A 51,494-nucleotide genomic window follows, 5' to 3' on the forward strand; every position below is an offset into this window, starting at 1 on the left:
TATAAATATGAACATCGTTATTTTTTAGGTTATTCAAAGGGAGAAAATTATATACTAGATACTCAAAATGGTGTTACATTAGAATATAATGGATATTCTTATGAGGCCCAATCAGATTATTTATATAGTTATGGAAAAACAGGATTTTTAAAGCTTGATTTAAATTCAGGGCAAACTTACTATTTATTTGATGACCAAACTGATGAAATTTACAAAACCAATATTTTAAATAGATGTTTGTTAGAGAAAAAAGATCTGGAAAAAGAACAGAAACCAATACAAACACATGTTTGGACTAATGAATCCGACTTAACGTTAGAAGAACAGAATATTTACAATCGGTTGAAAGATAAGAAGATGAGATATCCTAATCGTTCTATTATTGTTAAAGTAAAATAATATGCTTAATATTTTTAGGTGATTTAGATGCACCGTAAGACAAGCAGATAATATAGAGTATACAGATGAAGTTATTCAAGATGGTTTCGGTGGTATAAAAGATTAGTGAGGAGAGATTATGAACGCTGGGCGTATCTTATGTAGTATTTTACTTGGTATGTATGCAATATATATTATACGGAATAATGCAATAACTATTGCAGGAGCAAATACTAAGAAAAGTCTTCTTCTTACGATGATACAATTAGGTCAATTATTAATGCTTGAATTAATGGTTATTTTTGGGGGGAGGCTTTTACATAGTTTTTCGATTTTTTCATTAATACTCGCGGGCCTTCTTTGGGGAGAAATGTTTGCACTAAAGCAAAATCTGAATGAATATTTTATGTGCAAAGAGGGGAAAAGATATGGAATTAGTATTATAGGTATAGGTCGAATTGCTGTGTCTGTAGCACAGAGTATTCTTTTAATCTTTCTTGGAATCTGTAGTTGGTAAAATTTAATAAGCGCTAAAGTTAATAATGTAATATTTTAGTATTTAAAACAGATAGTTGATTATCTTTAATCAGCTATCTGTTATTTTTTTATTATTTTACCTATATCGAATAATTCCTATTAATATCACTAGAATTTTACAATTTTATGAGTGTTTTATGATAAAATAAAAGGTATGAATACTTCAACAACTCGGTCTATTACCTACAATGGTGACACAATTGAATATGAATTAACAATCAAGCGTGTAAAGAATATAAATATGCGTGTGCACAAGGATGGTAGTATCCATGTTTCGGCGAATGCTTATGTGCCAGATCATCGCATCGATGCGTTTGTTATTGAAAACATACCCTTTATTGAGAGGGCTCGTTTTAAACTAGAAGCATTAACGGCACAACGGATAGAGGCATTGCAATATGTAACGGGTGAAACCGTATCTATTTTAGGTATGCCTGTTTCGCTAGAGGTAGTAGAAACATCTAGCAAACCACATATCAAGTTTGATGGTTCTAATCGCATGGTGATGTTTGTTAAATTGGATTACACCTATGAAGATAAGCATAAATTAATGCAAACCTTTTGGCGTCAGCTAGGAGAAAAGGTGTTTACCCATTGGGCGAAGGTAGTGTATCAACGCTTTCACCAGCAACATATTGATGTGCTCATGCCTACGGTAAAACAACAGCGCATGAAGAGTCGTTGGGGTTCTTGTACGCCATCAAAGCATCTCATTAAGATGAATATGCGTTTATTAGAAGGGCCTCAGGCCTATATTGAATACGTTATGGTCCATGAGTTTGCCCATTTTAAATACTTGGATCATTCTAAGAACTTTCACAATTTAGTGGCCCAATTTTTACCAGATTGGAAGGCCCGAAAGAAATCATTAAATATCTATTTTGCACATAGACCGTAAGGAGGTGTACCATGAAGCCATTTGTACATTTACATAGTCATACGGAATTTAGTTTATTGGACGGCATCAGCCGTTTACCGGATATGGTGCGCCGCGCGAAGGAACTGGAACAACCCGCCCTTGCCATTACGGACCATGGCAATATGTATGCAGCCATCTATTTTTATAAAGAATGTGTGGCACAAGGCATCAAACCGATTATTGGGTGTGAAGTATATGTCACAGAAGGTAGCCGCCTTGATAAACCAGAAGGACGTAGCCGTGAGCGATTAAAACATCTTATTTTGCTAGCCGAAACGATGGAAGGCTATCGAAACCTTGTTAAAATCGTGTCGAAAGCCTCTACAGAAGGTTTTAATTATAAGCCCCGTGCTGACCATGATTTGTTGCGTCAATACAGCAAGGGCATTATTGCTCTTAGTGCGTGTATTCAAGGGGAAGTACCTCAATATATTCTGCAAGATAATATGGACGGGGCCCGCCGAGCTGTTGAATGGTACATTGAAACCTTCGGTAAAGACAATTTCTTTTTAGAAATTCAAAATCACGGTTTACCTGAAGAGTTACGGGCTCAGCAAGTGCTATGCCAATTAGCTGACGAATATGGCCTAGGCATCGTGGCGTCCAATGATTTCCACTATGTTATGAAAGACGACGCTGATGCTCAGGATATCCGCGTTTGTATTCAAACGGGACGACGTCGCGCCGAAGTAGATCGTTTGAAATTCCCTAATGATGAGTTCTATTTAAAATCTGGGGACGAAATGGCGGAGCTCTTTGGACACATCCCTGGGGCGTTAGAAAATACATTAAAGATTGCAGACCGATGTAATGTAGAATTTAATTTTGATGAACACCATTTGCCGCACTTTGATGTGCCTGAGGGCGAAACGTCTAAAACTTATTTGCGTAAAGTTTGTGAACGAGAAATACCTCGCTTATATGGCGATACATCTGATGAGCTTAAAAAACGCCTCGACTACGAACTCGATGTTATCGGGACGATGGGCTTTGAAGACTATTTCCTCATCGTATGGGACTATGTGCGTTACGCGCGAGAACACGATATCCTTGTAGGCCCAGGTCGTGGCTCTGCGGCAGGTTCTGTAGTAGCTTATTTATTAGGTATCACAGGCCTTGACCCATTACAATACGATTTGCTCTTTGAACGATTCCTCAATCCAGAACGGGTTAGCATGCCTGATATCGATATCGACTTCTGCTATGAAAAGCGGGGCGAAGCCATTGATTATGTAACGCGAAAATATGGACAGGCACGTGTATCCCAAATCATCACATTTGGTACGGAAGCGGCTCGCGCCGTTATTCGCGACGTAGGTCGTGTGCTTGATTTACCACTAGCTGAGGTCAATCGCATTGCAAAGATGATACCTAATGAATTGGGTATCACCTTAGAAAAGGCTTTGAAAGGTAAAGATTTAAAAGCCTTATATGATACAGATCCTAATGTAAAAGAATTATTTGATTTCGGTCAAAAACTAGAAGGCATTGCGCGTAACTCATCTACCCATGCGGCGGGCGTCGTAATTTCTGCGGACCCTCTAGATGACCATGTGCCTGTACAAAACTCCAATGAAGAAGGCTTTGTCACTCAATATGACAAGGATAATATCGAGGAACTAGGCCTGTTGAAGATGGACTTTTTGGGCCTCCGTACATTGACCGTTATGGGGGATGCCCTTAAGCTCATCAAGGCAAACCGAGGGATTGACCTCGATTTAGATGCCATTCCATTAGATGATAAAGAGGCTTGTGAGCTTCTTACGAAGGGCGATACATCCGGCGTATTCCAGCTCGAATCCGATGGGATTACCAAGCTCGTTATGGATTTGAAACCGGAGCATTTTGAGGATTTAATCCCTCTCGTTGCACTCTATCGCCCAGGTCCTTTGGGATCTGGCATGGTAGCGGATTTTATTGACCGTCGTCATGGTAAAAAAGAGGTGACCTATTTACATCCGATTTTGGAACCGATTTTGAAAGATACGTTCGGTGTTATTCTCTACCAAGAACAGGTTATGCAAATTGCGTCTGCCATGGGTGGGTTCTCCCTTGGCCAAGCAGATTTAATGCGTCGTGCGATGGGTAAGAAAAAAGAATCCGTCCTCAAGGCGCAACGTGAATCCTTTATACAAGGTTCTATCAATAATGGCATCGAAGAGTCCATTGCAAACGAAGTATTTGACTTGCTCGTTTACTTCGCAGGCTATGGCTTTAATAAATCCCATAGTGCGGCCTATGCGTATATTGCGTACCAAACGGCGTATCTTAAGGCCCACTACTTCCCAGAATTTATGGCCGCTACCATGACCAGCTTTATGCAAAATATGGATAAGCTCACCTACTATATCAATGCTTGTAAAAAACACAATGTGCAGGTCCTCGGTCCAGATGTGAACCATTCCTTGCGTAGCTTTGCCGTACAAGGCGATGCCATTCGCTTTGGTCTTGGGGGCATCAAGAATGTAGGGGATAATGCTATTGATCGACTCATTACAGAGCGTGAGGCCAATGGTCTCTATACGAGCATTACCGATTTTTGTCGTCGCGTAGATAGCAAGGTCGTTAATAAACGGTTGCTTGAAAGCCTGATTCGTTGCGGTGCTATGGACGGATTTGAGGAAAATCGCAATCAGTTGTTGCATATGTATGAAAGTGCACAGGCTGTAGGGGCTAAGCAGCAAAAGGATGCTGCCATGGGGACTATGAGTCTCTTTGGTGAAAGCACAGATGATGTCGATATGATTCCGGTACCGAATTTACCTGATTTATCGGAAGATGATAAATTGAAGGATGAAAAGGACTACACCGGATTCTATATTACGGGCCATCCATTGCAAGGCTATAACAAGGAACTGAAAGGCCTCTTTGAATTAGGGCAACTCCTTGAAAACCCAGAGCGTTTTGATGGTCAAACGATTACCTTTGGCGGTCTCATTGCTGAAAGAGGGGATAGACCTACAAAACGGGGCGATGTCATGAGTATTCTTCGCATCGAAGATTACTCTGGTTCGGCTCAAGTGGTGGCATTTCCGAAGGTATTTGCTCAGAGCCAACAATTTTTGGCTGTCGATATGGTCGTTAAGGTGCGAGGCCGCGTTGATGCGGATGAAAAGGGTGTGCAGATTATTGCTGATCGCATTGCACCATTAAAGGTAAATTACAACAATGCACGACAAATCGCTATCCATATTCGAGGTGCCTATGATACGCCAGAGAATAGTAATGCGTTGAAGGAAATACTTTCACAAGCAGAAGGGCAAGTACCGACAGCATTATATTTACACAAACAACGAAAACGAATTAATTTATCACCTCAATTATGCTTTGCACCTACAGATGAAATCATCGCACGCATTGAAGCGGTGTTAGGTGAAGGTGCCGTAGAGGTGCAATAGAGTATATTAAATACCATCCCATTTAGGAGGATATATGAAACGTACAAAAATCGTATGTACCGTAGGTCCGGGCACGGATAAGTTCGGTATTTTAGAAGATATGATGCGCGCTGGCATGAATGTGGCTCGTTTTAACTTCTCTCATGGTTCGCATGAAGAGCAAGCGGAGCGCATGCAAATGGTGCGTGATGCGGCGATGATTGTCAATAAACCAATCGCATTATTGCTCGACACAAAAGGTCCAGAGGTTCGTCTTGGTCTATTTAAAGAAGGCAAGGTGTTCCTCGAAGCGGGGCAACAATTTACATTGACTACGGATGACGTGGAAGGCACGCAAGACATTAGTACTGTAAACCATAAAGGTTTAGTAGGCGATGTGCATGTTGGCGATACGGTTCTCTTAGCTGATGGCCTTGTTAGATTGACCATCGATGCTATTGAAGGTAATAACATCATTACCACCGTTCAAAATAGTGGTGAAATCGGCAATCGCAAACGTGTGGCCGTGCCAGGCGTAGCGCTTAGCTTGCCACCTGTATCCGAGCAAGATGAATTAGATTTGCGCTTTGGTTGCCAACAAGGCGTGGACTTTGTGGCCGCATCCTTTATGCAACGAGCTAAGGATGTGGTGGCTATTCGCCGTATCTTGGAATCTGAACAAAAGGATATTAAGATTATCGCCAAAATTGAAAATGCTGAAGGGGTTAATAATATTGATGAAATCCTCGATGTAGCAGATGGTCTTATGATTGCTCGTGGTGATTTGGGCGTAGAAATTCCAGCCGAAGAAGTACCGGTATTGCAAAAGATGATGATTGAAAAATGTAATCGTCTTGGTAAACCTGTTATTACGGCTACGCAAATGTTGGAGTCTATGATTCAAAACCCTCGTCCTACGCGTGCCGAAGCGAGTGATGTGGCCAATGCCATCTTAGATGGCACCGATGCTATTATGTTGTCTGGCGAGACGGCTAATGGTTCATACCCTGTAGAAGCTGTTACGACCATGACACGTATTGCAGAGGTAACGGAGCAATCCGTCATTTATGATCATAAGAGCAGAACGCAGGAAAGCGTTGATGTGACAACCACTGAGGCTGTATGTTTGGCTAGCGTACGCGTCGCCAGTGATTTAGGGGCGGCAGCTATTTTAACATGTACCGAATCTGGACATACTGCGATTAGTGTGGCTCGTCACCGTCCTGATTGCAAAATTATCGCCATTACACCGCATGATGAAACGATTCGTCGCATGCAATTGTGCTGGGGCGTTGAAGCCATCAAGGGTCGCGAAAATATCAATTCTGATGAAATGGTAAAACAGGCGATTACCGGTGCTCTCGGGGCAAATGCCATCAATTCAGGTGATTTAGTTGTCGTTACCGCTGGCGTACCTTCTGGTTCTACAGGTACTACGAATATGATTCGCGTTCATATTGCAGGCAAGGTGTTGTTATCTGGTAATGGTATCTTGCGTAAATCCGCTACGGGTCGCGTATTTATTGCAGCTAATCATAAGAATGATTATGAAAGCTTCCAATCTGGCGATATCCTCGTAGTAGGGACTATGGAACCAGAGTTGATGAACATTGCTAAACGAGCAGGCGGTATTGTAGCCGTTGAAGATGGGTACACATCGGATAGCGCTATTGCAGGCATTACGTATGGCATTCCTGTCATCTTAGGAGCTAAAGACGCTCATGACGTATTGCTGGAAGGCGCAGAGGTCACCATCGATGGAGAACGGGGCAAAGTCTTTGCAGGCATTGCGAATGCTAGATAAGCAATATATAATGTAATTAGGTTGGTCATAAAAAAGGAGTACGACTATGGATGATAAAGAATGGCGTACCTTTGTAACCGTTGTAGATGAAGGTAATATAACAAAAGCAGCTGAAAAGTTATTTGTTTCGCAACCTGCTTTGAGCTATCGACTGCGTCATTTAGAGGATAGTGTAGGATACTCCTTGTTGCTTCGCACCACAGAAGGCATTGCATTGACGCCACAAGGTGAAATCTATTATGACTATTGCAAACGCATGCTGCATGATAGAGAGGCCTTAGACCATGCATTGACGTCGTCTACTGGTAAGATTCAAGGTACCTTGAAGATTGCATCATCTATCAATTTTGCAGATTATGAATTACCAGCTTTGTTGAAATCGTTCCGCGAACAGTATCCAGATGTACATATTCAAGTTAAGACAGCTTTCAGCCATCAAGTTGTAAAGATGTTTAATACCGGTGATTGTATGGTGGCGTTTGCACGTGGTGGATATGAAGTATCAGGCAATTCAGAATTGTTATTGGAAGAACCGTATTGCTTGGTATATAAAGAGTTAGTGCCACCAGAATCGTTAGAGAAGGTGCCTTTTATTCGATACCAAACCGATGCATCGGTAGCTAATATCATTGAAAAATGGTGTGCCGAGCATTTTGAAGAACCCCCCATTGTGGCGATGGACGTCAATTCCATGAGTACATGTCGGCATTTTGTGCGGGCAGGTCTAGGATGGTCTATCCTAACCTATATGGGGCTTGGATCTTGTAAAGACAAAGATATTTATGTTAGCCCATTGCGTAGCAAGGATGGAACATATATTACGCGTGATACCAATATGGTATACACAAAAGAATCGGCTAATCTAATTGCTGTTAAAACGTTCATTGAGTACGTACGAAATTACTATAAACAACACACTGTTGTAGACGATAGTATTTTTAGAGAATATCAATCATAACATGTAAGTGCATGTATACATCTTGTTAGAGGTGTATGCATGCATTTTTTTCATTTACACCTAAAAATCTATGAGAAAAATGCATAAAAAGTATGAATGACAGTTATAAAAATTTTTATGACCCCTATAAAGGTAATCTATTTTTCAGAAAATGATTACCAACGTATAATGAAATCATACTAAATACAAGAATTCATAAAGTAATAGTCGCGTATTACGAATTACTTGGGTAGTGTTAGGATGAACAGTATATGCCTATGTTTATAAGAAAGGAAAAAACATGGAAAGACTTGTAAAATTAGCCGTTATTGTGCTAATCCCAATTATCCTCTGGTTTACAACTCCACCAGCAGGGCTTTCTGCGGAAGCGTGGCGCCTATTTGGTTTCTACATCGCAGGTATCTTAGGTTTGATTTTAAAACCATATCCAATTCAAATTATTTTATTATCCGTATTATCTGCTTCTGCATTATTCATGGATAATGCAAAAGATATTTTGGTAGGTTATGGCTCCACAGCATTGTGGATGATCATTGCAGCCTTCTCCTTGAGCGTTGCATTTGGTAAAACTGGTCTTGGTCACCGTGTAGCTTACCACTTAATCCGTGCATTCGGTTCCACAGTATTGCGTTTAGGCTATGTAACAGCGCTTCTTGACTTAATCTTGTCTCCAGCAACACCTTCTAATACAGCACGTGCAGCTGGTATCGTATATCCTATTAACTTATCCATTGCAGAATCTATCGGTTCTTACCCTGGTGATACTGCAAAACGCGGCGGCTCCTTTATCTTGATGAATGGTTACTTCGTAACAAAGATTACGTCCTTCATGTTCTTAACAGCTATGGCTCCTAATGTGTTGGCACTGGATTTCGTTACTAAGATTACAGGCCTTACTATGAACTGGGTTGAATGGGCAGTGGCTTTGGCACTTCCTGGACTTGTAATGTTATTTTTTGTTCCTCTTGTAGGCTACTGGATTGACCGTCCTGAAGCTGTAAAAATCGACAATAAGAAATTGGCAGACGAAGGTCTTGCAAAATTAGGACCTATGAAAATGTCTGAAAAAATCTTGGCTGTTGTATTCATTCTTGCTCTTCTTGGTTGGGCCTGGCCTTCTATTGGATATTTTTTCCCAGCTATCGCTTTTGATTTGAGTCCTACAGCAGTAGCATTAGTTGCTATGACTGTTGTTTTCTTATCCGGCATCATCACATGGGAAGATATGGTTCAAACAAAAGCTGTTTGGAACACATTCATCTGGTTCGGTGCTATCCTTGGTTTATCCACAGCTTTAACAAAAGCTAAATTCTTTGCTTGGCTTGCTACATTTATGGAAGCAAACTTGGCACTCGATGTGTCACCACTCGTAGTAGTATTGATTCTTTCCGCTATCAGCGTTGTAATTCGTTACTTATTCGCTTCTAGTACTGCATATATCGCATCCATGCTTCCTGTATTCTTAACGGTAGGTATGGCAGCCGGTGTTAACCCTGTTATGTTTGGTCTAGTATTGCTTGCTACAAATGCATTTGGTGGTCTCGTAACTCACTACGGTGCATCCCCTGGTCCTATCATCTACTCTGCAGGTTATAATAACATTAAAGAATGGTGGACAGCTGGTGGTATCTTAGCGGTATTATGCTGGATTTTACTCTTTGTAATAGGTATCCCTTGGTGGACTTTCATCGGTATGATTTAATCATCATATAATTTTATACTCATCATTGTTTTTACGGCTTGGGTCAGACTTCGCGACGGTCTGGTCTTTGCCATTTGATATATTTTTTAGTGAAAGGATGTAACATGGCACAATTAGTGAAAGCTGCGCAAGCAGGCTTCGACGAAAAAAATGATGCATTGGTTACGGTAGAACCGATTGCTAGCGGCATCGAAATCGAATTGACTTCCAAAGTTATGCGTCAATATGGCGACCAAATTAAATCTGTTATCTTGAATACAGTTAAAGAAGCTGGTTTTGACGGTGTAAAAGTAACTGTACAAGATAAAAATGCTTGGGATTACACAATTAAAGCTCGCGTGTTGGGCGCATTAGAAAGGGGGAGCAAAGCATAATGGCTAACGATAAAACATTTCCAGAAGTAAAAACTAATCCGCTTACAGAAGCGGCTAAAAAACGCTTATCCCGTTCCATGATGTTCGTTCCTGGTAATACACCAAAAATGATTAACAGTGCTGATATCCACGGTTCTGACTCTATCATGATCGATATCGAAGATTCCGTGCCTATTACAGAAAAAGACACAGCTCGTCTTTTGACTGCAGAAGCATTGAAATCCCGTAAATTCCGCGCTGAAACTGTAGTTCGTATCAACCATCCTACACAAACACCTTATGGTTATGATGATCTTGATATTATCGTTCCAGCAAAACCTGATATGATTCGTTTACCTAAAACTGAAGATGTTTCTGAAGTTGAAATCGTAGCGAAGAAAATTGAGGAAGTGGAAAAAGCTAATGGCTGGCCAGAAGGTACAATCAATATCATCGTAGCTATCGAATCCGTTCGTGGCTTGTACAATGTTCGTGAAATCTGCCATGGCCCTCGCGTAGTTGCTATCGCGCTTGGCGCTGAAGACTACCGTGCTGACCTTCGTACAGGTAAACATAAACCAGCTGTTGAATTGTTGTTCGCTCGTCAAACAATTCTTCACGCAGCACGTGAAGCAGGTATCCGCGTAATCGATACTGTATTCTCTGACGTAAAAGACCCTCAAGGCTTCCGCGAAGAAGTTGAATTCATTAAAGCATTGGGTTATGACGGCAAATCTTGCATCCACCCAAGCCAAATCAAAATTATCCACGAAGTATTCACTCCTGATGAAAAAGAAATCGCTCATTCCGTTAAGGTATTGAACAGCTATGCTGATGCATTGCGCAACAATAAAGGCGTAATCTCCGTAGATGGTAAAATGATCGATGGTCCTATCGTAGTTCGTGCACAACGCGTAGTTGATAAAGCACGTGCAGCAGGCATTAAAGTTGAATTAGAGGAAGGAGCAGAATACGATGTTAAATAAAGTAGGTCGCGATATCCCAACAAATATCCCAGCACTAGAAGGTCGCGAAGTATATCAAGGTGAATTCGCAATTGAACCTAAAGCTAAACGTGCAGGTAAACCTGTTCACATGAGCCGTGTTGGTACAAATAAAGTTCTTGCTTCCATTGATGAAGCAATCGAAAAAGCTGGTGTAAAAGATGGCATGACATTGTCCTTCCATCATCATTTGCGTAATGGCGACTATGTTATGAAAATGGTTATGGAACGCGTTCAAGCGAAAGGTATTAAAGATATTACAATCGCTTCTTCTTCCTTGTCCCCATGTCATGACTTCTTGGTAGAAATGATTCAAGACGGTACTGTTACAGCGCTCGAAACATCTGGTTTGCGCGATCGTCTTGGTAAATTCTTAACACAAAACCCTGGCGTATTAAAACGTCCTGTAGTCATTCGTCCTCATGGTGGCCGTGCTCGTGCTATCGAATCTGGCGAAGTTCATATTGATGTAGCTTTCATGGCTGCTCCTACAGCTGACCCTCGCGGCAATGCAACTGGTCGTATGGGTAAATCTGCATGTGGTGCACTTGGCTATGCTAAGGTTGACTCTCACTATGCAGATACAACTGTTATCATCACTGATAACTTGGTTGACTATGTACACAACTATGCCATCCCTCAAACAGATGTAGACTATGTTGTTCCTGTTGAAAGCATTGGCGACCCAGAAGGTATTGCTTCTGGTGCAATTGGTTTCACTAAGAACCCTATTCAAATTAAAATCGCTGAACTAGCTGGTGAATTCCTTGATCAAGCTGGTATCATTAAAGAAGGTTTCGTATTCCAATTGGGTGCTGGTGGTGCTCCATTGACTGTAGCAAAATTCATTGCTGAAAAACTTCGCAAACGCGGTGAAGCTGGTGGCTTTGCTATTGGTGGTGCTACTGGTATCTTGACTGGTATGCTTGAAGAAGGTTTGATTAAAGCTATCTATGATACTCAAACATTCGATACTACTGCAGCTGCATCCTTGGATAAAAACCCTGCACACATCGAAATGTCCGCTTCCATGTACGCTAACCCATGGACAGACTGCACTACAAACTACCTCGACGTAGTATTCCTTGGTGCTACTGAAATCGACCTTGATTTCAACGTAAACGTAATGACAGATTCCAACGGTGTATTGATGGGCGCTTCTGGCGGTCACTCCGATACAGCAGCAGGGGCTAAATGCACAGTTATTACTTGCCCATTGATCCGTGGCCGCTTGCCAATGATTCGTGACAAAGTAGCAACTGTGATTACACCAGGCTCCTCTGTTGACGTACTCGTTACTGAATACGGTATCGCAATCAACCCAGCTCGTACTGATTTGATTGAACGCTTCAAAGATAGCAACTTGCCTATCTATACAATTGAAGAATTACAACAATTAGCATTTGATTTAGTAGGTAAACCACAAGATATCCCTGTATCTGACAAAGACGAAGATATCATCGCAATCGTAGAATATCGCGATGGCTCTATCATTGACGTGGTTCGTAAACCTCTATAATTGAGTAGGGATGAGAGTCCGAGGGAAGCTGTAACAGTTCCGCCATCGGCTCATCACCCTATGCTGATTAGATAATATAAAGACCCTCTCTATGGTCCTAGGACTCACACATGCCTGAAGTTCCTCTACGGACCACGGAGAGGGTCTTTTTCTTATCACAGTTACGTTAGATTTATTGTATAATTTAGATAATAATATATTATTTATTTTGTATAAGGTGAGAGAAGGTTTAGTATGACAAATGTAAAAAAAGATAGTTTGTCTGCAAAGGGCTTGTCAATTCAAGTATATACAGAAGACTTTATGAATGATTATATTAGTCTAACAGACATAGCTCGATATAAAAGTGATGAACCTAGTGATGTAATTAAAAACTGGATGAGAAGAAAAGATACTATTGAGTTTTTAGGTTTGTGGGAGAGCTTAAATAATACGAATTTTAATTCGGTCGAATTCGACCGAATTAAATCTGAAGCGGGATATAATTCATTTACTTTATCGCCCAAGAAATGGATAAGTTTAACAAATGCAATCGGCATTATTTCGAAGAGTGGTCGATATGGAGGGGCTTTTGCATATAGTGACATAGCTTTTGAGTTTGCTTCATGGATTTCGGCTGAATTTAAAATGTACGTCATACAAGATTATAAGCGTCTTAAATCAGATGAAAATTCAAAGTTATCCTTAAATTGGAATTTGAATCGTGAAATATCAAAACTTAATTATAAAATTCACACAGACGCTATTAAAGAATATCTTTTAAATGATTTAACAGATGAGCAATTATCATATAAATATGCTAGCGAAGCAGATTTGCTAAATGTAGCATTATTTGATAAGAGAGCTAAACAGTGGCGTGATGAAAACCCTAAATTAAAAGGTAATATGCGTGACTATGCTAATTTACAGGAATTATTAGTTTTAGCTAACATGGAAAGCTATAATGCAATTTTAATTAGTAAGGGCATTTCTCAAAAGGAAAGAATGATAGAATTAAGAGCATTAGCTAAAAAACAATTATTGTCATTAAAATCCTTAGAAAATAAAAAGCTTATATCTAAAGATAATTTGTAGGAGAGTATATAGCAGTATTTTGGACTTTCTTGATATTAATAGGAGAGAGACTATGAGCCAAGTATTTAAACAGGATTTAACGGATACTTCAGGTCGTCCTGGTGGTATATTTTTTGTTGAGTTGCTGATGGCGGAGCATTGTGATATACTTGACCGTGAGCATATGGTTGAGGTATTTACAAAGCACTTAGGCACTGTAGATTGTTTTAGTTATGGGGCGGATTCAGCTGGTTTTGCACCTCAGAATTATAAGGTGCATTATGAGGATAATGATGCAGAGGTTCCTCCAACATTGATGATTACAAAATGTGAGAAAATTGATAAGCCTGTATTAGACGATTTTGATCGTAGTCAGGTATGGAATTGTCCCAATGTAGATGACTTGTTGGCAGAGTGCGAATATAGAGTATTTGCTACGGATATGTTAGCTGCTGGTTTAGAGTCAAAACAGCGTGCTGATATGCTCGTAAAGTATGTAGATGCTTTGTTAGAATTATATCCGGCTTGTAAGGCCGTTGTCTTTGGTCCATCTCGTAAGTTTTTAAGTCGTGAATCGATTGAAAATTATCCAGATAAGGCTGTAACTCGTTTTATTGATTATGCAGTTAATGTGCGATATTTTAACATTCAAGGTACAGAAGATATGATGGTTGACTCGGTGGGGATGAGCACCTTATTCTTGCCTGATGTACAGTATCACTTTCATGGTATGAATCCTGATGATGTAGTTATTCATGCATATAATATGCTGTATTTTATTTTAGAAAATGACAATCCTGTGGGTGATGGTGATACTATTAGCGGCCTAGAGAATGGAGAATTGGATTCAAATGTTCAATGGACATTGCATTATGAGGATTCTCTAATTCAACCGGTGAGAGCAGTGCTTGATGTAAATATGGGTGAATATGCTTCAGGAACTCGTTAGTCGTTAATTGATGAAAGGTGAGGGTATTATGAGTAATCAACGTGTTTTTGATATGGAACTTGTGAAAGTTGAAAGTTTGGAGAATGCTGTTAGGACGCCATTTTATCAAACTGATTCCACAGGTGGTTCAGTATGGGTTATTAAACCTGGTCAAACCTTACCAAAACATTATCATCATCACTCTGATGATATATGGGTTATATTGCAAGGCAAGGGTGTATTTTATCCAACACCTGATACAGAGGTGCCTTTTACAAAGGGGCAAGTTATAGTATCTAAAAAGGGTGAATGTCATGGTGCAAAAAATACTGGAACGGAAGATATTGTCTTTGTGAGTATCGTTGCGCCAGTGCCTGCTGATTATGATCCTGTTAATACTAATTAATATGAAAGCACTTTATAGTATTTTCTTATCTTGTGATAGAGATATATTCATACTATAAAGTGCTTTTTAAGGAACGATAACAGAAAGTGGGTCACTAGTGAGGTAGAAGGACTCAAATTTCTTTATGATTTGGTTTTATACAATGTGTTTTTATGGCGTTGAATAAGAATTTTTAGTATAATATAAAGATAGATAACAAACTATATAAACTACAAATAGCAAGGAGGTTCTTATGAATCCATACATGACACAAACGCCAAATGCTAATGATGTAGCATTGGTAGAAAGTATTGTATCTCAACGGTTAAAGGGTTCCATCTTATGGATGGTTGTCGGCTTATTGACTACATTAGGTATTGGTGTTGCGACGCTAATGAATCCGTCTTGGGCGCGCTTTGCAGCTAGCAATTTTAATATTTTATTGATTGCAGAAGTAGCGGTGGTATTCTTGTTTAGCATGCGCACGTATAAGGCCAATGTTATGTCTCTATATGCGATGTTCTTCATCTATAGTGCATTGAATGGCGTTACCTTATCACTTGTTTCGTTAGCATATGGCATCATGGAAGCTACTGTACCAGCATTGATTGGGGCGTTGGCGTTCTTCGTTGCCTTTTCTATTGTAGGCCTTACGACTAAGAAGAATTTAGCCGGATTAACACCGTACTTAGTGGCTGCTATATTTGGTATGATTATCGTAAGTCTCGTGTTTATGGCAGCATCGTATTTTTCGATTCCATATCTTAGTTCCATTAGTTATAGTACAATTAGCTTGATTCTTGGCTACGTTGGGGTCGTGGTATTTTCCATCTTTACGGCTGTTGATATGAACATGATTAAAAACAGTGTTACTCAATTGGCACTATCTGAAGATGAAACGATTTTAGATCGTATTGAAATTGCTGGTGCACTTAGCTTGTATCTCGATTTCATTAACTTGTTCTTATCTTTGTTGCGTATCTTTGGTAACAGACGCTAATATCTGAATAGTGTATGTGAAAGCACCTTATATACTGTTAGAAATCTTTATGGAGATTTTACATAACAGATATAAGGTGCTTTTTGTATGTTACATATTCTAATTCGTTATTCCTATATTCTATATAATATCATTGACAGAGGACATTTGTTTTTTTAATATATTATGGTACGTATCATATAGTAAGTAGAAAGGATTCATATGAACTCATCATCTGTACCAGAGCCTCAAAGTGGGGCCATCGATTTCAAGGATTTTACAAGGCGGCGTATGTTGCATGTCATCCTACCATTATTTATTGTTTCTATTATTGCCTTTTTAGACCGTGTAAATATCGCCTATGCAGGCTTGACCATGAAAGAGAATTTACCATGGTTAACACCAGAAATATTCGGTATGGGCGCAGGTATATTCTTTATTGGCTATGTTTTATTTGAAGTCCCTGCATCTCTGTTAGCATCGAGATTTAATGCGATGCATTGGGTAGCGCGTATCATGTTTAGTTGGGGCATTGTATGTGTCCTCATGACGACAATGACTACGGAGTGGGAGTTCTTCTTATATCGATTCTTGTTAGGTTTATGTGAAGCGTCATTATATCCGGTTATCTATTCTTTATTGATACCTAATTGGTTTTTACCGAGAGAACGGGCAAAGGCAATTTCCTTAATGCTTACATCTCTATTATTCTCTAACATTATCGGCGGTCCATTAGCAGGCGTATTGCTCGATACGACATTTTTTGGATTACATGGATGGCGTACATTGTTTATTGTAGAAGCATTACCAGCCGTTATCTTTGCTTTCATTTTTGCATTCTGGATGAAAGAAAAACCAGAAGAAGCCGCTTGGGTAACTGATGCAGAGAAAGAATATATCAAAGAAGAGCTTGCTAAGGAAGAAGCTGAAAAACAATCCGTAAAGAAATACACAATTTGGCAAGCCTTGAAAGATCCAAAGGTATTGCGATTAGCATTAATTTATTTCTTGTGGGTTATTGGGTTCTGGGGGTTCAGTTTCTGGATGCCACAAGTGCTTAAAAGCTTATCTGGATGGCCACCAAGTGTTGTAGCATGGTCTATTGCCATTCCGATGAGTGCTGCCTTATTAGTACAAGTTTTCTGTGGCTATTCCTCAGAGAAACGCAATGAAAAACGTTGGCATGTGGCGACCACATTATTTGTTGGTACCATAGGTTTTATTGCCACACCACATAGTCCATCACCTGAAATTAGCTTGTTATTCATCTGTTTAACGGCTGTAGGCGTGTATGGTGGTATGGGCGTATGGTGGACGATGCCAACTACATTCTTATCTGGCGCAGCTGCAGCAGGTGCGATGGGCCTTATCAATTCATCCGGTAATATGGGCGGTTGGGTTGGCCCTTATATGCTTGGCTTTATCAACGGTCATACAGGTAGCTTTACTTACGGTTACTATGTAATGGGCGCTTGTATGTTCCTAGCAGGTCTATTGATTTTGACATTACCTAAATCTATGGAACACAAGGATGACTAGATAATATCATCGTGCATTAATATAAAAAGAGCTACATCATTCATATCCTCACACATTGTGTGTTGATATGTTTGATATAGCTCTTTTTGTTTATTTTTTTACATCTGGTACATTACCAGGGTTCATGTCTAGGTTAAGATCTGTAGATTTTAACGGATTAGGATCTCCATCAGGAGAAATAACCTTTAGTTCTGGATGCAACCATTCCAGTTGTTTTAGTTCCCAATCATATCTAGCACCATCATTTTGTAGTTGTCGAATATATTTCTGAAGTTCATCGATTTGATCGCTATGTTTATTAGCCATGCCTTCTAAAATATATAGACGTCCTGCCACACTATCTATGGTGGAACCGTCGTGATCTTCGTCGACGCGCCATTGTAGTTCGGATATTTGAACTTGCTGAATGATGATGACGATGATGAGAACTATAATAACGGCCCACATGGGCGTTTCTTTAGCTTTCAAAAGGGCCCGCAATTTAGTTGCGAGCCCAGATGGTTTGTTCATTATTTATGAGCCTCCAATTGTAGACCAGGTAATGGCAATTTGGAGTTTACAAAGTCTAACCACAAGCGAGAAGCGTGGGAGAGGTAATGACCTTTTTTCCAGATTACATATAAGGTATGGATGATTTCTGGAACGAGAGGACGTACCACAACCTTAGATCCTACTTCTGTATTTTCGCCTACCTCAGGGCAGAGGCGAGATGGTAATAGGGCGATGGCTAAATCGGCACTTACTGTTTGTAACATGAGGTCACGTTGGCTTGTTTCGAATACGATATGAGGTTGGAAACCTGTGTGCTTACATGCTTTGATAATTTCATCATGTAAATTGAAATCGTCCTTGTGAAGTACAAAGGATTCTTCTGAAAGCATATCCAATCGAATTTCTGGTTCCTTGGCAAGTGGGCTAGTTTTAGGAACGATAACGGATAATGGGTCAGATGTGAGATAGAAGGATTCGAATTCCTTAGGATTTGGCTTTGTACAGATGATACCGATATCAATTAAACCTTCTTGTACACTGATTTCGACCTTCTTAGAACCTTGTTCATATAATTCTAAATCGATTTGTGGGTATACCTTTTTAAACTCACCTAATAGTTGCGCAAAGATTGGTGCATCGGTAATAGGTGGGATACCAATTCGGATGGAACCTTGCTCCAAACGAAACTCGTTTTCAAAATCTGTTTTTAAATGTTCAAACATAAATACTACGCGTTTCGCGTGTGTTAAAAAGATGGTACCTCCATCAGTGAGTTCTACGGATTTAGCATTACGCATGAAGAGAACAACACCAAGTTCGTCTTCTAAGGCTTTGATTGTACGGCTAATCGCGGATTGTGAGATGTGTAAGTTTCTTGCTGCTTTACTAAAACTCTTTTGATCAGCCACTTCTACGAAGTATTTTAAATGGTGGAAATCCATAACTAACCCCCTAATATATAAAAGATATTACAAACCTAATTTAAAAATTGGTTTTGATAAATGAGAATAATTATTACTAAAACGCAATTAGCTATTACTTTAAGTAAAGCATGGATAGCGATATTGGCAAGGCGCCAAGCACTGTATGTATTGCGTTGATATAGCCCGCCACGTTATAATGAGTCTATAGGGCTATATCAAGTTATGATATTAGGAATTATGGTTGTGCCCACTACAAAATAGTTTGTACTACATAATGCCATAAATATATATAACATATATATTATTGCATTATTTTTTCATGTACGCAAGTTTGTAATGGTTGTTATTCCTAAACATAATGATAGATTAAGCAAGTGTTCTATTTTTGCTAAATGCTTAAGGAGGCAATAATCACATGAGTCGTAAATTTAAAACTATGGACGGCAACCAAGCGGCTGCTCACGTTTCTTATGGTTTTACAGAAGTTGCTGCGATTTACCCAATCACTCCATCTTCTCCAATGCCAGAACACATTGACGAATGGGCTGCATCTGGTCGTAAAAACATCTTCGGTAACACTGTTCAAGTTGTAGAAATGCAATCTGAAGCAGGCGCTGCTGCTGCTGTTCACGGTTCCTTGCAAGCTGGTGCATTAACAACAACTTTCACATCTTCCCAAGGTTTGTTATTGATGCTTCCTAACTTATACAAAGTAGCAGGCGAATTACTTCCAGGCGTATTCCAAGTAGCTGCTCGTGCATTAGCTGCACATGCGTTGGCTATCTTCGGTGACCACCAAGACGTAATGGCTGCTCGTGCAGCTGGCTGTGCTATGCTTGCAGAATCCTCCGTACAAGAAGTAATGGACTTGTCTGCAGTAGCTCACTTGACAGCTATTAAAACTCGTGTACCGTTCATCAACTTCTTTGACGGTTTCCGTACATCCCATGAAATTCAAAAAATTCAAATCTGGGACTATGAAGAATTAAAACCTTTAGTAGATATGGAAGCAGTTCAAGCATTCCGTAAAAACGCTTTGAACCCAGATGCTCCTGTAACTCGTGGTACTGCAGAAAACCCTGACGTTTACTTCCAACATCGTGAAGCATCCAACAAATTCTACTTGAACGTTCCTGACGTTGTAGAACACTACATGAACGAAATCAACAAATTGGCTGGTACTAACTACCAATTGTTCAACTACGTAGGTGCTCCTGATGCAACTGACGTAATCGTTACTATGGGTTCCTCCGCACAAGTAGTAGAATCCACTGTAAATTACTTAAATAAATTGGGTCGCAAAGTTGGTTTCATCAACGTTCACTTGTTCCGTCCATTCGCAATAGATCGTTTGTTGAAAGCTATTCCTCAAACTGTAGAACGCATTGCTGTTCTTGACCGTACAAAAGAACCAGGCGCTTTGGCTGAACCATTGTTCTTAGACGTTCAAGCTGCTGTAGTTGACGGTGGTCGTAACATCAAAGTTATCGCTGGTCGTTATGGTTTGAGCTCCAAAGACGTTATCCCTGCAGACATCGTTGCTGTATTCGATAACTTGAATGCTGAAAATGGTAAGAAATTCTTCACATTGGGTATCAATGATGATGTTACATTCTTGTCCTTAGATCGTGCTGAAGGCGTAGAAGTTGAAACTCCTGGTTTGACTGAATGTAAATTCTGGGGCTTCGGTTCTGACGGTACTGTAGGTGCAAACAAATCCGCTATCAAAATCATCGGTGACCACACTGACTTGTATGCACAAGCATACTTTGATTACGACTCCAAAAAATCTGGTGGCGTAACAATGTCTCACCTTCGTTTTGGTACTAATCCAATCAACTTACCTTACTTGATTACTGAACCTCAATTCGTAGCATGTCACCGTCAATCCTACGTACATGAATACGACTTACTTCGCGGTATCAAAAAAGGCGGTACATTCTTATTGAACTGTACTTGGTCCCCTGAAGAATTGAACGAACATTTACCTGCTAAATTACGTCGTCAAATCGCAGAAAAAGAATTGAACTTCTACATCATCAATGCTGCGAAAATCGCTGCTGAAATCGGCTTAGGCGGTCGTATCAACATGGTAACTCAAGCTGCATTCTTCAAATTGACTGAAATCATCCCTGTAGATGATGCTATCAAATACTTGAAAGAATCCGTAGTTACTTCCTATGGTAAAAAAGGTCAAAACATCGTTGACATGAACAACGCTGCTATCGACCAAGGCGTTGGTGCTCTTGTAAAAGTAGACGTTCCAGCTGACTGGAAAAACGCTGTTGATGAAGGCGGTCACAAAGCTAAACCAGGCTGTGAATCCTGCCCATCTTTCGTTCAAAATATTGCACAACCAATCAATGCACAAGCTGGTTATGATCTTCCTGTATCCACATTCGCTGGTTACGAAGATGGTACATTACCTGCTGGTACTGCTAAATTCGAAAAACGCGGTCCTGCATTGTTCGTTCCAAAATGGATGCCAGAAAACTGTATCCAATGTAACCAATGTTCCTTCGTATGTCCACATGCTACAATTCGTCCAATCTTGGCAACTGAAGCAGAAGTGGCTGCAGCTCCAGAACATTTCGATACAATCCCTGCATTGGGCGCTAAAGACCTTCAATTCCGTATCGCAGTATCCCCATTAGATTGCTTGGGTTGCGGTAACTGCGTTGATATCTGTCCAGCTCCTAAGGGCAAAGCTATCGTAATGACTTCTATCGATTCCGAAATCGAACAAGCTGAAGCTTGGAACTACGCTGTTAACCTTCCTGTAAAAGAAAACCCTATGAAGAAGGAAACTGTTAAAGGTTCCCAATTTGAACAACCATTGTTCGAATTCTCCGGTGCTTGTGCAGGTTGTGGTGAAACTCCATACGCTAAATTGTTAACTCAATTGTTCGGCGATCGTATGATGATTGCGAATGCTACTGGTTGTTCCTCCATTTGGGGTGCTTCCATGCCAGCTTCTCCATACACAACTAACCAACAAGGTCAAGGTCCTTCTTGGGCAAACTCCTTGTTCGAAGATAATGCTGAATACGGCTATGGTATGTACATCGGCGTTAAGAAAATCCGTGAACAATTGCTTGAAGTAGCTAAGAAAGCTGTTGAAACAGCATCTGGCGAATTGAAAGAAGCATTGGAACAATGGATTGAATTCGCTAACCTTGGTGCAGCTACTCGTCAACGTTCCGCACGTTTGGTAGCAGCAATCGAAGCTGAAGGTGCTACAACTCCAGAATTGAAAGAAATTCTTGATAAAAAACAATTCTTAATCAAACGTTCTCACTGGATCTTCGGTGGTGACGGTTGGGCATACGATATCGGTTTTGGCGGTGTTGACCATGTATTAGCTTCTGGCGAAGACATCAACATCTGGGTATTCGATACTGAAGTATACTCCAACACTGGTGGTCAATCCTCCAAATCTACTCATGAAGCTGCTGTAGCTCAATTCGCAGCATCTGGTAAACGTACTAAGAAGAAAGACCTTGGCATGATGGCTATGTCTTATGGTTATGTATACGTAGCACAAGTAGCTATGGGTGCAGATAAAAACCAATTGATGAAAGCTGTTACAGAAGCTGAAGCTTATCCAGGTCCTTCCTTGATCATCGCTTACAGCCCATGTATCAACCATGGTATCAAAGCTGGTATGGGTAAAGCTCAAGAAGAACAACGCAAAGCAGTTGCTTGTGGTTACTGGGATCTTTACAGATACAACCCTCAACTTAAAGCTGAAGGTAAAAACCCATTCTCCTTGGATTCCAAAGAAGGCAACTACGACGAATTCCAAAACTTCCTTAAAGGTGAAGTTCGTTATGCTTCCTTGGCGAAAGCTGCTCCTGACGCTGCAGAAGAATTATTCGCTAAATGTGAAGAAGACGCTAAAGAACGTCGCTTAAGCTATGTTCGCTTACAAAAAGGTTTCGAAGAAGTTAAATAATTAATTTCTCTAAACTGCATATACAAGAGGCATCCTCATTGAGGATGCCTCTTTTGCATCTATCATCCTTATGAATAGGTGTATAGTACACATGATTTTGGTATAATAGATAGTATATATGTGTATTATTCATGTATTGTTTATACAATATATGTTTTTAATGATAGAGGATATTATGACTACGAATACAAATGACGTACAACAAACCATTTATAGTGAATTAGGCTATAAATCTATGCCATTCCCATATACCACACCAGCTACTCTTGAAGCCTATGCGGCTCTCGTGGGTATTTCAGCACCTAACCCTAAAACTGCAAGAGTATTAGAATTGGGAGCAACCTATGGTGGCAATATTATCTCCCAAGCATTATTTAATCCTGATGCAACATTCGTAGGTATTGAGCTTTCACAAGAACAAGTTGAAAAGGGCAATGAAGTGATTGCGAATGCAGGGCTAACAAATGTTTCCTTAGTTCAATCTGATATTGCATCTATTGGTAGTGAAATTGGTACCTTTGATTACATTATCGCTCATGGTGTGTATTCTTGGGTCGATGACGGTGTCAAAGAGGCATTGTTGCGCCTTATCGATGAACATTTAGCAGAGGATGGAATTGCCTACATTTCTTATAATACCTATCCAGGTTGGCATACGATGGACGAAGTACGTCAGTTAATGATGTTCAGCAACCGTGATAAAGCTCAGTTTAATCACAAGGAAAAGGTACTGCATGGCAAAACGATTGGCAGTATTGTAGGTAGTCAAATTTTAAAATATGACAATCTAAAGGAACGAAATAGTAAATTCTTAGGTGCTCTTCGTTCTGTTATGCAAAAAGATGAATACTATGTTGGTCACGATCATTTAGAACCTAATAATGACCCTGTATATTTCTATCAATTTAATGACCATTTAGGAGCGCATAATTTGGCATATCTATGTGATGCTGATTTAACTTTATCTATGGTGCGTAGCTTTGATGCTGATATTGCGGATACATTAGATAAACTCGCACTTAATGACCATGTAGCTCAAGAGCAATATTTAGATTTTATGCTAGATACGACCTTTAGAAAATCTATTATATGTAAGGCTAAGCATGCAGAATCTGTAACCTACGACATGGGAAATCCTGAACTTGTAAATTCTGTACCTATGCGAACCATTATTAACAACTTTACCTATACAATTCTCTTCAATGAAGAAGCATTGTCCATGTTTGAAAATGATATCGTACGCGATACATTCCAGTCCATTATTAAGGATGGCGGTCAGTTTAATATGATCGAGGCTTTAGCCATTGTGAAAGCTGCTAATGATGCTGCTAAGGGCGATGATGCAAGCTTAGAAGCCGCTGTTGATGCGTTATATGTAGCTATGGCAGAACATATTGTACGCGGTGGTCTACGTTTCTTGAAACATCCACATCCTAAAGCTTACTATATGGAGGGACAATCCTTTGTACCTGCTAGATTTACAAAGTTTGTGAAAGCTTTAGTTGAATCTGGTACAGACATCATGTATGGGGCTACCTCTGAAAATGAAGCCGTGGAAAATCTGTCCGATGAAGATTTGATGTTTATGGAAATCCTTAATAAACCAAAGGCAAAATCTACTATTGTTAATGCGATTAAAAAGAATATCTTTGGCGGTGCACAAGCTGGTCAGGCAAAAAATCAAACAGCTATGGCTGAAGCGTTCTATGCTGAATTGACGAAACGCATGGAAACATTAGGCTATTTAGAAAATAAAATTAAATAAAGGTATTTCCTGTGTAGCATATGATAATAATGTGCGATGGGGGATAGATAAAGGCTAATTCTCGATATATAGAATTAGCCTTTATTTTTATGTTCAATATTTTCTTTTTATTTTATAAATATTACATTTTGTTATGTTAAGTTGCATAAAAGATATAGGAAGGATGAAGAAATGCATGAAAAACACATGAAGTAAACATGACTTTTATGATATACTTTGTATGAGTGATTTTGTGTACATGTAAAAATATGGTCATAGTAGGCCATATTTTGTTGTTAGTTAGTATAAGTATATTGTAAAAGGAGTTTTTCCATGGCATCTAAAAAGGCAGTACTAGTATATATACTAGAAATCCTACGAGATGAAACCGATGCAAATCATACATTATCTCAAGAGGAAATTCGTAGCATCTTAGCGAAGAAATATGAATTGACGGTAGATCGTAAAACCTTAGGGCGTCATCTAAATGATTTATATGAATCTGGTAATTTTAATATTGAATGTGAAGAATCTGCACTAGGTACAGATGGTTCGATTCGTCGTACCAATTTTTATATGATTCACCCCTTTGAAGAGGCTGAGTTACATTTGTTAATCGATGGCCTATTAGCATCACGTCATATTAGTGTAAATCAGCGTAAAGACTTGATTGATAAGGTATCTGCCTTGGGAGGCCGTTATTTTAAATCCCATGGAAAACAAATTAAGAGTACTCCTGATTCTCTTGTGAGAAGTCAGGATCTATTCCTAAATATTGATCTCATTGAAAAAGCGGTGACGGAAGGGAGAAAAATTTCGTTAGTCTATTATCAGCCTAGTACAGATAATAAATTATATCCTAATCTTGATTATGCAGGTAATGAGCGAAATTATATTTTTAATCCCTACCAATTAGTATCTAGTCGAGGACTCTACTACTTGGTAGGTAACCACGATAACCATGATGATATGTCTACACTACGTGTAGATCGAATTGGTAACATTAAGTTATTGGATATTCGCCGTAAGCCATTGCGGGAAATCCAAGGCTATCACAATCAAAATACCTTTGATGTAGATAGATACATGAAGGAACATATCTATATGTTTGGTGGTGAATCAGTAACGGTAGTATTTGAAGCAAAACGCAGTATCGTTAACCAAATTCTCGATTGGTTTGATGGAAATGTAACATTTTTAAACGAGACGCCTCAAAAGGTGGAGTGTCGTGTTCATGTTAATCGGGAGGCTTTCAAATATTGGGCACTACAATATATGCAAAGTGTGAAAGTATTATCGCCAGCATCATTAGTGTTCGATGTGCGTGAAGCCATTCGTGATGGATTATCACAATATGTATAAGAAGACGGGCTGTAAGTATAATAGCCCTTTATTACGAAAAAGGAGCTATTGAGAAATCAATAGCTCCTTTTATCCGTTTTTAGAGAATATGCAATTTTTCTGCTTCTTTATAATCTTTTAATACTGGACGTGGTGGTAACTTATCGAAAATGCTGACAAGGTAAATCGCAATAGATGAGAAGATAAATCCTGGTACGATTTCATAAAGTCCAAAGAAGGCAAATTGTTTCCAAATTAGAACTGTAAGACCACCTACGACGATACCCGCAATACAACCACGGCGCGTCATGCGTTTCCAGAATAGGGAGAAGATGATAGCAGGACCAAAAGAGGCACCAAAGCCAGCCCATGCGTAAGCAACCATCGTAAGGATGAGGCTATCTGGATTTAATGCTAAGAAAATGGATATAGCCGCTACCAACAATACAACAATACGGCTTACAAGCACGAGTTCTTTGTCGGTTGCCGTTTTGTGAATGATATTAGCGTAAAAATCATTAGCAATAGCAGAGGCTGTTACTAATAGTTGAGCGGATGCAGTACTCATGATAGCTGCAAGTACAGCAGACCAGATAAGGCCAGCCATAAATGGCGTAAATAAACGTTCCGTCATAACGAGGAATATCGTCTCTGCATCTGTACCAACTAATTTTTCTGGTAACATATATACATGACCGATGAGGCCTACGAAAATAGCTGCTAATAAGGAAAGGATAACCCAAACCATAGCAATATTTGTGGATTTTTTTAGTTCCTTTGCATCGGAAATCGCCATGAAGCGAACTAGGATATGTGGCTGACCGAAGTAGCCAAGACCCCAACCAAGGGAAGAGATGATGCCGATGACAAGAGCAAACATATCACTCGTATCACCCCAGAGGTTTAACCCTTGAGGAAATTCACTTTGGATGAGTTGCATCGTATCAATAGGACCACCTAAGTACATAGCTGCCGTAATAGGTACAGCCAAGATGGCGAAGAACATCAACGCCCCTTGAATACAGTCCGTCCAAGATACGGCGAGGAAACCTCCGAGGAAGGTATAAAATACTACAATGCCCGCCGTAATAAAGAGGGAGACCGTATAGTCTAAGCCGAAGATGGTATTGAATAATTTGCCTCCTGCCACAAATCCAGAGGATGTGTAGATGAGGAAGAAGATTAATATAAACAATGCAGAAATAACAGCTACCGAATGGGATTGATCGTGGAACCGATTTTTTAAATAATCCGGCAATGTTAAGCTGTCGCTAGCTACCTCCGTATGGTTACGCAATCTACGGGATACGAATCGCCAGTTGGCCCAGGTGCCCAAGGTAAGTCCTACGGCAATCCATACACCGGAAATACCCGTAGTATAGGCCAGACCTGGTACCCCCATAAGCATCCAACCGCTCATGTCGGAGGCTTCGGCACTGAGTGCCGTAATCCACGGTCCTAGCTGTCTACCGCCCAATATATAGTCACCAATACTGTTCGATTTGCGATAATAGTAGACCCCGATGTACATCATCAGTCCTAAATACAAGGCAAAGGCGATTATGATCATTATGTTGTTGTGTGTCATGCCTATATAAAACCTCCTTAGGGTTGTTCACCACGTTAAAATATATACTAATTATTGTATCATAAATTGCCATTCTATAGGATATGTAAATCAGATAATTTATTGGTAAATATTGATGATATTGTTAAAATTACTAAACAGTATTATATGAAAATAATTCAAAAAATACCTCAAAAAATGATACAATAAATAGACACGATATTTCATTTTGATATGGCATATAACATTGTTAATTTTGTACACATAGGAAAGGAGGTATACCGATGGAGGCTATTAATTCTCGTGATAGAGCGTTACAACTACTGCAAACCTACTTTGGGTATACCTCTTTTCGCCCAGCTCAGGAGGCACCGGTAGCATCTTTATTACAAAATGAGGACGTAGTAGCTATTATGCCTACAGGCGCTGGGAAATCGATATGCTTTCAAATTCCAGCCCTCTGTAAATCGGGCATATCCATTGTGTTTTCACCCTTAATATCGCTTATGAAAGATCAAGTAGATAGCTTGGTTGATCAAAATATACCGGCTGCCTTAATCAATAGTACACTAACGCAAACTGAATTTAATAAGACCATGTACGAGGTGCGTAGTGGAAAGATTAAATTACTATATATTGCACCAGAACGACTAGGATCTAATTTCTTTTGTAATGTATTACGCTCTATGCCGATTTCCCAAGTTATTGTCGATGAAGCACACTGTATTTCACAGTGGGGCCATGATTTTAGACCGTCCTACAGATTGATTGGCGATTGGCTATCTAGTTTGCCTAAACGTCCCGTAGTAGGGGCTTTCACAGCGACTGCTACGAAGGCAGTAGAAAATGATATTAAAAAATTATTAGGCTTAGATTGTGCAAATGTGTATGTTACGGGATTTGATAGGCCTAATCTATCGTTTTCTGTGGTGCGCACACCTAAGCGTATGGATTATGTAGTCGACTATGTTCGTCGTCATAGTAATGAAAATGGTATCATCTATTGCTCTACTCGAAAGGATGTAGAGCGGGTCTATGATAATTTGACGCGTGCCGGCATCCAAACTGGATATTACCACGCCGGTTTATCCGATGAGATGCGCCAAGATATGCAGAATAAATATGCCTTTGACCAATTACAAGTTATGGTTGCGACGAATGCATTTGGCATGGGTATCGACAAGAGTAATGTGCGCTATGTGTTGCATTATCAAATGCCGCGCAATATGGAGTCCTACTATCAAGAGGCGGGACGTGCAGGGCGCGATGGTGCACCGGCGGAATGTATATTGCTCTATAGTGGGCAAGATGTGCGCGTTCATAAGTATTTGATTGAACAAGGTCATCTAGAACCACAACGTGAGCAGGTAGAACTTAGAAAATTACAATCTATGATTGATTACTGTTTCTGTAGTACATGTCTAAGGAAATATATGCTCGCCTATTTTGGTGAAATCGTTCCGTGGCTCGAATGCAGTAACTGCAGTTCTTGTAATACAAAAGGGGAACGTGTTAATGTTACGAAAGAGGCGAAGGCCATATTCCGTGCCATTATCGCCACAGAGGAGCGGTATGGTGCCTCTATGATTTCCTCCATTGTGCGTGGTGAACGAACAGATCGAATTACACGCGCTAGACTCGATGCATTATCTGTATTTGGTTATTTATCAGATATAGGTGATAAGGAAATAAAAGGGCTGATTCAACAATTTGTAGCCTCTGGCTATTTGCGGAGCTCTATGGGGAAATACCCCATTTTATCTGTTACAGCTGGCGCAGAAGAGGTGTTAGCTGGACATAAAGAGGTAGAAGAAATTCGACAAGAGGTCATTGTACCTTCTCGTAAAACAAAGAAGTCTGCATCTATATCTCGCTCCGAAGTGCCTCGGTCTGGCTCAGGTGGCTTATTTGAACATTTACGACAACATCGTAAACAACTAGCCTCACAGCTAGGGGTACCGCCATATATTATATTTCCAGATACGGTACTTATCGATTTAGCCAATGTACGACCTAGTACATTAGGTGAATTCGGCAATATAAAAGGCGTAGGGGAAGCAAAATTGAAAAAATATGGACTTTCATTTTTGGAGGTCATTGAACAATATAAGGGATAATGATAAGGCGTTATTAGGCGCATTATATTAAGGGAATGTTACATTCCGTTAGGGGGAACTATGAGCTTAGCAGATACACAATATCTCAATATTATTGAAAATATTTTAGATCATGGTATTTATGGTCAAAATCGAACTGGTATCGCTACCTATAAATTGCCACAGCAAATCATGCAATTTGATTTACGAGAGGAATTTCCCATTCTTACTACAAAGTTTGTGGCCTTTAAAACAGCGGTGAAAGAATTGTTGTGGATTTGGCAGATGCAGTCTAATGATGTGCGTAAACTGCAAGACATGAATGTCCACGTATGGGACGAATGGATGCGTGAAGATGGCACTATTGGCAAGGCATATGGATACCAAATCTCTAAATATAAACAATTGGATAATCTCATCAAAACCATAAAAGAGGATCCGGATAGTCGCCGCATGATTGTTACATTATGGAATATTGAGGATTTGCCTGATATGGCTTTGCAACCTTGTGCGTATGAAACATTGTGGGATGTAGGTGATGGCTATTTAAACTGCATGCTCATCCAACGCAGTGGTGATATGGGGCTTGGTGTTCCATTTAATACGGCTCAATATGCAGCACTCTTATGTATGATTGCTCAAGTAACGGGCTTGAAACCGGGAAAATTCACGCATGTTATTAATAATGCACATGTTTACGAAAATCATGTAGAAGCATTGCGTGAGCAGTTGGCTCGTCGTAATCAAGCGTTACCGGCACCGACAATTCATGTAAATCCAGACATCACTGATTTTTACGATTTTACACCAGAAGATATCGTGTTAGAAGGGTATGAACATTTAGGTAAATTATCCATGACCGTAGCTGTTTAGGGGGATACTATGTTAGCATTGATTGTAGCGGTTGCACATCACCGCGTTATCGGCAAAGATAATTCTCTGATTTGGCATTTGCCCAATGATTTGAAATTCTTCAAGGAAAAAACGACAGGCCATGTTATTATTATGGGCCGAAAGACCTTTGAAAGCTTGCCTTTTTTGTTGCCCAATCGAGAGCATTGGGTGATTACAACAAATAAAGGTTTTAATGCACCGGAAGGAGTTCGTGTATTCTCCTCACCAGAGGCTGTTGTAGAGGCTGCAAAAAATCTTGATGTAGCCTATGTGATTGGGGGTGCCCAAATTTACGAAGCCTTTTTACCTTATGTAGATGTAATGCATATTACCGAGGTTGACCATGAATTTGAAGGGGATGCGCATTTCCCTGAATTCGATGCGTCAGCTTTCACCATTACCTCTGTTGTAGAGGGAACGGTAGATGATAAAAATAAATACCCTCATCGATTTGTAACCTATGAAAGAAAAGGACATAACTAATGGAATCAATGTTTGCCATTATCGCAAAGGAATTAGGCGTTAAGACCGGTCAAGTAGAAGCTGCGGTTACTCTATTAGACGAAGGAAATACGGTGCCGTTTATCGCTCGTTACAGAAAGGAAGTAACAGGCGAACTACAAGATGAACAGCTGCGAACTGTTGAAGAACGTATTAAATATTTGCGCAATTTAGAAGCACGACGCCAAGAAATCATCAATGCTATTACAGAACAAGACAAGATGACTGATGAATTGATGGCATCTTTGATGAAAGCTGTAAAATTACAAGAATTAGAAGATTTGTATTTACCATATCGACCTAAGAAACGGACACGGGCCATGATTGCCCGTGAACGAGGTCTTGAGCCATTAGCGGAAATGATAGTAAACGATACAGTAACATCGGGCAATTCATTAGATATCGCAAAGGAATATATTTCTGAAGAGGTGCCTACGCCAGAGGATGCCATTCAAGGTGCATCGGATATCGTTGCAGAAATCGTCAGCGACAGTGCAGATTTTCGCGCTACTCTTCGTAAGCGTATGTGGAAGGAAGGTTTTATCCAAGCGGAACTCGTAGAAGATAATGAACACAAGGACCAATTCCTTCAATATAATGAGTATGCTGAACCAGTTCGGCAGATGCCGTCCCATCGTATCTTGGCAGTTAATCGAGGCGAAAAATTAGGGGCTCTTAAATTGGCCCTAACCGTACCCGATGAATCCTATATTCAATATATGGTGCATGGTATTACTAAAAATGAACAATCTATTTTTAGTGATGTGAAAGCTAGCGCCGTAGCAGATGCATACAAACGTTTGATTTTCCCTGCCCTTGAGAGGGATATTCGCAATGAGTTAACTGAATCTGCTGATGAGCAAGCAATTAAGGTGTTTGGCGTAAATCTTAAAAACCTCTTATTGCAACCACCATTGGCAGGCCATGTCATTATGGGCCTTGATCCTGGGTATCGTACGGGTTGTAAGATGGCTATTATCGATGCGCAAGGGAATGTACTCGATTATGGTGCTTACTATTTAACAAATAGTGAAAAACTAAAACAAGAAGCACAAAAGAAATTAGCTGAGAAAATTCGTAAATTTAATGTGACGCTCTTGTCTATCGGTAATGGTACGGCCTCTTATGAAACAGAACAATTTGCGTCTAAGATGATTGAAGAGGAAAAATTAGATTGCCACTACATCATTACTAATGAAGCGGGTGCATCTGTATATTCTGCTTCAAAATTGGCTATTGATGAATTGCCAGATTTAGACGTAACGATTCGCGGCGCCGTATCTATTGCACGACGTGTACAAGATCCATTAGCAGAATCTGTTAAAATCGATCCTAAGTCTATCGGTGTAGGTCAATATCAACATGATGTAAATCAAAAGCAATTAACTCATACATTAGACCAAGTAGTTGAATCTGTAGTAAACCATGTGGGGGTTGAACTTAATACGGCATCTCCAGCGATTTTGCAACATATTGCAGGCATTTCTGGTACGGTAGCAAAAAATATCGTAGCATTTCGTCAAGAAAATGGTGGGTTTACTAGTCGTAAGCAACTATTAAAGGTGCCACGCTTAGGTCCTGCAGCATTTACTCAGTGTGCCGGTTTCTTGCGATTAAATGGTGCTAAGAATCCACTGGATAATACATCTGTTCATCCTGAGTCTTATGAATTAGCGGAACGTATCATTGGCGAGCTAGGTTTTACATTAAAGGATTTACAAGATAAATCCCAACTTGAAGCATTACAGGTCAAATTACCATTGGTTGATGTAGATAAGATGGCGCATAAGCTTGATGCGGGTATTCCTACTGTGCGAGATATCATTGCAGCTCTTGCTAAACCAGGTCGTGACCCTCGTGAGGATTTACCAGCACCTCTGACACGTAAACATGTAGTAAGTCTTGAGGATATCAAGGTTGGTACGGTTGTTAAAGGTACGGTGCATAATGTAGTAGACTTTGGTGCCTTTATTGATTTTGGTTTAAAAACGAATGGTTTATTACATCGTAGCGAACTATGCACGGCGAAACAACATCCTTCTGATGTACTTGCTGTAGGCGATATTATTGAAGCCGAGATCATCTCTGTAGATGTAAAGCGAAATCGTATCGGATTATCCGTCAAGTCATTGAGAAATAAAGACAAGAAAAAGGCCTAATTTTGTTAGGAGAATTCGTAAAAAATTATACATGTCAAAATTGAACATGATTAAAAGGAGTCCTTTAGGTAATAGAGGACTCCTTTTTTGTGTACTTTATTATCATAAATAGTGATAAGTATATCGATTTTGATATAGAATAAAACTATTGAGAATACAATAAAATCGCTATATCGAAAATAATAAAACAGATTGAAATATTTAGATATTGGGTGTATGATGAACTCATAGAAGATAATTAATAGTCATTATCCATTAAAGGAGGAAGTACTATGAGTTTACATATTAAAGAAAGATATGGCCTTTTAATCAATAATGAATGGGTACCTGCATCTGATGGTGCTGAATTTAATGTATATAACCCTGCTAATGGCGAGCAACTTGCTGTTTGTGCAGAAGCTACGCAGGCGGATGTTGATAAAGCTGTAGCAGCTGCAACAGAGGCTTTTAAAACGTGGAAAACAGTTTCTCAAGTCAATCGGGCAGATTATTTATTAAAGATTGCAGATGCCATTGATGCTCACAAAGAACATTTGGCACAAGTTGAGACCTATGACAATGGTAAACCAATCCGTGAAACATTAAACGTGGATATTCCACTTGGTGCAGACCATTTCCGTTACTTCGCCGGTGTGCTTCGTGCAGAAGAAGGTTCGGCACAAGTATTTGATGAAAATACATTGAGCCTTATTATCCGTGAACCAATCGGCGTGGTTGGTCAAGTAGTGCCTTGGAACTTCCCATTCTTAATGGCTGCTTGGAAACTGGCACCAGCTCTTGCAGCAGGTTGTACAGTTGTCATTAAACCTTCTAGCCATACATCTCTTAGTTTGTTAGAACTAGGTAGCATTTTGCAAGACATCTTACCTCCAGGTGTTGTAAACATTGTAACGGGTAAAGGTTCTAAATCTGGCCAATATATCCTTGATCATCCTGGATTTAGCAAACTTGCCTTCACAGGATCTACAGAAGTAGGCCTAGATGTATATAAAGCAGCATCTGAACGCTTGATTCCTGCTACATTGGAATTAGGTGGTAAATCAGCAAATATTTTCTTTGACGATGCGAACTGGAAACAAGCTCTTGATGGGGCATTGCTCGGTATTCTTTTCAACCAAGGTCAAGTGTGCTGCGCTGGTTCCCGTATCTTCGTACAAGATACAATTTATGATAAATTTGTAGCTGAACTTTCTAAATTATTTGATAAGGTAAAAGTTGGATTGCCTTGGGATGAATCTACACAACTAGGTTCCTTGATTTACGAAGCACAAGTTAAGAAAGTACTTAGCTATGTAGAACTTGCTAAGGAAGAAGGCGCTCGTATTGTAGCTGGTGGTGAACGTATTACAGATGGCGAACTTGGCAAAGGTTGCTTCGTAAGACCGACACTCATCGTGGATGCTACAAATGATATGCGCGTAGCTCGTGAAGAAATCTTTGGTCCGGTGGCAGTAGTGATTAAATTCCATAGCGAAGACGAAGTAATTGAACAAGCTAATGATAGCTTATACGGCCTTGGCGGTGGCGTATTTACACAAAACCTTAACCGTGCTATCCGTGTAGCTCGAGCAATCGAAACAGGTCGTATGTGGGTTAATACATATAACTCCATCCCAGCAGGCGCACCATTCGGTGGTTACAAACAATCTGGTATCGGCCGTGAAACACACAAGGTTATCTTGGAACACTACACTCAAATGAAAAACATCATTGTAAATTTGAGTGATAAACCATCTGGGTTTTATGATTTAGATTAATAATTTAATAGATTTTCCTTTTACGTATATTTGATAAGAAGGCACCTCGAAGAGGTGCCTTTTTTGCATTATCATACTATTACTTAATTTTATTGTAATTAGTGTTCTTTGCTTCCTCTAAATATAATTTCAAGGATACAACAGGTAGTATTAGTGCTAGCATAGGATGCATTGATAGCAAATGGAAAAGCGTGACTCACTAGGCAGGTATTTATGCTGGAGAAGTAGGCTATGATAAGATTTATAATAATATTAGTCTAGTTCAAACTTAGGCGTAGAATCTATAGGTAAAGCAAGCTCGACTACTCAATCTATAATCTCAGATGTTATACTAACTGTAGATGATAAAGAAATTGATGCTAAGACAGAGAATACTTATACAGAGAGGAGGATAAAAATGATGGAACTTCAAAAAAGAATTGATATATTAGATTTATGGGATGAAATGCCATATTCATTAGATATTAAAGATTTTGGTAATACAGTCATATTATTGTCAGAATCCTGTGAAATTAGATTTATTAACTGTATAGAGGTTAATATTAAAAGTGACATTTTATTTAAGAATAAATCAATGAAATTTCATGAATATCGTAATCATGAATATGATATTCAAGATATTAGTGTCGAACCATGTGTTGTTAAAACAGATGGAACTATGACTCATAATAAGAAATGGGTAAGTCCAGTACTAAATGGTGTTAAAGCTAAAATAGTTATGCCTGTAATGTGTATTGATTTGGTTGCTGTTGATTTTATAATTTCCACAAAAGAGGATGAAGAGAATCTAATACAGTCTAAGTTTAGTTATATAGACCTTGAATAATTAAACGTATTGTATTAAATTTTTTAAGCTGTTAATTTATATAGTCTCAGGGAGAATGAAATCTTTACTATTTTATCTTTAATAGACCTTTTCCTTATGAGAATATAAAATTGGAGTCAGTTAACTATAATTTAGTTATTAACGGAAATCGTATAATGTTTGACTATCAGAGATTAGTTCATACTAAATGGAGGTTCTATAATAAATGTTGGGGTGACATCATTAACGGTGTCACTACCAACACGTATTGTCCTATAATCTGAATTTAATAACTTCTTTACATCAGTTCCTGCATGGATGAAGCAATTAACTAATGCTTTCTTATTACCAGATTCTAATGGATATAGAGTAGTTGTTCCTAATATAATTATTCAAGAGGTTTCTGGCTCATCAGTATCGGGAGATTGTAATCTTTTGGGGTCATATAATATAACACCGACTCCAGGTGGTTATACTTTACATGTTATTGGTATTGAAACTGGTGCACATATATCTGTAAATCGAACTGTGGTTAAATTTTTAAGATATCAAAACCAACTTTAGAAAGGATAAGAAATAATGTTTGTTAATCCATGGCAGTTTTGTGTAGCAATCGTTCTCATGATTTTTGGAACATATTTTATTGCATTTCGTTTTTGGTGTCGTCGAAACGGTATTCCGGTAGAGATTTTATCAGTTACACCTAGAATTATTAAAGAACTTCCTAATTTTACAGTTATTTATGGATATGATGTTAAGTATCTATTAAATGGTGCAGAATATACGACTCACAGTCTAGAGTTTTATATTACCGTGTTAGTTCCAGGACCTATGATTCCTTATAGTACAACGGGTAAATTACTTCATAATGGAAAGGTGAGTCTTGATAAGGTAAAAACAAATACGACATATGGTGTTGTATTATGGTTATTTGCCATTATTCTCTTGGCTGAGTTATATTGATAGTTATTTAATTATTGGAATAGAGGTGTATTAATCTGAAATGGATAACTGATTTTGATAAAGATACCTTTGAAGCATTAGCTATTAATGCAATTAAGAATCGGAAGGCATTACAATTAGGACCATTAGAGAATCAAACACTCCGTCAATATCTAAGTAAATAGAATATGCGATTAGTGAAAATAATTAAACGGGCACCAATTTAATTATTGGTGCCCGTTCGAGTTATCCATTATAATTTTGTTAACATAGAACTAGAATATATTTTTTATGATATAGTTGATCACGATGAGTGGAACGATACTAACAACTAAGGTTGTTGCAGTATCTCGCACAGACATATTATATTCTGCAATACATAGTTTTAATAATGTAAATGCGGTCCACCCATAAGTGCACATATTCAAGATGAATATAACTGTTCTAACTAGACCGGATGGGAGTGTATTAGTGTATAAACTCATCATAAATGGTACAAATATAATATTTTGTACTAGTGTAAGGACCGCAAATACTCCTACAGCGTACATGAATTGTTTGAAAGTATCTTGGAATGTTACACTAACTGTAGGATAGGTGCGATTACAATAAAAGTTAAAGATATAGCTTGCTAATAGAGCTGGGATGACAGCCTTTAATAAAGCTTTAACTATGAGTCCCAATAATGTGGTAAATGAAAAGATGGTAAAGAATGAATAACTTACGATGCTTATCGTGATGCATGCTATAAGATACGTTAAGATAGCCATTACAACATAAGCGATGATACCCATTGGTAAGGCTTCATTAAGGGTACCATTGGTTTTGAGTTTATTACTACCTTTTTCCGGAGATAAGGTGAGCGTCACTAGATGTGTCCAATTAATTCCGTTCATAATTCCCTCTCTCTAAATTATAATGAATATATATACTAATAATTATAATGTAGCATATGTGTATCAGATGAAAATTAAGGAGTATTTAATCTATGAATCATATTTCAATCGATAAATTATACAATCCTCAATATGATTTGTTAGCTGTTTCTGATAAAAAGGCATTATTAAATACATTGGCAGCAATATATAATTTAGAATTGATATGTTTTAAAGAGTTTAAGGCTTTTGAAAAATCAACATATACGGCAGTATATCGCTCTAATGATGGCATAGATTTTGTATTTGTTCCTGGGGATACCGTTAGGCTCGGTCTTAATTTTGACAATAAAAAGTTGCAAGATATTTTTGATAAAGAAAGCTTAATGGATCTTGCCTATGTATTTTTAGATGGTTACGAAGATGAAATTTATAGTGAAGAGGATATTTTAACTAAGATTAGCGAAGCACTGGCAGATGAGGCAATAATATCCAACATAGAAAAGTATCTTACGCATAATTTTACCCAAGAGGGGGAATTTATAATACATCCACTTTTAGTACAAAAAACGTATAGTGAAACCTGTTGGATACCTATTTCCGATGAGGAACTTATACAAAATAGAGAGTGGCAGAATATGATTAAAAAAGCCGAGATAAAAGGCCTTTCTGAAGTTATGGTTCACAACACAGTTTGCTTATATAAAACAGATGATAGTAATTGGTGTGGCAAATATTATGAAGTCACCACCTTTAAGAAACTGTTACAAAACATAAAAGATAATGGATACTCTCTTCCTACACAAAGAGAATGGGAGTATTTATCTGGCAAGGGGTGTAGAACCATTTTTCCTTGGGGGAATAATATAGATTTCTCTATGAATTTAAAACATATGGAATGGATGGATAATGATGGAGATTATACGTTAGAAAAAGAAAACTTTTTTGGCCTTGTTATAGGTGACGATCCGTATTGTAGAGAAATTGTATATGATAATGATGTGTTTTCCTATAAAGGCGGAGATGGTGGCCGCAATATATGTGGAGGATTAGGTGTTGTGTGGGGATATCTTCCTGTTTCACCATATTTTCAAGATTGTGAAATGGTAATTGGCGACAATATAAATGGCGGATATGATTTTTTTAGACGGGTTATAAGGATTAATGACAATATGAAATGATGTTGCAGATAATAAATCTACGGTGTCAAATGATAACATTATTACATAATTAAAATAGGTGCTCCTTAGGAGCACCTATTTTATTAATATTGGGATAAACGGAAGATTCTTCTGTATTCTTCCGGTGCATCAGAACCATCAGATGGTTTTATGATGACTCTAATATATATTTTTTCTTTGAAATCTGGATATGTTGTAGCATATTCTTTGCAGAATTGATCCATTCGATTGTAAAAATTTGTTACATCATGGTTTTCTATGGCTGAATAGGGGATAGGCATTTCAATATACAAAGAAGCCGTGTCGTATGTAGCATAGGATAACTCCTCTGCTGTTAGATGGTTTTTCATTAATGGAAGTGCGGTTATTAATGGAATATTGGTTATTAGTATTCGCTCAACTTGTGGCACAACAGGTGCCGAGGTGTGCAAGACTTCAGATATTTCAATGGGCGTTTGTGGATATTTGTCAAAGGTGACTTGCCATGTATTGCCCCTTCGTGACTCTAGGTGATAGGTCAGATTAGGATAGTTCTTATTTATATATTGGTGTACCTCATCCTCACTGTAATGGGAGAGAAGATGACAACCTGTTGTCATTATGAGGGAGAATATGATTAATGGTAATAATACAAATCGTTTAAGAGTAAGTGGTTTCATTGTATATTCCTTTTATAATGCTCTTAAAAGTTTAGCAACATTGTAAATGCTTAAAGAGTATCCATTAATTTGTTGGGCTCTTTAGAAGTTATTTTAATTATATTATACCTAAATTATATGTTTACTCATATAGTTGATTAGGATTCATGAATATATGCATTAGAAAATACATTTGATGTAATAGCTTTCACCATTGAAATATGATATACTATTCTAACGCGCATAATTCGTGCGCGATAGGAGGAAACACATTTAGATGTTAGAAAAATTTGAACAATTAATGATTAGCGAACCTGTTCTACGTGCGTTAAACGATATGGGCTTTGAAGAGCCTACGCCAATTCAACAGGAAGCTATCCCAGTAGCCATGAGCGGTAAAGACATGATCGGTCAAGCTCAAACAGGTACTGGTAAGACAGCGGCCTTTGGCCTACCTGTATTGGAACGCGTAGACGGCAGTAATCGTCACGTTCAAGTAGTGATTTTGTCCCCTACACGCGAATTAGCTATTCAAGTAGCAGAAGAGCTTAATAAAATGGCTCAGTATACGGATATTACGGCATTACCTATCTATGGTGGCCAAGATATTAACCGTCAATTCCGTGCATTGAAAAAGAATCCGCAAATCATTGTTGCCACACCAGGCCGATTGATGGACCATATGGACCGCGGTTCTATTAAATTTGAAGACGTTAAGATTGTCGTTCTTGACGAAGCTGATGAAATGTTAAACATGGGCTTTGTAGATGACATCAACAAAATTTTAGGGGCTATCCCAGAAGATCACCAAACATTGCTATTCTCTGCAACAATGCCTAAGGCGATTCGCGAGTTAGCAGAAACATACCTTACAGAGCCAACGTTGATTCGTATGAAACCTACGCAAGTAACGATGGATCTTATCGAACAATACTATATCGAGGTACAAGATCGTCAAAAATTTGACGTGTTGTGCCGTTTGTTCGACTTACAAGCGCCAGATTTGGCTATCATCTTTACGCGTACGAAACGTCGTGTTGATGAAGTAACAGAAGCCCTTAAAAAACGTGGCTACATGGCGGAAGGTATCCATGGTGATTTATCACAACAAAAACGTGATAGTGTAATTCGTCAATTCCGCGAAGGTACAATTGATATCCTTGTAGCTACTGATGTGGCTGCTCGTGGTCTTGATATTTCCGGCGTATCTCATGTATATAACTATGATTTGCCTCAAGATCCTGAAAGCTATACGCACCGTGTAGGTCGTACAGGCCGTGCAGGTAAGGCAGGCGAAGCCTATACATTTGTTATCCCTCGTGAAATTGAACACCTTCATGCTATTGAACGTTTAACAAAACGTAAAATTGCGAAACGTCGTGCTCCATCTTTGGGCGAAGTTTTGGAAGGTCAACAACGTCTTGCTGTTGAAAGCTTAATTGAAATGGCTGGCAATACAGAAGAGTTGGCACCATTTAAGGTGAATGCAGAAGAGTTATTGAATGATACTGATTCCGTTACATTGATTGCGGCAGCACTTAAGTTGCTTACGAAAGAACCGGATACAACACCTGTAAATATTACAGAAGAAAAGCCTTTACGCGTGCGTCGTCGCCGTGAAGGTGGTCGTGGTGATCGCCGACGTCGTGATGGAGATCGTCGTAGAGATGGGGACCGCCGTCGCGATGGTGATCGTCGTCGTGATGACCGTCCGCGCCGCAGTCGTGATGATCGCAAAGGTGACCGCCGTGATAGCCGTCGCCGTGATGATCGTCGTAGCGACCGTCCTAGAGGTGATCGTAAACCTCGTCATCAAAGCGAAGGTTTTAAACCATACTTTAAAGACTAATATGGTATGAACTTTGTTTAATGTATATTCATAGTAGGATTGCTATTGAACATAAGTTATGAAAACGTGGATTGTATAAATCCACGTTTTTTATTGCTTAAAATCTACTAGAATGGTACAATAAATAATAATTATTGTTTGAAAATGGACGATAGAGTACCGAGATGTTTCCAAGTGGAGAAAGGTAGATTATTATGGATATCGCACAAATTTTGCGAAGCGAAGGGTTTAAGGTAACCCCTCAACGAATTGCAATTTATGATGCTTTGCGTGGTCATCACAATCACCCAACAGCAGAGATGATTTATCATAGCTTGCGTCCTACACATCCAAGTATGAGTTTAGCAACTGTATACAAAACAATGGAGATTTTTGAAAAAATTGGCCTTGTTAAGGTATTGGAAGTGGGCGATGAACGCGCACATTATGATTGGGATACAACAGCTCATGCACATATTCGCTGTGTTCGTTGTAACAAGGTAGAAGATATGATGAATGTCGATCTACATGCTATTGCTGATATTGCTGGAAAAGCTAGTGCTTATCAAATTACAGGACAACAAATTACATTCGAAGGCGTATGCCCAGAATGTGCAAAAAAAGAAAGCCACTAACAGATGCCCCCTGCGTATACTCATGCAGGGGGTTTTTGAGTCATATAGAGTTGAAAGGATATATAATGTTTACAATAGGAGCTCATTTATCTATATCAAAAGGGTATTTACATATGGGAAAGGAAGCCACTAAAATTGGGGGCAATACATTCCAATGCTTTACGCGCAATCCGCGCGGTGGTAGCATGCGTGCTCTCGATGTGGAGGACATGAATAGCCTTAGTGCGTATATGAAAGAACATAACTTTGGTACCTTGTTAGCTCACGCGCCTTACACGTATAATCCGTGTGCAGCTAAGGAGGATTTGCGCGCTTTTGCAAAACAAGCCATGACAGAAGACTTAGAACGCATGGAATATTTACCCGGCCAGATGTATAACTTTCATCCCGGCAGTCATGTAAAGCAAGGTGTTGACCAAGGCATCGAATACATCGTGGAGTGCTTGAATGAAATCTTATTCCCAGGCATGAAAACAACGGTTCTTTTAGAGGTTATGGCTGGTAAGGGCACGGAAATTGGCTCTCGTTTTGAAGAAATTGCTCGTATTATTGACGGTGTAAAATTAAAAGAGTACATGGGTGTTTGTGTAGATACTTGCCATATTCACGAAGGTGGTTATGACATCGTTAATAATTTAGATGGTGTCATCGACGAGTTCGATCGTATTGTTGGTCTCGACCGTTTGAAAGCGATTCACTTGAATGATTCAAAAAATCCTATGGGAGCACACAAAGACCGTCATGAAAAAATTGGGGAAGGTCATATCGGTATCGATGCAATTGCTCGTATTGTGACACATCCTAAACTGACGAATTTGCCGTTCTATTTGGAAACGCCAAATGAATTAGATGGCTATGCAAAAGAAATTGCTATGTTGCGCTCTATCGTAGATAATCAATAATCAAGCAAAATAAATTGAGTTATATAATAATTGGTATAAACTAAATATATAAGGTATAGGGAGAACTGGAAAGGGGGATGAAATGCGTTTTTTACATACTGCTGATTGGCATTTAGGGCGTATTTTTTATGGTCAGTACTTAACAGATGACCAAGCTCATGTGTTGGAGCATCAGTTCTTTACTATTTTGAAAGAAGAAAAAATCGATGGTATTTTGCTGGCAGGGGATGTATTTGATCGGGCGGTACCACCCATTGAAGCTATTGAATTATGGGACTCTATCATTACTCGTCTCGCTATGGATTATAAGGTTCCTCTATTTGTAGTGAGTGGAAACCACGATGGAGCGGAACGCCTTGAAGTGGGACGGTCTATGCTAAGTGAATCGGGCATTCATATTTGGGGCTCCCCTCATCATGCATTACAACCCTTTGAATTTGAAGGCTTTGATGGTAGGGTGGCCATTTGTCCTATGCCGTTTAGCGAACCTCGTCGTATAGGTGACGCTTTGGGACTGAACTCCAGTGAATCAAAACCAGTTGATACGGATATGATTGATGATACTTTATTTTCCTATGTAGATGATAAGGATCAAGAAGCGGTCGCACTTAATTTACATAATTATGACCAAATGTATCAGGCTTGGAGTGATTATCTATATAAACAAGTGCCAAAACAGATGCGTAGCATTGCCATCAGTCACGCCTTTGTAATGGGCGGCGAAGTAGGTGGTTCGGAACGAACATTGTCTGTAGGTGGTAGTGAACAGGTGAGCCCTCACGTTTTTAAAAACTTTCACTATACAGCTCTTGGACATTTACATGGACCGCAACGGATGGGGGCAGACCATATTCGCTATAGCGGATCGCCATTGAAGTATTCCTTTGATGAGCATACGCAGAAGAAATCTTTTACTATTATTGATATGGATAAAAAGGGGAAGGTAGATATTAGTACAATCCCTGTAGAGGCGAAGCGCGATGTAGTCATCTTGGAAGGTTATTTTGCGGACCTTTTAAATAATACAGCCCTCCAAACGAAACATAAGGATGATTACGTGCAGGCACGCCTTCTAGATACGATGCCTATCATGGATGGCATGGCTAAGTTGCGTCAGGTCTATCACCGATGTATGACCATTGAATTGGCAGGGCGCATAGCAACACCTGTGGTAGATATGGGAGATGCCGTATTTAAAGAGTTAAACGAGCGTGAATTATTTAATCAGTTTGCTGAAACCGTGTGGAAGAACCCCTTAACAGAGCGTGAGCAACAATATATCAACTCTGTATGGGATCGAATTTTAAAGGAGGACTAGATGAAGCCTATATCTTTAACTATAGAAGCCTTTGGTCCGTATCGAGATTCGGTTACATTGGACTTTAGTAAATTAGAAAATCATTCTATGTTCCTCATCTCTGGTCCGACAGGGGCAGGTAAAACATCTATATTAGACGCCATGGTATATGCTTTGTATGGTGAGCCAAGTGGAGAAGTGCGGAAAACCGATGCTATTCGCAGCGATTTTGCGGAACCTGAGCGCATGACGCGTGTAGACTTTTCCTTTGCCATCGGAAATGCTCAATATCGTGTTGAAAGACTACCAAAACAGATGGTAGCCAAAAAACGTGGCACCGGTATGCGCGAACAGAACGCTAGCGCTACTGTATACGAAATGAAAGATGGTGAGTGGAAGGTTATCGCAACCTCTGCGGCTGCCATTCGCGATACGATTCAACGAATCATAGGTTTTCGTAAAGATCAATTTTTACAAGTGGTTCTATTGCCTCAAGGGGAATTCAGGAAACTCCTTGTGGCCTCTACAAATGAACGGGAGGAATTACTACATACGCTCTTTAGAACAGAGTTATATCGAAAACTACAAGAGGCTCTTAAATCAGCTTATGATGATGCAAAAGCTGGCATTGAAGAAAATTTGATGAAACAAACGGCGTTGATACAGTCTATTCCTCACGATGAAGAGACTCCGGTGCTAACTGTCGAACATGTACGTGAACTATTATCTAATCGAGTATCACATCGTGATGTACTTGTAGTAGAACGAGATAGGGCTGTTAATGAAGTAGAACAATTTAATGCCTTGCGTAAGGAGTGGGCCCTATATAATCAAGCGCAACAATCTCTAGTACAGGCTACATCTCGATTAGATTTGGTGAAAGCTAAAGAACCTGAGCGTACAAAATTGCGTGAAAAGGTTCAATTCCTCAATTCCTTATCCCCAGTTCATGCATTGTATCAACAATACATTGATAAACAGTCTAGTTTAACAACATTAGAACGGGCACTGTCCGATGCAGAAAAAAGTGTGGACACTGCTACTCAACATGAGACTAACTGTATAGAGGTTCATGAAGCGTTAGAATCTCAAGCTGAAACGATACAATCTAAGAGGACTACTTTGGCTCAACTCCAACAACAGTCTGAAAAGTTTGATGAGTTAGGATTGTTGAAAAAAAAGATGTCTACACTACGTGGTAATGTAAAACAATTGGATAGTAAAAAAAGTGAAGCGGACCTAGAGATACAACGCCAGCTCATCAAACAGATAGAAGTAGATATTGAGGGTTTACGTAAACGCTTTCAAGAGAATAGTACACTACTGGAGCAGGTTCCTGTTATTCAAGAACAGCTTAATCATGTGCACAGATATTCTGAGTTGGTAGAAGAAATTAGTCAGGTTCAAAAAGAAATCGACATTAAGAATGAGATGGTATCAACTCTGGATACAACAGTGAAAGATGCGAAGGTACAGTTAGAGCGGCTAGAGCATTTAATGCAAGAAGGGCGCGCGTATGAACTGGTTCCTTTCGTGAAAGAAGATGAGCCTTGCCCAGTATGTGGATCTACAGAACATCCTCATTTAGCAACTAAGCCAGAATTATATCCTACTAAGGATGAGGTTGAAGCTGCTCGAGGTATTCGTGATAAAGCGTTACAACAACAAGCGAATGAAGTTGGTCAAAGGGATGCGTTAGTGGGGCGGATGCATGAATTATCTAAGCATATGGACGCACAAGTTTCGATTCTTCAGTCCTCTATAGATGGTTTTTCTAAGGAAAACTTTGCATCGCTTCAACAAGTTCTGTTATCTCAAATGGAACGCTTCAAAACGTTACGTGGTGAATCTGAACAGCTAGGCAATACTATTTCTGATGCGGAGCGTAGGTTAAGCACCGCTAAGGATACGTTGGCTAAATCAGAACTTGCACATAATGAATTGCTTAAAGCATTGCATGAACTAGAGATTAGTATCAGTTCTGTACAAGCTAAAATAGATTCCTTATCAGAGTCGTTGCCTACTACGGATATAGAGTTGTGGCGTAAGCAAGTGACATTCTTAGCATCAGAAATTAAAGAGTATGATGCGCAGTTAACAGTGACTACAAAACAATTAGAGGAGGCTCGAGGGCAGCTAAGTGCTAAACGAGGTCGACTAGAAATCTTATCTTCTCAAGTAAGAGAAGAACAAAAGAATCTTGATTTTCTCCATGGGGAATATATACAGTCATTGCAATCTATATCGTTAAGTGAAATTGATTTTGTAGAAGCATTGAGTGACTTTAATGCGTTAGAGAATTTTAAATCTAATTTATATGACTTGGAAGAGGCCTTTAGTACAGCACAAGCTGTATATGATGCGGCACTAAAGACTACGGAGGCTGTGGTCAAACCTAACGATACTGTTTCGGATGAAGTATATGATGCAGCGGTAGAACGTCGTGATACATTGGTGGGCCATTTAGCGGCTTGGGATAAAGAAACACAGCATATAGAAACTACACTTGCTTCGCTAGAGGAAATTGAATCGGCTATGGGTGAGGCCCGAGAGAAGGTAGCCTTCTTAAGTCGATTGAATGATCTCGCTAATGGGGGTGAACAAGGTTTTAAAAATGTCACCTTTGAGCGCTATGTATTGGGGGCCATTTTAGATGAGGTTGTTTATGCAGCCAATTTACGTCTTCAAAAGATGAGCCGTAGCCGTTACTCTTTGGAGCGTTCAGACTATACCGGTGGCGGCCGTGGTAAGCAAGGCCTTGATTTGGCCGTAATGGACGCTTTCACAGGACAATCTAGACCTGCGAATACCTTGTCTGGTGGTGAAACATTCTTGGCCTCTATGGCACTTGCCTTAGGTCTTGCCGACGTGATTCAAAGTTATGCCGGTGGTATTCATATGGATACGATGTTCATTGATGAAGGGTTTGGTACACTTGACCCTGATACATTGGAGCTCGCTATGGAAACATTGGTACAACTACAATCATCGGGGCGCCTCATCGGTATGATTTCTCATGTACCGGAATTGAAAACTCGTATACCTGCTCATTTAGAGGTCACACGTGGTGATGATGGCAGTACGGCAAAATTTGTTATTAACTAGCTATAAATTTACAAAATGTGATACTATTAAAAGAGGATAATTCCTACAAAAATATACTGTATTTACATAAGGAGGTCCTATGAAGTTTTCATTTGCTCATAATAATATAAATGTTAAGGATCTTGATAAGAGTTTAGCCTTCTATAAAGAGGCCTTACTGCTTGAAGAGGCTCGTCGCTTGGAAGACCCAAGCGGTGCTTTTACCCTTGTATATTTAAAAAGTCCATATACGGCACATGAATTAGAACTTACATGGCTGCGCGATTGGGATCGCCCTTATAATTTAGGGGATAATGAATTCCACTTGGCATTTTATGTAGATGACTACGAAGCAGCTCTAAAAAAACATAAAGAGATGGGTGTTGTAGCCTATGAAAATGCCGACATGGGTATTTATTTTATCGCTGATCCTGATGGATATTGGACAGAAATCATTCCGGCGGGTAAATATTAATGGAATATATGTTAACTCGTTTGGAGTGGTTGGTTGGACCTGATAAAATCCAAACATTAAAGGATACATCTATTGCGCTCTTTGGTGTTGGTGGTGTCGGCGGTGGGGCCCTCGAGGCTCTAGTACGTGCTGGTGTAGGGCGCATCGTTATTATTGATGGTGATTCCATTGCACCCAGCAATTTGAATCGTCAAATGATTACGACACACGATACCATTGGAGAACGTAAGGTTAAGGTCGCAAAGGCGCGAGCTCTTTCCATCAATCCTGATGTAGTGATAGAAACTCACGATATTATGTATACTGAGGAGAAATCTCCTGGATTTATTCAAAGCTTGAACGTTGATTATGTGATCGATGCCATTGATATGGTAACGGCAAAACTCAATATTATCGAGGTTTGTCAACGTGAAAGCATCCCCGTTATTTCCTGTATGGGCGGCGGTAATCGCTTTTACCCAGAGAAACTTATGATTGCAGATATCAATAAGTCTCATACATGCCCGTTGGCACGCGTTATGCGCCGGGAACTCAAGAAACGGGGTATAAAAAAACAATTAGTTTTATTTTCTACAGAAAAACCGACAAAACCACAGTTCCGCGGCGAAGCAACGAGCCCGGGAACATGTAGTTTTGTGCCACCAGTGGCAGGTTTTATATTAGCAGCACATGTGTTGCGTACAATTTTGGAGGTACCTGAACAATGAAACAAGCAAAAATCCATATGGCAAAAGGTGGAGACATTGTAATTGAATTATTTGATAAAGAAGCACCTGGCACAGTACAAAACTTTATCGACCTTATTAATAAAGGTTTCTATAATGGATTGACATTCCATCGTGTAATTCCTGGATTCGTAGCGCAAGGTGGTTGCCCTAATGGCAATGGTACAGGCGGTCCTGGTTACACAATTAAAGACGAATTGATTGGCAATCCTCATAAACACGAACGCGGTGCGTTGTCTATGGCTCACCGTGGTCCTAATACTGGAGGTAGCCAATTCTTTATCGTATACGAACCACAACCTCATTTAGATGGTGTACATACTGTGTTTGGTAAAGTAATCGAAGGCATGGATGTAGTTGATGGTATCCATCAAGGCGATATCATGGAAACAGTGGAAGTAATCGAAGGTTAATCTCATGAATGATGTATCTGTTAAACATCCGGAGTGGCTTGATATCGATGTAAATGGGACTATATCACACGGCTATGATCAAGAATGGTTTGATGATGAATGGCAACGTTTGTCTGGTTGTGGCCCTACATCGGCTACACAGGTATTGAGTTATTCTGAATTTCGAGATGGCCTATTAGATGTGTCTACTACGGCAAATCATACATTAGCATTAGAACGTATGAATGTCGTGTGGAACTATGTAAAACCAAGATTTGGTGGTGGCGTTTATAAAACGCAATGGATGGAACGCGGCCTTAGACGTTTGTTTGATGATAAGAATTTGCCTTATGAGGTACACATGCTTAATGTATCTCCCTTTTCTGCATCCCGCGTAGAAGTAGAGGCGGCGGCGCAGTTTATTCACGATGCATTATCACAGGATGTTCCTGTAGCGTTCTTAAATCGCCATAAAGGTAAAGAACCTGCGCTCTATACATGGCATTGGGTGCCTATTTATAAGATGTTCATGGATGGTGATGATATTCGTTGTGGTATTTTTGATGAAGGGGAAATCCGTGATTTCTCACTAGTTCATTGGTTGCAAGATACCATCCTTGGCGGTGGATTCTGTTATATAACTAAAAAATAATATTAGTATTATGAGAGCGATGGTGAAAGCTATCGCTCTACCTATATAGGAGGTTATTATGAGTCAATGGATTACAGAAGAGCAAACGCCTCATTTACGTCTCAGTGCTGAAGCAGAAGAGGTACTTTATTCTGGTGAATCTGAATTTCAAAAAATTGAAGTATTTAAGTCTAAAGAATATGGCATGATGCTTGCATTAGATGGTGTATTCCAAACGTCTGAACGGGAGGAGTTTATCTACCATGAAATGATTGCTCATGTACCATTGTTTTTGCATCCAAATCCAGAACGGGTACTGATTATCGGTGGCGGTGATGGCGGTGTAGCCAGAGAATGCGTACGCCATGATTGCGTTAAAGAAGTTACCATGGTTGAGATTGATGGTAAAGTTGTAGAATTGGCAAAACAATACCTACCTACTATTTCTAAGGCTATGATTGAAAACAATCCTAAGTTAACAGTAAAGATTGGTGACGGTATTGGCTTTATGGCAGAGGCTGAAGATTACTATGACGTTATTATTGTGGATTGCTCTGATCCAATTGGTCCTGGTGAAGGATTATTTACGGAAGAGTTTTATGAGAATACGTTGAAAGCTCTAAAAGCAGATGGTCTATTTGTACAACAAACTGAATCTCCTATGCTTCATCAACCGCTCGTTGAGAAGGTGTTTGGTTATGTAAACAATCATTTCCCAATCGCTCGTTTGTACACCGCATACATTCCAATCTATCCGGCCGGGATGCATTGCTTTACGATTGGATCTAAAAAATACGACCCATTAACATGGGAACCAAATCGTGAACAAAACTTTGAAACTAAGTACTATAACAAGGATATTCAAAAGGCTGCGTTTGCATTACCAAATTTTGTAAAAAACTATTTGCCAAATAAATAATTTATATGTATAATAGGGAAGCACCATTCGTTAAGAAACATTTTAACGGTGGTACTTCCTTTTTATTAGGATGTGAAAGAGTTTTATATTAGAAGTATATAGCTTGTTAATTTCAAAACTGAAAGTTAAATGAAATTAGAAAAAGTTATTGACACAAACTTCTAAAACAGATATAATTCTCTTTGTTACGAAGACAGTGTCTTCGATACCTACAAGGTGGTGGGTATGGTGAAGCGGTTAACACGGCGGATTGTGGCTCCGTTACGCGTGGGTTCGATCCCCACTACTCACCCCATAACCTACACATCGTAATCATTGTAGGGGTGTCGCCAAGTGGTAAGGCAACGGACTTTGACTCCGTTATGCGCTGGTTCGATCCCAGCCACCCCTGCCAACATGGTTCATTAGCTCAGTTGGTAGAGCACCTGACTTTTAATCAGGGTGTCCCGCGTTCGAGTCGCGGATGAGCCACCAAATAAAACTCACAAACGAAAGTTTGTGAGTTTTCTATCTCTAATTTTAGAGAATTTGGTTATGATGGTAAGTATATTATGGAAACACAAGTGGTCAAAAATAAAACAAAACTTCTTAAAAAAGTGGTTGACGTTTTATGAGATGACTGATATACTTTAAAAAGTCGTTAGAACGTTAAAACTTCTAATGTACAGATCTTTGAAAACTGAACAATGATAGGTAATCAATCATATGATTGAACATATGCCAGAGTGCGGGTTTTGACAAAGTCAAAACCAACCATAATTCAAAGTTACTTAAATGTAACGACAACAAATATTGAGCTACTCAAATAGCTTCAAGATATCTTGGAGAGTTTGATCCTGGCTCAGGACGAACGCTGGCGGCGTGCTTAACACATGCAAGTCGAACGAAGAGCGATGGAAGCTTGCTTCTATCAATCTTAGTGGCGAACGGGTGAGTAACGCGTAATCAACCTGCCCTTCAGAGGGGGACAACAGTTGGAAACGACTGCTAATACCGCATACGATCCAATCTCGGCATCGGGACTGGATGAAAGGTGGCCTCTATTTATAAGCTATCACTGAAGGAGGGGATTGCGTCTGATTAGCTAGTTGGAGGGGTAACGGCCCACCAAGGCGATGATCAGTAGCCGGTCTGAGAGGATGAACGGCCACATTGGGACTGAGACACGGCCCAGACTCCTACGGGAGGCAGCAGTGGGGAATCTTCCGCAATGGACGAAAGTCTGACGGAGCAACGCCGCGTGAGTGATGACGGCCTTCGGGTTGTAAAGCTCTGTTAATCGGGACGAATGGTTCTTGTGC

General features: G+C 39.5%; 41 protein-coding genes, 3 tRNA genes and 1 rRNA gene. 40 read left to right on the top strand and 5 right to left on the bottom strand.

Annotated elements, in window-relative coordinates; all coding sequences use genetic code 11:
* The 15 genes from O3598_RS08695 to O3598_RS08765 form a co-directional block, all read left to right on the top strand.
* A partial coding sequence (locus O3598_RS08695) for a hypothetical protein (RefSeq protein WP_371452402.1) occupies positions 1–399 on the top strand: 399 nt, incomplete at its 5' end.
* 118 nt (positions 400–517) lie between these two features.
* Positions 518–895 carry a hypothetical protein gene (locus tag O3598_RS08700; RefSeq protein WP_285416728.1) on the top strand — a complete coding sequence of 126 codons (378 nt, stop codon included), beginning with the start codon at positions 518–520 and terminating at the stop codon, positions 893–895.
* Positions 896–1,045: 150 nt separating this feature from the next.
* Positions 1,046–1,813: a M48 family metallopeptidase gene (locus tag O3598_RS08705; RefSeq protein ID WP_323725512.1), complete on the top strand. Its 768-nt coding sequence runs from the start codon at positions 1,046–1,048 to the stop codon at positions 1,811–1,813.
* A gap of 11 nt (positions 1,814–1,824) precedes the next feature.
* Positions 1,825–5,232 (top strand): DNA polymerase III subunit alpha, encoded by a 3,408-nt coding sequence (locus tag O3598_RS08710; protein WP_316586854.1) that lies wholly within the window; start codon positions 1,825–1,827, stop codon positions 5,230–5,232.
* A gap of 34 nt (positions 5,233–5,266) precedes the next feature.
* Positions 5,267–7,015 carry a pyruvate kinase gene (gene pyk, locus O3598_RS08715; protein WP_316586853.1) on the top strand — a complete coding sequence of 583 codons (1,749 nt, stop codon included), beginning with the start codon at positions 5,267–5,269 and terminating at the stop codon, positions 7,013–7,015.
* 46 nt (positions 7,016–7,061) lie between these two features.
* Positions 7,062–7,973 (top strand): LysR family transcriptional regulator, encoded by a 912-nt coding sequence (locus tag O3598_RS08720; RefSeq protein ID WP_005378429.1) that lies wholly within the window; start codon positions 7,062–7,064, stop codon positions 7,971–7,973.
* 280 nt (positions 7,974–8,253) lie between these two features.
* Positions 8,254–9,675, top strand: a complete 1,422-nt coding sequence (locus tag O3598_RS08725) for a DASS family sodium-coupled anion symporter (protein WP_316586852.1) — start codon at positions 8,254–8,256, stop codon at positions 9,673–9,675.
* Between the two features lie 104 nt (positions 9,676–9,779).
* Positions 9,780–10,049, top strand: coding sequence for a citrate lyase acyl carrier protein (gene citD / locus O3598_RS08730; RefSeq protein ID WP_005379312.1), 270 nt, complete (start codon positions 9,780–9,782; stop codon positions 10,047–10,049).
* On the top strand, positions 10,049–11,014 hold the full coding sequence (locus O3598_RS08735) for an HpcH/HpaI aldolase/citrate lyase family protein (protein ID WP_285416739.1): 966 nt from the start codon (positions 10,049–10,051) through the stop codon (positions 11,012–11,014). Before citD ends, O3598_RS08735 begins: the two co-directional genes overlap by 1 nt.
* Positions 11,004–12,551, top strand: a complete 1,548-nt coding sequence (gene citF / locus O3598_RS08740; protein WP_059363878.1) for a citrate lyase subunit alpha — start codon at positions 11,004–11,006, stop codon at positions 12,549–12,551. Before O3598_RS08735 ends, citF begins: the two co-directional genes overlap by 11 nt.
* A gap of 234 nt (positions 12,552–12,785) precedes the next feature.
* Positions 12,786–13,625, top strand: coding sequence for a KilA-N domain-containing protein (locus O3598_RS08745; RefSeq protein WP_005378390.1), 840 nt, complete (start codon positions 12,786–12,788; stop codon positions 13,623–13,625).
* 52 nt (positions 13,626–13,677) lie between these two features.
* A complete protein-coding gene (locus tag O3598_RS08750; protein ID WP_005378408.1) occupies positions 13,678–14,553 on the top strand; it encodes a DUF4261 domain-containing protein in 876 nt (291 codons plus the stop codon).
* 28 nt (positions 14,554–14,581) lie between these two features.
* Positions 14,582–14,938, top strand: coding sequence for a cupin domain-containing protein (locus O3598_RS08755; protein ID WP_060807586.1), 357 nt, complete (start codon positions 14,582–14,584; stop codon positions 14,936–14,938).
* 232 nt (positions 14,939–15,170) lie between these two features.
* The gene (locus O3598_RS08760) at positions 15,171–15,917 is read left to right on the top strand and encodes a Bax inhibitor-1/YccA family protein (RefSeq protein ID WP_119983057.1); all 747 of its coding nucleotides are present in this window, start codon (positions 15,171–15,173) and stop codon (positions 15,915–15,917) included.
* 201 nt (positions 15,918–16,118) lie between these two features.
* A complete protein-coding gene (locus O3598_RS08765; RefSeq protein ID WP_281740892.1) occupies positions 16,119–17,435 on the top strand; it encodes an MFS transporter in 1,317 nt (438 codons plus the stop codon).
* A 90-nt stretch (positions 17,436–17,525) separates the two neighbouring features.
* Here O3598_RS08765 and O3598_RS08770 read toward each other — a convergent pair whose 3' ends face one another.
* Positions 17,526–17,945: a hypothetical protein gene (locus O3598_RS08770; RefSeq protein WP_371452405.1), complete on the bottom strand. Its 420-nt coding sequence runs from the start codon at positions 17,943–17,945 to the stop codon at positions 17,526–17,528.
* The gene (locus tag O3598_RS08775; RefSeq protein ID WP_005378410.1) at positions 17,945–18,868 is read right to left on the bottom strand and encodes a LysR family transcriptional regulator; all 924 of its coding nucleotides are present in this window, start codon (positions 18,866–18,868) and stop codon (positions 17,945–17,947) included. The genes O3598_RS08770 and O3598_RS08775 overlap by 1 nt, the downstream gene beginning before the upstream one ends.
* Positions 18,869–19,265: 397 nt before the next feature.
* Here O3598_RS08775 and nifJ point away from each other — a divergent pair, with 397 nt between their 5' ends.
* The 3 genes from nifJ (at position 19,266) to O3598_RS08790 (ending at position 25,911) form a co-directional block, all read left to right on the top strand.
* Positions 19,266–22,805: a pyruvate:ferredoxin (flavodoxin) oxidoreductase gene (gene nifJ, locus O3598_RS08780; RefSeq protein WP_371452407.1), complete on the top strand. Its 3,540-nt coding sequence runs from the start codon at positions 19,266–19,268 to the stop codon at positions 22,803–22,805.
* Between the two features lie 175 nt (positions 22,806–22,980).
* Positions 22,981–24,570: a class I SAM-dependent methyltransferase gene (locus O3598_RS08785; protein WP_287505162.1), complete on the top strand. Its 1,590-nt coding sequence runs from the start codon at positions 22,981–22,983 to the stop codon at positions 24,568–24,570.
* 312 nt (positions 24,571–24,882) lie between these two features.
* Positions 24,883–25,911, top strand: a complete 1,029-nt coding sequence (locus O3598_RS08790; protein WP_005378417.1) for a helix-turn-helix transcriptional regulator — start codon at positions 24,883–24,885, stop codon at positions 25,909–25,911.
* Positions 25,912–25,990: 79 nt separating this feature from the next.
* On the opposite strand, the gene putP is transcribed toward O3598_RS08790, so the two are convergent.
* Positions 25,991–27,478 carry a sodium/proline symporter PutP gene (putP, locus tag O3598_RS08795; protein ID WP_016476548.1) on the bottom strand — a complete coding sequence of 496 codons (1,488 nt, stop codon included), beginning with the start codon at positions 27,476–27,478 and terminating at the stop codon, positions 25,991–25,993.
* 263 nt (positions 27,479–27,741) lie between these two features.
* On the opposite strand from putP, the gene recQ reads away from it, so the two are divergent.
* The 7 genes from recQ to O3598_RS08830 all read left to right on the top strand — a co-directional run bounded on the left by recQ (position 27,742) and on the right by O3598_RS08830 (position 36,632).
* Positions 27,742–29,574 carry a DNA helicase RecQ gene (gene recQ / locus O3598_RS08800; protein ID WP_287528475.1) on the top strand — a complete coding sequence of 611 codons (1,833 nt, stop codon included), beginning with the start codon at positions 27,742–27,744 and terminating at the stop codon, positions 29,572–29,574.
* A gap of 60 nt (positions 29,575–29,634) precedes the next feature.
* A complete protein-coding gene (locus O3598_RS08805) occupies positions 29,635–30,426 on the top strand; it encodes a thymidylate synthase (protein ID WP_105092621.1) in 792 nt (263 codons plus the stop codon).
* Positions 30,427–30,435: 9 nt separating this feature from the next.
* Entirely contained in the window at positions 30,436–30,930 is a 495-nt protein-coding gene (locus O3598_RS08810) for a dihydrofolate reductase (RefSeq protein WP_105092620.1), read from the top strand.
* Entirely contained in the window at positions 30,930–33,107 is a 2,178-nt protein-coding gene (locus tag O3598_RS08815) for a Tex family protein (RefSeq protein ID WP_371452411.1), read from the top strand. The genes O3598_RS08810 and O3598_RS08815 overlap by 1 nt, the downstream gene beginning before the upstream one ends.
* A gap of 272 nt (positions 33,108–33,379) precedes the next feature.
* On the top strand, positions 33,380–34,864 hold the full coding sequence (locus O3598_RS08820) for an aldehyde dehydrogenase family protein (protein ID WP_371452413.1): 1,485 nt from the start codon (positions 33,380–33,382) through the stop codon (positions 34,862–34,864).
* Positions 34,865–35,261: 397 nt separating this feature from the next.
* Positions 35,262–35,690: a PIM7 family immunity protein gene (locus tag O3598_RS08825; RefSeq protein ID WP_371452415.1), complete on the top strand. Its 429-nt coding sequence runs from the start codon at positions 35,262–35,264 to the stop codon at positions 35,688–35,690.
* Positions 35,691–36,248: 558 nt separating this feature from the next.
* Positions 36,249–36,632 (top strand): hypothetical protein, encoded by a 384-nt coding sequence (locus O3598_RS08830; RefSeq protein ID WP_371452417.1) that lies wholly within the window; start codon positions 36,249–36,251, stop codon positions 36,630–36,632.
* Between the two features lie 254 nt (positions 36,633–36,886).
* On the opposite strand, the gene O3598_RS08835 is transcribed toward O3598_RS08830, so the two are convergent.
* Positions 36,887–37,507 (bottom strand): hypothetical protein, encoded by a 621-nt coding sequence (locus O3598_RS08835; protein WP_371452419.1) that lies wholly within the window; start codon positions 37,505–37,507, stop codon positions 36,887–36,889.
* A gap of 92 nt (positions 37,508–37,599) precedes the next feature.
* On the opposite strand from O3598_RS08835, the gene O3598_RS08840 reads away from it, so the two are divergent.
* The gene (locus O3598_RS08840) at positions 37,600–38,667 is read left to right on the top strand and encodes a hypothetical protein (protein ID WP_371452421.1); all 1,068 of its coding nucleotides are present in this window, start codon (positions 37,600–37,602) and stop codon (positions 38,665–38,667) included.
* A gap of 83 nt (positions 38,668–38,750) precedes the next feature.
* On the opposite strand, the gene O3598_RS08845 is transcribed toward O3598_RS08840, so the two are convergent.
* Entirely contained in the window at positions 38,751–39,326 is a 576-nt protein-coding gene (locus O3598_RS08845; RefSeq protein WP_371452423.1) for a hypothetical protein, read from the bottom strand.
* A gap of 256 nt (positions 39,327–39,582) precedes the next feature.
* On the opposite strand from O3598_RS08845, the gene cshA reads away from it, so the two are divergent.
* The 14 genes from cshA to O3598_RS08915 form a co-directional block, all read left to right on the top strand.
* Complete coding sequence (cshA, locus tag O3598_RS08850; RefSeq protein WP_371452425.1) at positions 39,583–41,154, top strand: degradosome RNA helicase CshA; 1,572 nt, start codon at positions 39,583–39,585, stop codon at positions 41,152–41,154.
* Positions 41,155–41,348: 194 nt separating this feature from the next.
* Positions 41,349–41,768 (top strand): Fur family transcriptional regulator, encoded by a 420-nt coding sequence (locus tag O3598_RS08855; RefSeq protein ID WP_005379327.1) that lies wholly within the window; start codon positions 41,349–41,351, stop codon positions 41,766–41,768.
* A gap of 65 nt (positions 41,769–41,833) precedes the next feature.
* A complete protein-coding gene (locus O3598_RS08860) occupies positions 41,834–42,670 on the top strand; it encodes a deoxyribonuclease IV (protein ID WP_371452427.1) in 837 nt (278 codons plus the stop codon).
* A gap of 82 nt (positions 42,671–42,752) precedes the next feature.
* A complete protein-coding gene (locus O3598_RS08865) occupies positions 42,753–43,988 on the top strand; it encodes an exonuclease SbcCD subunit D (protein ID WP_371452429.1) in 1,236 nt (411 codons plus the stop codon).
* On the top strand, positions 43,989–47,072 hold the full coding sequence (locus tag O3598_RS08870) for an AAA family ATPase (RefSeq protein WP_371452430.1): 3,084 nt from the start codon (positions 43,989–43,991) through the stop codon (positions 47,070–47,072). It begins immediately after the preceding gene.
* A 79-nt stretch (positions 47,073–47,151) separates the two neighbouring features.
* Positions 47,152–47,526 (top strand): VOC family protein, encoded by a 375-nt coding sequence (locus O3598_RS08875; RefSeq protein ID WP_005380323.1) that lies wholly within the window; start codon positions 47,152–47,154, stop codon positions 47,524–47,526.
* Positions 47,526–48,233 carry a tRNA threonylcarbamoyladenosine dehydratase gene (locus tag O3598_RS08880; protein ID WP_371452432.1) on the top strand — a complete coding sequence of 236 codons (708 nt, stop codon included), beginning with the start codon at positions 47,526–47,528 and terminating at the stop codon, positions 48,231–48,233. Before O3598_RS08875 ends, O3598_RS08880 begins: the two co-directional genes overlap by 1 nt.
* On the top strand, positions 48,230–48,664 hold the full coding sequence (locus tag O3598_RS08885) for a peptidylprolyl isomerase (RefSeq protein WP_005378394.1): 435 nt from the start codon (positions 48,230–48,232) through the stop codon (positions 48,662–48,664). The genes O3598_RS08880 and O3598_RS08885 overlap by 4 nt, the downstream gene beginning before the upstream one ends.
* A gap of 4 nt (positions 48,665–48,668) precedes the next feature.
* Positions 48,669–49,295, top strand: a complete 627-nt coding sequence (locus tag O3598_RS08890) for a hypothetical protein (RefSeq protein ID WP_060807569.1) — start codon at positions 48,669–48,671, stop codon at positions 49,293–49,295.
* 58 nt (positions 49,296–49,353) lie between these two features.
* Positions 49,354–50,193, top strand: a complete 840-nt coding sequence (speE, locus tag O3598_RS08895; RefSeq protein ID WP_371452434.1) for a polyamine aminopropyltransferase — start codon at positions 49,354–49,356, stop codon at positions 50,191–50,193.
* Positions 50,194–50,412: 219 nt separating this feature from the next.
* A tRNA-His gene (locus O3598_RS08900) sits at positions 50,413–50,488 on the top strand.
* A 24-nt stretch (positions 50,489–50,512) separates the two neighbouring features.
* Positions 50,513–50,587: transfer RNA gene (locus O3598_RS08905), tRNA-Gln, on the top strand.
* Between the two features lie 4 nt (positions 50,588–50,591).
* A tRNA-Lys gene (locus O3598_RS08910) sits at positions 50,592–50,667 on the top strand.
* A 344-nt stretch (positions 50,668–51,011) separates the two neighbouring features.
* A 16S ribosomal RNA gene (locus O3598_RS08915) occupies positions 51,012–51,494 on the top strand; the annotation flags it as partial.

Source organism: Veillonella atypica (assembly GCF_041431435.1).
GTDB lineage: Bacteria > Bacillota > Negativicutes > Veillonellales > Veillonellaceae > Veillonella > Veillonella atypica.

Bases quoted from the DNA above. Each gene is read 5' to 3' on its own strand.
- O3598_RS08770 (WP_371452405.1), bottom strand. From the start codon at position 17,945: ATGAACAAACCATCTGGGCTCGCAACTAAATTGCGGGCCCTTTTGAAA.
- O3598_RS08855 (WP_005379327.1), top strand. From the start codon at position 41,349: ATGGATATCGCACAAATTTTGCGAAGCGAAGGGTTTAAGGTAACCCCT.
- pyk (WP_316586853.1), top strand. From the start codon at position 5,267: ATGAAACGTACAAAAATCGTATGTACCGTAGGTCCGGGCACGGATAAG.
- O3598_RS08735 (WP_285416739.1), top strand. From the start codon at position 10,049: ATGGCTAACGATAAAACATTTCCAGAAGTAAAAACTAATCCGCTTACA.
- O3598_RS08775 (WP_005378410.1), bottom strand. From the start codon at position 18,868: ATGGATTTCCACCATTTAAAATACTTCGTAGAAGTGGCTGATCAAAAG.
- O3598_RS08865 (WP_371452429.1), top strand. From the start codon at position 42,753: ATGCGTTTTTTACATACTGCTGATTGGCATTTAGGGCGTATTTTTTAT.
- O3598_RS08790 (WP_005378417.1), top strand. From the start codon at position 24,883: ATGGCATCTAAAAAGGCAGTACTAGTATATATACTAGAAATCCTACGA.
- O3598_RS08840 (WP_371452421.1), top strand. From the start codon at position 37,600: ATGAATCATATTTCAATCGATAAATTATACAATCCTCAATATGATTTG.
- speE (WP_371452434.1), top strand. From the start codon at position 49,354: ATGAGTCAATGGATTACAGAAGAGCAAACGCCTCATTTACGTCTCAGT.
- O3598_RS08835 (WP_371452419.1), bottom strand. From the start codon at position 37,507: ATGAACGGAATTAATTGGACACATCTAGTGACGCTCACCTTATCTCCG.
- O3598_RS08880 (WP_371452432.1), top strand. From the start codon at position 47,526: ATGGAATATATGTTAACTCGTTTGGAGTGGTTGGTTGGACCTGATAAA.
- O3598_RS08875 (WP_005380323.1), top strand. From the start codon at position 47,152: ATGAAGTTTTCATTTGCTCATAATAATATAAATGTTAAGGATCTTGAT.
- O3598_RS08785 (WP_287505162.1), top strand. From the start codon at position 22,981: ATGACTACGAATACAAATGACGTACAACAAACCATTTATAGTGAATTA.
- cshA (WP_371452425.1), top strand. From the start codon at position 39,583: ATGTTAGAAAAATTTGAACAATTAATGATTAGCGAACCTGTTCTACGT.
- O3598_RS08760 (WP_119983057.1), top strand. From the start codon at position 15,171: ATGAATCCATACATGACACAAACGCCAAATGCTAATGATGTAGCATTG.
- O3598_RS08700 (WP_285416728.1), top strand. From the start codon at position 518: ATGAACGCTGGGCGTATCTTATGTAGTATTTTACTTGGTATGTATGCA.
- recQ (WP_287528475.1), top strand. From the start codon at position 27,742: ATGGAGGCTATTAATTCTCGTGATAGAGCGTTACAACTACTGCAAACC.
- O3598_RS08755 (WP_060807586.1), top strand. From the start codon at position 14,582: ATGAGTAATCAACGTGTTTTTGATATGGAACTTGTGAAAGTTGAAAGT.
- O3598_RS08805 (WP_105092621.1), top strand. From the start codon at position 29,635: ATGAGCTTAGCAGATACACAATATCTCAATATTATTGAAAATATTTTA.
- O3598_RS08825 (WP_371452415.1), top strand. From the start codon at position 35,262: ATGATGGAACTTCAAAAAAGAATTGATATATTAGATTTATGGGATGAA.
- O3598_RS08810 (WP_105092620.1), top strand. From the start codon at position 30,436: ATGTTAGCATTGATTGTAGCGGTTGCACATCACCGCGTTATCGGCAAA.
- O3598_RS08765 (WP_281740892.1), top strand. From the start codon at position 16,119: ATGAACTCATCATCTGTACCAGAGCCTCAAAGTGGGGCCATCGATTTC.
- O3598_RS08745 (WP_005378390.1), top strand. From the start codon at position 12,786: ATGACAAATGTAAAAAAAGATAGTTTGTCTGCAAAGGGCTTGTCAATT.
- nifJ (WP_371452407.1), top strand. From the start codon at position 19,266: ATGAGTCGTAAATTTAAAACTATGGACGGCAACCAAGCGGCTGCTCAC.
- O3598_RS08830 (WP_371452417.1), top strand. From the start codon at position 36,249: ATGTTTGTTAATCCATGGCAGTTTTGTGTAGCAATCGTTCTCATGATT.
- O3598_RS08725 (WP_316586852.1), top strand. From the start codon at position 8,254: ATGGAAAGACTTGTAAAATTAGCCGTTATTGTGCTAATCCCAATTATC.
- O3598_RS08815 (WP_371452411.1), top strand. From the start codon at position 30,930: ATGGAATCAATGTTTGCCATTATCGCAAAGGAATTAGGCGTTAAGACC.
- O3598_RS08710 (WP_316586854.1), top strand. From the start codon at position 1,825: ATGAAGCCATTTGTACATTTACATAGTCATACGGAATTTAGTTTATTG.
- O3598_RS08890 (WP_060807569.1), top strand. From the start codon at position 48,669: ATGAATGATGTATCTGTTAAACATCCGGAGTGGCTTGATATCGATGTA.
- O3598_RS08720 (WP_005378429.1), top strand. From the start codon at position 7,062: ATGGATGATAAAGAATGGCGTACCTTTGTAACCGTTGTAGATGAAGGT.
- putP (WP_016476548.1), bottom strand. From the start codon at position 27,478: ATGACACACAACAACATAATGATCATAATCGCCTTTGCCTTGTATTTA.
- citF (WP_059363878.1), top strand. From the start codon at position 11,004: ATGTTAAATAAAGTAGGTCGCGATATCCCAACAAATATCCCAGCACTA.
- citD (WP_005379312.1), top strand. From the start codon at position 9,780: ATGGCACAATTAGTGAAAGCTGCGCAAGCAGGCTTCGACGAAAAAAAT.
- O3598_RS08750 (WP_005378408.1), top strand. From the start codon at position 13,678: ATGAGCCAAGTATTTAAACAGGATTTAACGGATACTTCAGGTCGTCCT.
- O3598_RS08845 (WP_371452423.1), bottom strand. From the start codon at position 39,326: ATGAAACCACTTACTCTTAAACGATTTGTATTATTACCATTAATCATA.
- O3598_RS08885 (WP_005378394.1), top strand. From the start codon at position 48,230: ATGAAACAAGCAAAAATCCATATGGCAAAAGGTGGAGACATTGTAATT.
- O3598_RS08870 (WP_371452430.1), top strand. From the start codon at position 43,989: ATGAAGCCTATATCTTTAACTATAGAAGCCTTTGGTCCGTATCGAGAT.
- O3598_RS08860 (WP_371452427.1), top strand. From the start codon at position 41,834: ATGTTTACAATAGGAGCTCATTTATCTATATCAAAAGGGTATTTACAT.
- O3598_RS08820 (WP_371452413.1), top strand. From the start codon at position 33,380: ATGAGTTTACATATTAAAGAAAGATATGGCCTTTTAATCAATAATGAA.